General features: G+C 58.8%; 46 protein-coding genes and 1 pseudogene (1 of these 47 only partly in view). 19 read left to right on the forward strand and 28 right to left on the reverse strand.

Going from position 1 to position 57,671, the window contains the following annotated elements:
* The 7 genes from GJR98_RS16350 to GJR98_RS16380 all read right to left on the reverse strand — a co-directional run.
* Nucleotides 1-849, reverse strand: the 5' portion of a protein-coding gene (locus GJR98_RS16350) for a polysaccharide deacetylase family protein (protein ID WP_225316451.1). 162 nt of this gene lie to the left of the window's left edge; 849 of the gene's 1,011 nt are visible here — the first part of the coding sequence; its start codon is at nucleotides 847-849; its stop codon lies beyond the left edge, outside the window.
* Entirely contained in the window at nucleotides 842-1,927 is a 1,086-nt protein-coding gene (gene wecB, locus GJR98_RS16355; protein WP_151139811.1) for a non-hydrolyzing UDP-N-acetylglucosamine 2-epimerase, read from the reverse strand. The genes GJR98_RS16350 and wecB overlap by 8 nt, the downstream gene beginning before the upstream one ends.
* Entirely contained in the window at nucleotides 1,920-3,302 is a 1,383-nt protein-coding gene (locus GJR98_RS16360) for a nucleotide sugar dehydrogenase (RefSeq protein WP_151139812.1), read from the reverse strand. The genes wecB and GJR98_RS16360 overlap by 8 nt, the downstream gene beginning before the upstream one ends.
* Nucleotides 3,299-4,282 carry a Gfo/Idh/MocA family protein gene (locus tag GJR98_RS16365; protein WP_151139813.1) on the reverse strand — a complete coding sequence of 328 codons (984 nt, stop codon included), beginning with the start codon at nucleotides 4,280-4,282 and terminating at the stop codon, nucleotides 3,299-3,301. Before GJR98_RS16365 ends, GJR98_RS16360 begins: the two co-directional genes overlap by 4 nt.
* Nucleotides 4,279-5,382, reverse strand: coding sequence for a DegT/DnrJ/EryC1/StrS family aminotransferase (locus tag GJR98_RS16370; RefSeq protein ID WP_151139814.1), 1,104 nt, complete (start codon nucleotides 5,380-5,382; stop codon nucleotides 4,279-4,281). Before GJR98_RS16370 ends, GJR98_RS16365 begins: the two co-directional genes overlap by 4 nt.
* A complete protein-coding gene (locus GJR98_RS16375; protein ID WP_151139815.1) occupies nucleotides 5,379-5,954 on the reverse strand; it encodes an acyltransferase in 576 nt (191 codons plus the stop codon). The genes GJR98_RS16370 and GJR98_RS16375 overlap by 4 nt, the downstream gene beginning before the upstream one ends.
* Before the next feature lie 161 nt (nucleotides 5,955-6,115).
* A complete protein-coding gene (locus GJR98_RS16380; RefSeq protein WP_151139816.1) occupies nucleotides 6,116-6,703 on the reverse strand; it encodes a metal-dependent hydrolase in 588 nt (195 codons plus the stop codon).
* A 349-nt stretch (nucleotides 6,704-7,052) separates the two neighbouring features.
* Here GJR98_RS16380 and GJR98_RS16385 point away from each other — a divergent pair, with 349 nt between their 5' ends.
* Together GJR98_RS16385 and GJR98_RS16390 are read left to right on the forward strand one after the other, a co-directional pair.
* On the forward strand, nucleotides 7,053-8,132 hold the full coding sequence (locus GJR98_RS16385) for a DUF354 domain-containing protein (RefSeq protein WP_151139817.1): 1,080 nt from the start codon (nucleotides 7,053-7,055) through the stop codon (nucleotides 8,130-8,132).
* A 154-nt stretch (nucleotides 8,133-8,286) separates the two neighbouring features.
* Nucleotides 8,287-9,345 carry a glycosyltransferase family 4 protein gene (locus GJR98_RS16390; protein WP_151139818.1) on the forward strand — a complete coding sequence of 353 codons (1,059 nt, stop codon included), beginning with the start codon at nucleotides 8,287-8,289 and terminating at the stop codon, nucleotides 9,343-9,345.
* A 459-nt stretch (nucleotides 9,346-9,804) separates the two neighbouring features.
* On the opposite strand, the gene GJR98_RS16395 is transcribed toward GJR98_RS16390, so the two are convergent.
* The 4 genes from GJR98_RS16395 to GJR98_RS16410 all read right to left on the reverse strand — a co-directional run bounded on the left by GJR98_RS16395 (nucleotide 9,805) and on the right by GJR98_RS16410 (nucleotide 15,129).
* Complete coding sequence (locus tag GJR98_RS16395) at nucleotides 9,805-11,163, reverse strand: FAD-binding oxidoreductase (RefSeq protein WP_225316456.1); 1,359 nt, start codon at nucleotides 11,161-11,163, stop codon at nucleotides 9,805-9,807.
* 194 nt (nucleotides 11,164-11,357) lie between these two features.
* A complete protein-coding gene (locus tag GJR98_RS16400) occupies nucleotides 11,358-12,128 on the reverse strand; it encodes a cupin domain-containing protein (protein ID WP_151139820.1) in 771 nt (256 codons plus the stop codon).
* A gap of 197 nt (nucleotides 12,129-12,325) precedes the next feature.
* On the reverse strand, nucleotides 12,326-13,444 hold the full coding sequence (locus GJR98_RS16405) for a glycosyltransferase family 2 protein (protein WP_151139821.1): 1,119 nt from the start codon (nucleotides 13,442-13,444) through the stop codon (nucleotides 12,326-12,328).
* 428 nt (nucleotides 13,445-13,872) lie between these two features.
* Entirely contained in the window at nucleotides 13,873-15,129 is a 1,257-nt protein-coding gene (locus GJR98_RS16410; protein ID WP_225316452.1) for a carboxylate--amine ligase, read from the reverse strand.
* Nucleotides 15,130-15,552: 423 nt separating this feature from the next.
* Between GJR98_RS16410 and GJR98_RS16415 the strand changes: the two genes are divergently transcribed.
* Nucleotides 15,553-16,938, forward strand: coding sequence for a right-handed parallel beta-helix repeat-containing protein (locus tag GJR98_RS16415; RefSeq protein ID WP_151139822.1), 1,386 nt, complete (start codon nucleotides 15,553-15,555; stop codon nucleotides 16,936-16,938).
* Nucleotides 16,939-17,080: 142 nt separating this feature from the next.
* Here the strand turns inward: GJR98_RS16415 and GJR98_RS16420 are convergent, their stop codons facing one another.
* The 6 genes from GJR98_RS16420 to GJR98_RS16445 form a co-directional block, all read right to left on the reverse strand.
* Entirely contained in the window at nucleotides 17,081-17,911 is an 831-nt protein-coding gene (locus GJR98_RS16420) for a ParB N-terminal domain-containing protein (protein ID WP_151139823.1), read from the reverse strand.
* 234 nt (nucleotides 17,912-18,145) lie between these two features.
* A complete protein-coding gene (locus GJR98_RS16425) occupies nucleotides 18,146-19,171 on the reverse strand; it encodes a glycosyltransferase family 2 protein (RefSeq protein ID WP_151139824.1) in 1,026 nt (341 codons plus the stop codon).
* A gap of 18 nt (nucleotides 19,172-19,189) precedes the next feature.
* Nucleotides 19,190-20,218, reverse strand: a complete 1,029-nt coding sequence (locus GJR98_RS16430; RefSeq protein ID WP_151139825.1) for a DUF1616 domain-containing protein — start codon at nucleotides 20,216-20,218, stop codon at nucleotides 19,190-19,192.
* Nucleotides 20,219-20,374: 156 nt separating this feature from the next.
* Complete coding sequence (locus GJR98_RS16435) at nucleotides 20,375-22,369, reverse strand: hypothetical protein (protein ID WP_151139826.1); 1,995 nt, start codon at nucleotides 22,367-22,369, stop codon at nucleotides 20,375-20,377.
* Nucleotides 22,366-23,307: a glycosyltransferase family 4 protein gene (locus GJR98_RS16440; RefSeq protein WP_151139827.1), complete on the reverse strand. Its 942-nt coding sequence runs from the start codon at nucleotides 23,305-23,307 to the stop codon at nucleotides 22,366-22,368. The genes GJR98_RS16435 and GJR98_RS16440 overlap by 4 nt, the downstream gene beginning before the upstream one ends.
* A 241-nt stretch (nucleotides 23,308-23,548) precedes the next feature.
* On the reverse strand, nucleotides 23,549-24,664 hold the full coding sequence (locus GJR98_RS16445) for a hypothetical protein (protein ID WP_191965516.1): 1,116 nt from the start codon (nucleotides 24,662-24,664) through the stop codon (nucleotides 23,549-23,551).
* Nucleotides 24,665-24,908: 244 nt separating this feature from the next.
* On the opposite strand from GJR98_RS16445, the gene GJR98_RS16450 reads away from it, so the two are divergent.
* The gene (locus GJR98_RS16450; protein WP_151139828.1) at nucleotides 24,909-25,835 is read left to right on the forward strand and encodes a polysaccharide deacetylase family protein; all 927 of its coding nucleotides are present in this window, start codon (nucleotides 24,909-24,911) and stop codon (nucleotides 25,833-25,835) included.
* Between the two features lie 73 nt (nucleotides 25,836-25,908).
* On the opposite strand, the gene GJR98_RS16455 is transcribed toward GJR98_RS16450, so the two are convergent.
* Nucleotides 25,909-26,925, reverse strand: coding sequence for a glycosyltransferase (locus tag GJR98_RS16455; RefSeq protein WP_151139829.1), 1,017 nt, complete (start codon nucleotides 26,923-26,925; stop codon nucleotides 25,909-25,911).
* A 302-nt stretch (nucleotides 26,926-27,227) separates the two neighbouring features.
* Here GJR98_RS16455 and GJR98_RS16460 point away from each other — a divergent pair, with 302 nt between their 5' ends.
* From GJR98_RS16460 to GJR98_RS16475, 4 genes are all read left to right on the forward strand, one after another.
* Nucleotides 27,228-28,853: an alkaline phosphatase family protein gene (locus GJR98_RS16460; RefSeq protein ID WP_151139830.1), complete on the forward strand. Its 1,626-nt coding sequence runs from the start codon at nucleotides 27,228-27,230 to the stop codon at nucleotides 28,851-28,853.
* Nucleotides 28,854-28,861: 8 nt separating this feature from the next.
* Nucleotides 28,862-29,980, forward strand: coding sequence for a GNAT family N-acetyltransferase (locus GJR98_RS16465; protein ID WP_151139831.1), 1,119 nt, complete (start codon nucleotides 28,862-28,864; stop codon nucleotides 29,978-29,980).
* Between the two features lie 5 nt (nucleotides 29,981-29,985).
* The gene (locus GJR98_RS16470; protein WP_151139832.1) at nucleotides 29,986-30,996 is read left to right on the forward strand and encodes a lipid II:glycine glycyltransferase FemX; all 1,011 of its coding nucleotides are present in this window, start codon (nucleotides 29,986-29,988) and stop codon (nucleotides 30,994-30,996) included.
* 671 nt (nucleotides 30,997-31,667) lie between these two features.
* Complete coding sequence (locus GJR98_RS16475; RefSeq protein ID WP_151139833.1) at nucleotides 31,668-33,308, forward strand: right-handed parallel beta-helix repeat-containing protein; 1,641 nt, start codon at nucleotides 31,668-31,670, stop codon at nucleotides 33,306-33,308.
* Here the strand turns inward: GJR98_RS16475 and GJR98_RS16480 are convergent.
* From GJR98_RS16480 to GJR98_RS16495, 4 genes are all read right to left on the reverse strand, one after another.
* Nucleotides 33,273-34,574 (reverse strand): DegT/DnrJ/EryC1/StrS family aminotransferase, encoded by a 1,302-nt coding sequence (locus GJR98_RS16480; RefSeq protein ID WP_151139834.1) that lies wholly within the window; start codon nucleotides 34,572-34,574, stop codon nucleotides 33,273-33,275. The two genes, GJR98_RS16475 and GJR98_RS16480, sit on opposite strands and share 36 nt — an antisense overlap.
* Before the next feature lie 270 nt (nucleotides 34,575-34,844).
* Nucleotides 34,845-36,362 carry an oligosaccharide flippase family protein gene (locus GJR98_RS16485; protein WP_151139835.1) on the reverse strand — a complete coding sequence of 506 codons (1,518 nt, stop codon included), beginning with the start codon at nucleotides 36,360-36,362 and terminating at the stop codon, nucleotides 34,845-34,847.
* 207 nt (nucleotides 36,363-36,569) lie between these two features.
* Nucleotides 36,570-37,505: an NAD-dependent epimerase/dehydratase family protein gene (locus tag GJR98_RS16490; RefSeq protein WP_151139836.1), complete on the reverse strand. Its 936-nt coding sequence runs from the start codon at nucleotides 37,503-37,505 to the stop codon at nucleotides 36,570-36,572.
* Between the two features lie 282 nt (nucleotides 37,506-37,787).
* Entirely contained in the window at nucleotides 37,788-38,027 is a 240-nt protein-coding gene (locus GJR98_RS16495; RefSeq protein ID WP_151139837.1) for a DUF7120 family protein, read from the reverse strand.
* A 244-nt stretch (nucleotides 38,028-38,271) separates the two neighbouring features.
* On the opposite strand from GJR98_RS16495, the gene GJR98_RS16500 reads away from it, so the two are divergent.
* The 4 genes from GJR98_RS16500 (at nucleotide 38,272) to GJR98_RS16515 (ending at nucleotide 43,600) form a co-directional block, all read left to right on the forward strand.
* Nucleotides 38,272-38,892, forward strand: a complete 621-nt coding sequence (locus GJR98_RS16500; RefSeq protein WP_151139838.1) for a hypothetical protein — start codon at nucleotides 38,272-38,274, stop codon at nucleotides 38,890-38,892.
* A 128-nt stretch (nucleotides 38,893-39,020) separates the two neighbouring features.
* Nucleotides 39,021-39,692 carry a hypothetical protein gene (locus GJR98_RS16505; RefSeq protein WP_151139839.1) on the forward strand — a complete coding sequence of 224 codons (672 nt, stop codon included), beginning with the start codon at nucleotides 39,021-39,023 and terminating at the stop codon, nucleotides 39,690-39,692.
* Between the two features lie 249 nt (nucleotides 39,693-39,941).
* Nucleotides 39,942-41,951, forward strand: a complete 2,010-nt coding sequence (locus GJR98_RS16510) for a hydantoinase/oxoprolinase family protein (protein WP_151139840.1) — start codon at nucleotides 39,942-39,944, stop codon at nucleotides 41,949-41,951.
* The gene (locus tag GJR98_RS16515) at nucleotides 41,948-43,600 is read left to right on the forward strand and encodes a hydantoinase B/oxoprolinase family protein (protein WP_151139841.1); all 1,653 of its coding nucleotides are present in this window, start codon (nucleotides 41,948-41,950) and stop codon (nucleotides 43,598-43,600) included. The genes GJR98_RS16510 and GJR98_RS16515 overlap by 4 nt, the downstream gene beginning before the upstream one ends.
* 19 nt (nucleotides 43,601-43,619) lie before the next feature.
* Here the strand turns inward: GJR98_RS16515 and GJR98_RS16520 are convergent, their stop codons facing one another.
* Nucleotides 43,620-44,783, reverse strand: coding sequence for a pyridoxal phosphate-dependent aminotransferase (locus tag GJR98_RS16520; protein ID WP_151139842.1), 1,164 nt, complete (start codon nucleotides 44,781-44,783; stop codon nucleotides 43,620-43,622).
* An 858-nt stretch (nucleotides 44,784-45,641) separates the two neighbouring features.
* On the opposite strand from GJR98_RS16520, the pseudogene GJR98_RS16525 reads away from it, so the two are divergent.
* Nucleotides 45,642-47,596 (forward strand): annotated as a pseudogene (locus GJR98_RS16525) (heavy metal translocating P-type ATPase).
* Complete coding sequence (locus tag GJR98_RS16530; RefSeq protein WP_151139843.1) at nucleotides 47,596-48,696, forward strand: succinylglutamate desuccinylase/aspartoacylase family protein; 1,101 nt, start codon at nucleotides 47,596-47,598, stop codon at nucleotides 48,694-48,696. Before GJR98_RS16525 ends, GJR98_RS16530 begins: the two are co-directional and overlap by 1 nt.
* Before the next feature lie 142 nt (nucleotides 48,697-48,838).
* Here GJR98_RS16530 and GJR98_RS16535 read toward each other — a convergent pair whose 3' ends face one another.
* The 3 genes from GJR98_RS16535 to GJR98_RS16545 are packed head-to-tail and all read right to left on the reverse strand — an operon-like array spanning nucleotide 48,839 to nucleotide 49,758.
* Nucleotides 48,839-49,114, reverse strand: coding sequence for a DUF7521 family protein (locus tag GJR98_RS16535; protein WP_151139844.1), 276 nt, complete (start codon nucleotides 49,112-49,114; stop codon nucleotides 48,839-48,841).
* A gap of 10 nt (nucleotides 49,115-49,124) precedes the next feature.
* Nucleotides 49,125-49,406: a DUF7521 family protein gene (locus GJR98_RS16540; RefSeq protein WP_151139845.1), complete on the reverse strand. Its 282-nt coding sequence runs from the start codon at nucleotides 49,404-49,406 to the stop codon at nucleotides 49,125-49,127.
* Between the two features lies 1 nt (nucleotide 49,407).
* On the reverse strand, nucleotides 49,408-49,758 hold the full coding sequence (locus GJR98_RS16545) for a transcriptional regulator (RefSeq protein WP_151139846.1): 351 nt from the start codon (nucleotides 49,756-49,758) through the stop codon (nucleotides 49,408-49,410).
* A gap of 116 nt (nucleotides 49,759-49,874) precedes the next feature.
* Here GJR98_RS16545 and GJR98_RS16550 point away from each other — a divergent pair, with 116 nt between their 5' ends.
* Together GJR98_RS16550 and GJR98_RS18025 are read left to right on the forward strand one after the other, a co-directional pair.
* A complete protein-coding gene (locus tag GJR98_RS16550; protein ID WP_323849387.1) occupies nucleotides 49,875-50,429 on the forward strand; it encodes a cupredoxin domain-containing protein in 555 nt (184 codons plus the stop codon).
* Complete coding sequence (locus tag GJR98_RS18025; RefSeq protein ID WP_323849388.1) at nucleotides 50,339-50,572, forward strand: plastocyanin/azurin family copper-binding protein; 234 nt, start codon at nucleotides 50,339-50,341, stop codon at nucleotides 50,570-50,572. The genes GJR98_RS16550 and GJR98_RS18025 overlap by 91 nt, the downstream gene beginning before the upstream one ends.
* Before the next feature lie 404 nt (nucleotides 50,573-50,976).
* On the opposite strand, the gene GJR98_RS16555 is transcribed toward GJR98_RS18025, so the two are convergent.
* Nucleotides 50,977-52,221, reverse strand: coding sequence for a tyrosine-type recombinase/integrase (locus GJR98_RS16555; RefSeq protein WP_151139847.1), 1,245 nt, complete (start codon nucleotides 52,219-52,221; stop codon nucleotides 50,977-50,979).
* A gap of 177 nt (nucleotides 52,222-52,398) precedes the next feature.
* Here GJR98_RS16555 and GJR98_RS16560 point away from each other — a divergent pair, with 177 nt between their 5' ends.
* Nucleotides 52,399-53,865, forward strand: a complete 1,467-nt coding sequence (locus GJR98_RS16560; protein WP_151139848.1) for an APC family permease — start codon at nucleotides 52,399-52,401, stop codon at nucleotides 53,863-53,865.
* The gene (locus tag GJR98_RS16565; RefSeq protein WP_151139849.1) at nucleotides 53,858-54,610 is read left to right on the forward strand and encodes a universal stress protein; all 753 of its coding nucleotides are present in this window, start codon (nucleotides 53,858-53,860) and stop codon (nucleotides 54,608-54,610) included. The genes GJR98_RS16560 and GJR98_RS16565 overlap by 8 nt, the downstream gene beginning before the upstream one ends.
* A gap of 261 nt (nucleotides 54,611-54,871) precedes the next feature.
* Here the strand turns inward: GJR98_RS16565 and rdfA are convergent, their stop codons facing one another.
* Nucleotides 54,872-55,468, reverse strand: a complete 597-nt coding sequence (gene rdfA / locus GJR98_RS16570; RefSeq protein WP_151139850.1) for a rod-determining factor RdfA — start codon at nucleotides 55,466-55,468, stop codon at nucleotides 54,872-54,874.
* Nucleotides 55,469-55,570: 102 nt separating this feature from the next.
* On the opposite strand from rdfA, the gene GJR98_RS16575 reads away from it, so the two are divergent.
* Complete coding sequence (locus GJR98_RS16575) at nucleotides 55,571-57,490, forward strand: archaea-specific SMC-related protein (protein ID WP_151139851.1); 1,920 nt, start codon at nucleotides 55,571-55,573, stop codon at nucleotides 57,488-57,490.
* Nucleotides 57,491-57,671 lie beyond the last annotated feature (181 nt).

The raw sequence follows: 57,671 nt of genomic DNA on the forward strand, positions 1-57,671 counted from the left end.
CTCTTTGAGGAACTCCCGATAGTACTCTGAGACGGGGCCGACCCACGCATCTCGTTCGAGCGCCCACTCGATGAGTCGGCGATACAGCCGACGGTAGCCGGGGAACTCGGCCTCACTGAAGTAGCGAGGATGCCAGAGCACCGTCATCACGGCGTCGTTTGCTTCGGCTTCGACGAGGAGGCGCTCACACGCCGCCCACGCGTCGTCGAACGACACGCCGGGGTCGGGGAGGGCGACCTCCATCAGCGTCAGGGGGAACACCACGAACTCGTCGTCGAACGGCCGAAACGGCTGGTAGCCGTGTTGGAACCCGAATTCGGAACTCGACCCGGGACTCGCGTCGTAGGCGAGGCCAATCTCGCGGTGATACTCCCACGTCTGGTCGGTGAGTTTGAGGTGGTGTTGTCGTCCACCGAGTATCTCGTGTCCGAGTATCGACTCCAACGCCTGTTTTTCGGTCCAGAGACGGTCGATGTCGTCGCTCGACCGGAACGACCCGTGAATCCCGACTTCCCAACCGCCGGCGTCGAGGTCCAGAATCACGTCGACGAGTGGGTCTGCGGTGATATCGTACCGACCGGCGTGCTCGATTACGTTCTTCGGGTCGAGGAGGTCCCTGACCGACCCCGTGCGGAAGAGGCTCGGTTCGTTCAGGAAGTAGAACGACGAGCGAACGCCGAGGTCGCGTTCGAGCGCCATGATGTCCTCGAACTGCCAGTAGGGGTTCTTCCGAGAGAGGAGCGTCCGAAGGTGGTACGCTGGTCGCTCTTTCGTCGCGTAGAACAGACTCTGGTACGTCTTGTACGGGCGGTCGACGTCGTGTGTCAGACAGAGTGCGAAGTCACTCATGGTCGAACGACGAGAGGGCCTCTACGATTCGGTCTGCTGCTCTCCCGTCGCCGTAGAGCGATGGTTTCTCCGGGAGCGGTTCGGTCGACTGCAGCGCAGTTCGAATCGCGAGTGGGTCGGCACCGACGAGGGTGTTCCATCCGGAATCGACTGTCTCGACCCACTCTGTCTCGTCTCGAAGCGTGACACAGCGCGTGTCGAGGTAGAACGCTTCTTTCTGGACGCCGCCCGAATCGGTTGCCACGCGCTCTGCACCGTCGAGGAGGCGAACGAAGTCGAGGTAGCCGACCGGGTCGACGAGCAGGATGTTCTCGTCGTCGGCGACGAGTGACCAGAGGCCTGCCTCCCGAAGCGCGTTCTCGGTTCGGGGGTGGACGGGGAAGACGACTGGTCTCCCTGCCTCCGCGAGTTCGGTGACGATTGCTTCGAGTCTCGACCAGTCGTCCGTGTTGGCTGCCCGGTGGACCGTCGCGAGGATGTATTCGTCGTCGCGAAGACCAAGGTCTTCGAGGATAGTCGACCGTTCGCGTGCTGTGTTCCGAACCTGAAGGATGGCGTCGTACTGGACGTCGCCGGGCACGTAGACACCGTCGTGTATTCCCTCTCGTTCGAGCGCGAGGGCGGCCGACTCGGAGGGTGCAAACAGGAGGTCCGAACAGTGGTCGGTGAGGACGCGGTTCACTTCTTCCGGCATCTCCCAGTTGTGACTCCGCAGTCCCGCCTCGACGTGAGCCAGCAGTGGGTCACGTTTCGACGCGACGAGCGCCGCCGCGAGGGTCGAGTTCGTGTCACCGTAGACGAGGACGATATCGGGGTCTTCGTCGGCAATGACCTCGTCGAGTCGAACCATCATCTCGGCGGTCTGAGCCGCGTGCGACCCAGACCCGACACCCAGATTGTAGTCCGGTTTCGGGATGTCGAGTTCGTCGAAGAACACCCCAGAGAGCGACTCGTCGTAGTGCTGACCGGTGTGGACGAGCACCTCGTCGTGGTGACGTCGCAGGGCAGACGACACCGGGAACGCCTTGATGAACTGTGGACGTGCACCGACAACGGACAGAATCTTGCGTCTAGTCATGGTGTCGAACCTCCGTGTTTCGTGGGCCGGCACCAATCGTGTACACGCGGTGACCGATGTCTCCGAGCGTGCCCCTGCCGTCGATGACGACGAGGTCGTCGAAGGCGGCCCAGTCGATGTCGTCGAACTCTTCGTGCGGTGTGACCACGACGGCGGCGTCGAGGTCGTGGGCCGAGAGGTCGGCGAGCGAGACGGGCGTGGCGCCGAACGAGGCTACGACGTCGTCGTCGAGCATCGGGTCGACTGCGAGGACTGTCGCCCCGTGTTCGGTGAGCCGGTCGATGACGCCAGCCGCAGGGGTTGCACGAGTTTCGGCGACGCCAGGTCGGTACGTCACCCCGAGGACTGCGACTGTGGCCGTCTCGATGTCGCGCCCCGCGTGGGACAGTTCGGTACGAAGTGTATCGGCGGTGAACGCCGGCATACTGTCGTTGACCTCGCGTGCCGTCAGAATCAGCGGCGTGTCGGTCGTGACACGACTCGTGATGAAGTACGGATACCACGGGATACAGTGCCCACCGACACCCGGACCGGGTGCGTGGATGTCACAGTACGGTTGTGTGTTCGCGGCGTGGATGGCCTCTGTCACGTCGATACCGAGGTCGTCGCGTATCCGTGCGAGTTCGTTCGCGAGCGCGATGTTGACGTCTCGGTAGAGTCCTTCGAACAACTTCACCGACTCTGCAGTCGTGGCGTCGCTCACGGCGATGACCTCGTTCGAGGTTATCTCTCCGTAGACGAGCGATGCAACACGGGTCGATTCCGTGTCCACTCCGCCGACGATTTTGGGGTGTGACCCGGTGATATCTTGCAGTGCTCGACCCGACGACGTTCGTTCGGGACAGAACGCGACGCCGAACTCCGTGCGTGAGATGCCGCTCTTCGCTTCGAGGTGTGGGACGACGAGTTCACTGCTCGTCTTCGGTGGGACGGTACATTCGACGACGACCATATCTCCGGGTGCGAGACCGGCGGCGATACTGTCCAGAACGGCTACGAACGCCGCGAGGTCTGGTTCGTGGTCGTCGGTCAGCGGCGTCGGGACGATGATGACGTGTATCGCTCCTTCTTTGGCGGCAGCGACGCTGTCGGTCGTGGCGCGGAGCGCTCCCCGCCCGGCCTGTTCGGCGACGAGTTCCGGCAGCCCAGGTTCTTTCGCCACGTGGCACTCTCCGTCGTTTACCATCCGGACGACGTCGGCGTCGATGTCGACACCGACGACGTTGCCCGTCGTCTTGGCGTAGACGGCCGCGAGCGGGAGGCCCATCTTCCCCAGACCGTACACTGTGACCGGCACAGCACCGTCTCTGAGTGCTTGTCGCTGTCCTTCCGGCGGGAGTTCGGAGTTGTAGAGTCCAGTGTATTGGTTCGTCATTTCGCCTCCTCTGGTGTTGTCACAGCCTGTTGTTTCGCTGTTGCGTCGGCTTTGATGCGCTGTGCAACGTCGACTGCGCGGAGGCCATCGTCCGCAGAGACGACCACCGGACCGCCTTCCATGGCGGCCTCGATGAACGATTCGAGTTCGTGTTTGAGTGGTTCACCCGCTTCGATCATCGGTTGCTCCATGACGACCTCGTGACGGTAGCGGATGTTGCCGTTGTCACGCAGGTAATCCGGGCGCGATTGTCGGAAGATTTGGATGGACTGGTTCACGTAATCGACGCGGATGAGTCGGTCACGTGCCGTGATGTCGAGCGTCCGGGTCTTCTGTTGGGTGAGGCGACTCGCGGTCAACGTTCCGATGACGCCGTTCGCGAACGTCAACTGCGCCGTCGCGTACTGTTCGTCCGCTGCACTCGTTGCCGAGAGGGTTTCAATCTCTGAATCGACGAGCGAGAGGATGATGTCGATGTCGTGAATCATGAGGTCCATGATGACGCCGTCATCGACATCTCGGTTGAGCGGTGGTCCGAGTCGGTTCGCCGTGATGGCGATGGGTTCGACGCCATCGAGGATTTTGTCGAGTGCGCGAACGGCCGGATTGAACCGCTCGATGTGGCCAACCTGCAGGGTCACACCGTGCCACGTGGCGAGTGCTGCCAGTTCCTCTCCGGCGTCCAGTTCCTCGACGAACGGTTTCTCGACGAGGGTGTGGACACCTGCCTCGATACACTTCCGCGTCACCGACTCGTGGTACGGCGTCGGAACTGCGACGGTAACGACGTCGACTTTGTCGAGGAGTTCGTCGATCGTGAACGCCTCAGTACCGAAGTCGGCGGCGACTGCCATCGCGCGGGCCATGTCCGCGTCAGCGACGCCAATCAACTCGACGTTCCGAAGTTCGGAGTAGACGCGAGCGTGGTTCGTTCCCATCGACCCGACACCGATGACGCCGGCGGCGACTGATTCGCTCACGTCACTACCTCCAGATAGTTGGCAACCGTACGGCCGACGCGTTCGACGTCGTCTGCACTGAGGCCGGGGTGAACTGGGAGCGAGAGTACACGCTCTGCTGCCTGTTCAGCGACCGGTGCCGACACCGAGAGGTGTTGGTAGGGTCGTTGCTCGTGGACGGTTTTCGGATAGTATACGCCCGTTCCGATGTGGTTCGAGTCGAGGTACGACTTGAGTGCATCTCGCTCGATACCGTCGCATTGGACGGTGTACTGGTGGAAGACGTGCGTCCGCCCCGGTGGAGTGTACGGGGTCGTGACCGGTGCATCTTCGAGATACTCCGTGAGCGCGGCAGCGTTCGACTGTCGCGCACGCGTAAACTCGGGGAGCCGTTCGAGCTGGATTCGTCCGATGGCGGCGGCGATGCTCGTCATTCGGAAGTTGTGGCCGACTTCTGCGTGCTCGTAGCCAGAGACGCGGCCGTGGTCGACGAACCGTGCGACACGTTCCGCAACGTCTGCGTGGTTCGTGGTTATCATCCCTCCTTCACTCGTGGTCATGTTCTTCGTCGGGTAGAACGAGAAGCACGCTGCGTCTCCGAACGATCCGACGCGCTGTCCATCGACTTCTGCCCCGTGTGCCTGCGCAGCGTCTTCGACCAGGAGGAAGTCGTAGGTCTCTGCGAGTTCTGTGAGGCGTTTCATGTCGGCCGGCAGCCCGTACAGGTGGACTGCGATAACCGCGTCAACCTGTTCACCGTCTCGAAGTCGTGCTTCGAGTGCGTCCGGGTCGATGTTGTACGTCTCCGGGTCGATGTCGACGAACCCCACGTCTGCGCCAGTGAACGTGACGGCGTTGGCCGTCGCGATGAACGTAAACGGCGTCGTCAGGACACGGTCTCCCGGACCAATTCCGAGTCCGTGGAGCGCGGCGTGGAGCGCAGTCGTCCCGTTCGACGTGGCGATACCGTGGTCGGCGTCGCAGTAGTCGGCAAACTCTCGCTCGAAGCCACGGACTTCTGGGCCGTCGGCGATGATGCCGCTGTCGATGACCGCGGCGATTCGGTCTTTTTCTCTTGCACCAAGTTGTGGTGCTGCGATTGAAATTATCTCGTCAGTCATCGTCGAATCTTGTTATCTCCTGTCAGTGGTTCCGGCAACTCGCGATGGACGGCCGGCGCGCCGACCGCGAGCGTTCTCGGTGGGACGTCGTGGACCACGACGGCACCGGCAGCGACGAACGCGCCTTCGCCAATCGTGACGCCGGGCAAGAGCGTCGCGTTCGCGCCAATCGAGGCGTTGTCTTCGATGGTCGGGCCGACGAGTTCTGCTTCGGTGCGTACTGGATAGGGGTCGTTCGTCATGACGACTCCCGGCCCGACGAACACGTCGTCGCCGATGTGCGTGTTCGTGGGAATGTACACGTTGGTCTGGATGCTGACTCGCGACCCGATGGTCGTCGTCCCATCGACGACTGTCTCCGTTCCGAGGAGCACAGAATCTCCGATGACGGTGTCTTCTCTCACTAGGACATTGTGTCCGGTGACGAAGTCGTTGCCGATGGTTACGTCGGAGTAGATGATGCTTCCAGAGCGAATCCGGGCACGGTCCCCGATGACCGGCGCCTCACCGTCACCGTAGCCAATCGTGACGTCGTCGTCGATGTGGGACTCCGCTCCCAGCTCGACGCTCATCGTCCGACACCTCTGGTGTTCTGTCGGCTTCTAAACGGCCGAGTCGGCGGGAAAATTGTGGTATTCATAGTATTTCGGCGGGGAGTCTGCCTGCCTTGGTGAAAATCAGTCGTGGTGAAGGCTTTGTTATGGAGTGATTGCTCTCACGTTTGGGCGAGTTGTCACCGCGTAACGCTTCGACGAATTCCGTTCACAGAGCGTTTCACGAGTTCGACACCGGGCTTTCCATCGCTGAGCCACAGGCCGAACGCACTCCCGAGCAAGGCGACTTCGAAGAGTATGTACGCCCACGCCTCGGGTCTGCGGAGGTAGACGAGGAACCGGCTCAGATAGTACCACGTCTGACTGAACAGTCCCGCTGCCGACGACGGCGGCCCGTACGAAATTGGCCACAGGAAGGATTGGAGAGCGCCGTAATTACCGAAGAAGAACCCACTGTAGAACAGGTCTGCGGGGATGTGAGAGAGATATCCGAGGGCGAACGCGACGCCCACTGCTGTCATCTTGAATCGACGGGCGACGAGGACGACGAGTACGGAAAGCGGAACTGAGACGAAAATCGAGTGCGCAACCGAAATCCCGCTCGGGAGGACGTCTAGCGACCACGCGAGGGGCTTGTCGATCAGGTCGGGAAACTGTGTCCCGAGTACGACCGCGAGTACGATGCGACCATCGAGTCGTCTGTTCGTCACTCGCGCCCACAGCGAGACGAGTATGTACCCGACAGCGACGTGCTCCCACGGCCACATCTACGAGATACCTCCACGGTCGCTCGCCGGTCGCTGTGTCAGAGACTGCACCGTGTAGGCATGCACTCGTGAGTGCAGCGTGTGTATACAGGACATGTGGATATTGGTGTGGGCGACTGCGCCACCGCAGTGGTACGCCGGATTGAACCCCGTCTCGGACCACGATTCGACACCGTGCGCAGTGACCAACGTCGTGAGGTAAAGAAAGCCACTCCGTCGTTTTGTTATGGCGACTGTAACGGACTCTGATGTTAGGTTGAGTCGCTGGTGTCGGTCTAACAGACGTCTCTCTGATAGGTAGACGCCGAATAACTACTGCTTCCCGAGACGTTCTCCATCGGTAGAGAGTATGCGCTACCTGTTCTTTACAAACACGCCTGCCCACGTCCACCTCTACAAATACGCTGTCAGAGAACTCCAACGGCAAGGACACGACGTGCTCATCCTCGGCCGTGACTACGGGTGTACGAAAGACCTCCTCGAGTACTACGACCTCCCCCACGAAATCTACGGGTCCTGTGGGACGACCAAGTACTCGCTGTTCAAATCGCTCCCCTTCCACTACGTGAACATCTTCAGGGAAGTCCGTCGGTTCAAGCCGGACCTCATCTTCGGGATGGGTGGATACGCGGCGCACGCGGGTGCCGTGTCGCGGACGCCGGTCGTCCTCGTCATCGACTCTGAGCCGACGTCACTGGACCACCTGGTCTCGCGTCCCTTCGCGAAGGCGATACTGACCCCACACACGTTCGGCAAAGAGATTTCGGAGAACCACTACCAGTTCCGCGGGTTCAAAGAGACGGCGTATCTCCACCCCGACGTGTACGAACCGTCGGTGGATATCCGCGACGAACTGGGCCTCGATCCCGACGAGAAGTTCGTCGTCGTCCGCTTCAACGCGTTCGGCTCCCACCACGACGTCGGCCATCAGGGGTTCACTCCCGAGCGTCGACGAGAACTCATCGAGATGTTGAGTGCCCACGCGACAGTGTTCGTCCTCGACGAGAGCAAAGAACGGAACGACGGCGACGTCGACACGCGTCCGTTCGACTTCCATCCCGCCCTCGTCCACGACGTCTTAGCCGAAGCGGACCTGCTCGTCGCAGACACACAGACCATGGTCACCGAGGCCGCATTGCTCGGGACACCGGCGATTCGGTCGAACTCGTTCGTCGGTGAGAACGATATGGGGAACTTCATCGAACTCGAAGCACACGGACTCATCTCCAACCTCAAATCGTTCGACGAAGTCATGGAACGAGCAGAGTCGTTGCTCACCGACGATGGTGCCAAACAGCGCTGGCGAGCACGCAGAGACGAGTTCCTCGCAGACAAAGTCAACCTGACCGAGGTCATCGTGCAGGTCGCGTTGAGTTACGGGGCCGTCGAGCGGATTGGGTCGCTCTCGCGGCACAGTGTCCCCGCGTGACGGGTCTCCCGGTGCCCCCGTCGGTAAAATCGGTGTCCTGTCGGCAAAACACACACGCAGAACACACAGTCAACCAATCCATAACTATCCTCCCGAGGACCCATTTTTTCGCACGGACTGACGCGGCCGAGTCGCGTCTCACCTCACGCTTCCTATGAATCACAACACGAAACTCCTCATCGTCGGCCCACGAGGGACCGGGGGTATCGACCAGTACATCACCGAACAGCGCCGGTACCTCGAAGACCGGATGGACGTCCGCCTCTACACGCGGTACACTGCACCCAAAGGGGAGGGTCTCGAACGGGCCGCTCGGATGATTCTCTCGTCGGTTCTGGCGATCCTCCTGTTCCCCTTTCAACGTCGCCCGGACATCGTCCACGTCCACTCGTCACACACGTATTCGTTCTACCGCTCGGCGTTCTTCGTCCTCTTCTCGGCGTACGTCTGGCGCGTTCCCGTAATCCTTCACATCCACGGGTCTTCGTTCGACGAGTTCCTCGACACCGACTCGGTTCTCGTTCGGCGACTCCAGTCACTCGTCTTCGAGACGGTCGACGACGTCGTGGTCCTCTCGGAGTACTGGCGCGGCCTCGTCTCCCGGCGGGCGAGTTCCGACAAGGTACACGTGATGGCTAATGCTGTCGAACCTGCCGAGTATACGCCGACGTTCCAGGCAGACCCTGTCCACATCGTCTTCGTCTCGAACCTCATCGAGCGGAAGGGTATCGGTGAGTTGCTCGACGCCATCGAGGCACTGGAGTCGATGCCCGACCTCTCGTTCACCGTGAGCATCGGTGGCCGTGGCCCCTTCGCCGACCGAGCAGCGGCCGTCGCCGAGGCCTACGACAACGTCGAATATCTCGGGTTCCTCTCGGAAGAGGAAAAACAGGACCTCCTCAGTCGCGGCACTGTGTTCGTCCTGCCAACCTACGCAGAGGGCCTTCCCATCGCGATGTTAGAGGGCATGGCCGGGGGCAACGCCATCGTAACCACGCCTGTCGGGAGTATCCCCGAAGTCATCACCGAAGACCGAGGTATCCTCGTCACTCCTGGGAATTCTGACGAACTGACTCGGGCACTCGCACGTCTCATCGCCGACCCAGACGGAGCGGTTCGAATGGGACGGGCGAACCGCGCGTTGATCGAAGAGCGGTACTCGTGGGAATCCAACGCGAACAACCTCGTAGAGATGTACGCACAAGCGGACTGAGCTTCTCCCTTCCCTTCCCTTCCCTTATGAACGAAGGGGGACGAACGCAGAAGCACGACTGCTCAGAACAGGGAATGTGACTACTGCCCTCCCCGGAGACTATTTTCGCATATCAATCAATGCCACCCCTGCGAATCCAATAAACATCGTAATCAGTAGGCACAGGACCACGATTAGATACTCACCTAGTTCAGAGTTCACGAGATGAACACCAAACAGGTTACCGAGTAAGACTCCCAGAAATGCAAAAACTGGCGCGCCAAGAATGACATACTTGGGATTGTTCCAAGCCTCGTTGTCGAACCCGAATAGTCTAGCTTTTAGCGATTCCCCCATACCGAAATATGTGCGGTGAGACACATTTAATTGGCGGTCAGTAGGCAGGTCGACCGATCAACTGATTCAGGACAGAGTGTTCGGAACAGCCGATACTTCGAAAGAATGTCGGGTGAGAACGTTTCAGACGGCGGGCTCGATGTTCTGGTTGAGGTGGAACACGTTATCGGGGTCGTATTGGTTCTTGAGCTTGGCGAGACGCCGGTAGGTGTACTCACCGTAGGATTCGCGGACCCGTTGCGTGCCGTCATCCGCATCGAGGAAATTCACGTAGACCCCCTCTCGGTGGGGTTCGAGCGCGTCGAAGAATCGACGGGTCCACGCTGTTTCCGACTCGGCGTACTTCTTCTCCTCGTCGGGACGCCAGACACCGTTGATGTTGATGTTGTGAGTCGAGTTCCGGCCGGTGTAGGCGGTGGCGTCATCATCGACGCGGCTCACCGCTCCGCCGAGATGGAACAGCACCGAGTACGAGCGAGGTGACTCCGCCGAGAACGCGTGGTCGACGAACACGTCGATCAGGCCATCGGACAACTCCGGCAGGTCTGTCGACTTCCAATAGTAGTGCCATCCATGGGGGACGGTGCTGTCGAGCCCGCCTTGGTGTGCCAGATAGGGCTTGGAGGAGACCAGGTCGAAAAGTGGTGTGCCGTACTCACGCAACGGTCGGAGGACGCGTTCACCCTCGTCGACTGGCGCAGCGTAGCAGGTGTTGATGGCCACGGCGGGTCGCCAGTGAAGCTCCTCCGGGACGGCTGGGAGGGGAGGAATAGTCCCGAACCTGATAACGGTGCCAAGCTCGTCGGGAGCATCCCGCGCGAAGTCACGATAGAATCGTAGCACGTCGGCGGTGTCGTCCGCCGCCCAGAACACGGGGCCGGCGAGTACAGCGGGACCGACAGGGTGGAGGGAGAACTCGAAGGAAGTCACGATTCCGAAGTTTCCGCCGCCACCTCGGAGCGCCCAGAACAGGTCCGCATGCTCGTCGTCTGAGGCACGGATGAACTCGCCATCGGCGGTCACTACATCGGCGGAGAGTAAGTTGTCGGCGGTGAGGCCGTGCTTGCGCATCAACCAGCCGATCCCACCGCCGAGTGTGAGTCCAGCGACGCCGGTGTGGCTGACGATGCCGCCCGTGGTTGCCAAGCCGTGAGGCTGGGTCTCGTGGTCGACATCACTCCACAGAGCACCGGCCTGTACCCGGGCGGTCCGCGCACGGGGGTCGACCCATACGGCTCGCATCGCTGAGAGATCAATAACGATGCCGTCGTCACAGACGGCGGTACCGGCAACATTGTGGCCGCCGCCGCGTACCGCGACTTCGAGGTCGTGTTCCCGTGCGAAGTTCACAGCCGCAATCACATCGGCGGTACCTGCACACTTGGTGATAATCGCAGGATGGCGATCGATTGTCCCGTTCCAGACTGCACGGGACTCGTGGTAGCCCTTGTCGTGGGGCTGGATCAGGGTGCCCCGAAGCATTTCCCGGAAGTCGTTAATCGATACCATGTTTTACTGTTTCCTACGACACGAATCGCGTTATCCGTTACCGTAGCACAACGGCTGGTGCATACATCCACTATCTATTGCATTCGGCGTCTGGCAGCGATTGGTGAGGCTTCTACGGGCGTGCTGAATACAGGGCGCAAATTCAGCAGCCGCCATCGGATACGAAGTCACTCCCCGCTGTTGGCTGGCTCATCCACGTGGACAACTCGTGGTTCAGTTCCCGTAAGCCAGAGGAGGTAGTCCTGCTCATCGTCACTCGGATTGACATCACGGTGGACCAATCCGGGCGGAATATGGAAGAAATCTCCTGCGTGAGCGATTTTTCGCTCGCCATCACCGAGTCCCCATTCAACGTACCCCTCGCCGTTGAGCACGTACCCGAAAACGTCGTTGTCGCCGTGGTGATGCCAACTCGATTCGATTCGTCCCGTGGCGTGGCCACGGATCTGCTGAACGGCGGCGTCGGGAAACGGTGTCAGCCGGGTGAGGTTCTCAAGTATACCCGTTGGGATGAGGTCGTCCGTGCCAGCCACCCTGGGTTCTCGGGCGGGAAGTCGTAACGGGGGTTCCTTAACCGAGACCACCGGCATCCCGGAACCGACGAACCCCGCGATGATGACCTGCTCGTCGCCGGTTGGGTTGACGTTTCGATGAACCACCTCGGCAGGAATATGAAAAAAGTCGCCGGTATCCGCGTCGATACTGTCCTTATCACGGGAACCGTATTCGAACCGTGCCCGGCCCTCGATGACGACACCGTACACCTCGTGCTCACCGAATGTGTGCCAGCCGGACGTATCGCCACCGCCGAGGCGGGCACGTACCACCAGTACCCGGTCCGTGTAGAAGGCAATCTCCCAGGTCGTATTCGGTGGCGACACCTCGGATGTGTCGAACTCGGTACTCGCGATCACTTCGACGGCTTGCGAAGGAGCCATACCGAAGTACAGGTGCTGAATGACGACAAAGCTATCCAGTACTCGGCTCCGGATCGCTTGTGATGGATGGACCCTCTGTCTGTGTCACGCCACACCTATCAAACTCTGAGGATTTCAACAGACCTTCTCACGACGATCTATTCGAAAACGATGTACAAGTATACAGAACAGATGGCTCACTCGTAAACGACGCCCAGTCACTGAATCTGTTCGAGGGGGTCGTCATCTTGTGAGTCCGTTTCGTGATTCTCGCCCTCCAACACCTGCTCGTCCGCTGTTGTCTCTCTGGGGTTTGCCAACACGTCCATCGTGCTAACTGCCCGTTGAAGGTGTTCTCCCTCCCTGTTGTCAAGCAACACCGCCCCAACGAGTGAGAGGATGCCGGCCAGGACACGGGTGCCGGAGCCAGCAGCGTGAGGCTGGCCGAGGAGTCGCCGCCCGAGTCGGACGATACCTGCGAGGATCCCCAAGACACCGAGGACGTACATCCCGACGAGCGGGTGTGGTCCACTGGAGAGGTACTTCACGTGGAGGCGCCAGAGGAATCCTTTGAGGAGCAGGAACGAGAGTCCCGGAACGAAACTCGAGTATCGGATTCCGCTCTCTTCGTCGCCGTACCGTGCGTACATCGGAACTGTGGCGACTCGCGTTTCGGCAACGTTCAGATGCACGAGCAGGTCGTTCAGGAACCCGTACCTGTCGTACAGTCGGTCGAAATCGAGGTTCGAGAGAGTCTCTGCCGAGATGGCTGTATAGCCGTTCTGTGGGTCACGAATATGCCAGTAGCCACTGGCGACGCGCGTCAACCCTGACAGGAGCCCGTTTCCAAACAGCCTCCATGGGGGCATTCCGCGCCAGTAGGTCGGGCCAGCGAGCCTGTCACCGACGGCGTAGTCGGCAGTCCCCTGAGCGACTGGGTCGATGATGGACGGGAGAATATCCGGGTCCATCTGACCGTCAGCATCCATCACGACGACGATGTCCATACCGTCTTCGAGGGCCTGTCGGTAGCCGGTCTTCACGGCCGCACCACGACCGCGGTTCGTTGGATGTCGGATGGTGACGACTCGTTGGTGCAACGTCTCTCCACCGTCCGCTGTGAGCAAACTGAGCTCGTCTTCGGTAGTGGATTCGGTCGTTCGGGCGTTCACACGGGATGCGTGGGTTCGTATCACCCGCCAAGTGTCGTCACTTGAGTGGTCGTCGACGACGTACGTCCGGTCGACGAACTCCGGGATAGTGTCGATAACCGTACCAACGAATCGTTCTTCGTTGTAGGCGGGGACGACGACCCCAACGGCGTTACCGTGGTACATCGTAGCCCTCCTTCATCCCAGGCAACGTGCGCCGAGTGCCGGGTAGAGGAATAGCCAAGTCCGTTTGGACTAGAGGAGCTGGCTCGAGGGGCAGGGTGCGTAGTGACATCAATACTTCCGCCTGCTCTTTGGTGTGTCGGATGCTTTGTTAATCGCGGCAAACGGAAAATGAAAATCAACAATCAGATATATTTGCAGATAAACGTCGTACTGCCACCCTATAGAATTTCTGAATATAATTTTAATAAACAAGTTAACTAAGAATATCAGTATAACTGACGTGTCTGTTTGGTCGACTCTCTGATTTCCGTCTACAGGTGCCCGAGAGCTTCAGCGACTCAGATATGTCCACACACGCTTCATTCAACATCCAAATACTGACAGGAGAACGGACAGGCTACCACACCACACCACGGGGACTGATGGTCCTAATTTAGGTTAGTTGCTTCCTCAACGCCAAAGAAGGTGTTTCGGACGGTGGTAAACCACTGGGGTTTGGTGCGTTGAAACAGGAGTACGTGGAGAACGTAGTGAACGAAGGGCATTGGATCGTCGAGATGGAGGATATCGAAGTGGGGTTCTCGGAGCACGGACGTGGCAACTTCCGCCACCGTCGACGTGAGTGAGGGGCGTTGGACGAACGGTGAGTCGTCTTTGACGACGCTCCTGAGATAGCCGATTTCACCCCAGAGGTAGTGGGTCCCCACGCCGAGATCGTATCCTTGTTCGATTCGGTCTTTCTGTCCGGTTGCCTGTAACCAGTAGTAGTACGGGAAGTCCGCGCCGGCACGAACCGTCGACGGGAGTGACTGCCAGATTCGAGGGTTGATCTCTATCGGTTTGAACTCACCTGTCTCTGCGTCTTTGATGTACTCGATGCACGCGAGGCCGTGCCAGTTCATGTGGTCGAGAAGTCTTCGCCCGACTTCTTCGAGTTCCGGAATGTAGACGGACGAGCGATACACACCCCCACCGCCGGTGTAGGAGTTGCCTCGAATCTGGAGGTGCTGGAACGTTGCGAGGGCTTCGCCATGGTCGTAGAGAGCAGCGAACATGTACTTGCCCGCGGATGGAATGTAGTCTTGGACGATCGGGTCGTGTTTCATCTCCTGGACTATCTCCTCCCGGTCGACGGTGTCACCCGGCGTGACGTGCGTAATTCCCTTGATGATGTCGTACTCGCTCGGGTCGTATCCATCGAGGTAGTCGGCGACGAGCATGTTGAATCGTGATTTGATTATCGCTGGCGCATCGAACTCGTCGACGTCGCTAAGCAGTCGGGTCCGGGGTATCGGCACTCCGGCCGCTTCGGCCACCTCGAACAAGCGGATTCTATCGTGGGTCGTCTGAAGGAGCTCGAACGGCTGAACGACCATGTCGACGTACTTGTCGAACTCGTCGTAGTACTTCGAGAGGACGTACCCGTCTTCGACACGTGCAGGTATGACCGTCTTCACGTCTGGGCGTGCTGCAATCCCAACGAGTGCGTCCTTGTAGGCGACGAGGTCGTCTGCGGGTGCTGGAACGCGGACGACTTCGTCGCAGTACCGCGACGACTCAACAGGCGTGTGATCGTGTTCGGACGCGACTATCGTGTAGATTCCATTCTCACCCAGAGAGCGTGTCGTCGCGTAGTTCCCATACGTAATAAGTGCAGAACCACCATCCATCGTTCTTTTCGCCATGAATGTACTGACGTGGAGAATATGAATTAGTATTGGTCAACTAACCTTTTTGATACAGATCTCGATTCGCGCTGACGATTCGAACGGTGCCCCACGAGAGTACTCACCGTGTGGGGACCGATAAGGCGACGTGAGACGGCCAGAACACCGTCACTGAGCGGTACGGATGACGTGTGGTGCTGAAAATCTCCGTTTTCCCTATCGATTCGATACCATCAGAGAGTTTCTGTACTGGACTCTGTGCCCATCGGGTCAGGTCGCTCTCTAACTGGGACACTACTTGGCGGTTATTTGTGAGCTTATCGCCCGGTTATCATAGATATATCAATCATAACGAACCGCTCAGGCGTTCTACTATCGTACTGATTGATCTAGTGAGGCGCCACACGCAAAAACAGCGGCTCACGAGCTTTCTAGTGCACGATGCAACGACGTGAATATCTCAAGTATGGCGGTGCGATTGGTCTCGCTACTGGGTTGGCTGGGTGTCTGAATCGGTTGCCCTTCTTCGAAGGGCCTCCCGAGGAAGAGACCACGGTGACTGAGGACTTTTCGCCTCCAGATTGGGAACCATCGAGTTTGAACCTCTTCAAGAACGTCGTCGACATCGTCGAGGCCGGTGCAGATCCGTCAGGCCAAGAACCGATAAACGACGTCCTCCAGCGTGTCGTCGCGGACAACACGGCCATCGTGTTTCCCGATGGCCGGTACAAAATTGACCAGTACGAACTAGAAGACGCGACCAAGGTCGGATTCGTTGCAGAAGCCAAAGCGAACCCGACGTTCGTTCCAGCTAGGCCCGCCGCCGAAATCGAGGACAACATGTTCATTCGGCTAGAACGAGTCCGTGACTTCCTCCTCGAAGGCATCGACTTCGATTACCGTGAAGCCGGATACGGGGGGTCGATTCACATCATCGCCGACGGGAATTTCACTGTCCGAAATGTCCGTGTCCGTGGCATGATGCCCGACGAGACACTTCCGAACAACCCTGCTGCGTTTAGATTCGAAGTCCGCGACAAAGAGTCGACTGCACTCATCGAGAATCTCGTCGCCCGGGACGGGGGCCACGACGGTGGCAACGCCGTCGGGATGTACGTCGGACGGGACCACGCAGGCTCGATTACGTTCCGAAACTGTATCATCGAGAACTTCCCGAACAACGGGTTGTATGCGTCTTCCCCAGGGCGAGTTAGTGATGGGTCTGACGGTGTCGTACACGTCGAAGGTGGGCTGTACAAGAACAACAACATCGCCAACGTCCGCATCGGGTCGACGGGTTCGACTGTGCGAGACGTGACGATTATCGTCAACAAAGTTCCGCCGAGTCCACCGGGGTTACTCAACGCGAGAGGGCTCCGACTCCGTGGGCAGTCTGGCCAACTCGTCGAAAACTGCCTCATCTACATCGGAAAAGACGCAGGTGCAGGATTCGGAGCTCTCGTCCTCCATTCGGACACTGGGCGTGCGACGATACGGAACACCACGATTCGGGTCGACCGGGACGATACGTACGCGATCCACGCGCTCGACCCAGGCTCCAACGTCGACCTCCTAGGCTCGACGTTCGAAAATGTTCGAATCACCGGGTCTGCATCGTTCGGGCACACGGTCTTCATCAACGGCCGGAACGGCACTCAGTTCAAAGGCTGTGACGTGACCCAGACGGGACGGGGCCGAAACGGGTTCAAGTTCGAGAACTCGAGCGACTGTAAACTCACCGACTCGGTCATCAAAGTGACGGGTGAAGCAGTAGAGACGATCAACTCGTCGCTCTCGACGGCGAATCTCACTGTCGAATTACCGTAAATACACCGAGCCCAGACCGGTAATCTGAGGACTCTTTGCGCTTCTTTGGTCTTCCCTACTCTGTTCCTCTCTGTTCTGCTCTTCCTCTGATCCGGTCTTCTTTTCACTTCTCTCGTCTCCTCAGTTCAGCGCCGCAACTAGTTCACCGAACGAGTAGCTCTTGGTGAGCCGCCATCGACGTGGGGTCGCTGTTGATCTTGTCGACCCAGTGCTTGTGGCGGACGACGACGACCACGGGAACAGCGTCGACGCCGAGTATCTTTGCGATGGATAGTCGGTGACGACCATCGACGAGCAGAAACTCTCCGTCGCGGCCGACGTCGACGAGAATCTCACTGCGAAGCGTGTCTAAATAGTCTCTCGGGGGTTCCTCACCACGCTGCTGGAGCTCTCGCTGTGAGCGGAACCCTTCCGTCTTGATACGATTGTACAGCGAGTCGAGGTACGCACATCGCTGCGTGACGTCGTCGCACGTCGACGAACCGTGCCAGGCGAGTGCGTTTGAGCCGTGGATAATCTCGCACATACGCTGTACGAATTCGGTGTCTTCCCACGGTGTCCCATCGTCGAAGTGCTGCTCTAACGAGCGATAGAGTACCGTCTCTTCTAGTGTGTCTGCGAACGTGATTCCGAGCTCTGGGTCGTCGAGTGGACCCTCGTACGGTTCGATATCCCACTCTCCGTCTCGGACCTCCCCAATCTCGTACATCGCGTTTTCCCAGAGTGTACTCCCACGTCCACTAAACCGACGTATCTCTGCTGGGTCGACGTATCTGAGTTCGAATGGATCTCTCGGATAGTCGTAGTGGCCGATGTCGGTGTCCAAGATGCGATCGTGGAACGTCTCCGTTCGCCGCCAGTACGACGGCGACCGCGCGTCAGCGAGAGCACGAATGATGAAATGTTCGGCACCGATCGCGAGGAGGTATCTGAGACCCCACTCGCGATAAATCGTTCCCGCTGTCCGAAGCATACTGAATATAATGTATTCTTACATATTCATTGTTATTTCCGCCCCAACTTGTTGTGATACTACGTTCGGCTGAGAAGACGGTGGATAACTGACCTAGCTTCTATGCCACAATTCGACCGCTCGGCTGTCGAACTGCAGTCACGTGGTGTCTCGGTGTGGACTCGTCGCCTCTATCGAACAGTGCTTCGGCCGAACTGTGCCTCGGACGAACAGTGTGCGTGTCCCGCGAGAAAATCAGTCGTCGTCGCGAGAGACGTTTTCTCGGTGTTGATCTCCTTTGGAGATACCGAGGTTGCGGTTGAGGTGTGCTTCCCACATCATCGCGATGGCGAGCGAGAGCCCACCGCCGAGCAACGACGAGGTCGTTCGCGCTACTAGTTCTTTGTCCACGTCCGCCCCGGCCACCTTACGACCGACTCGCAAGACTCCAAAGAGTATCCCGACTACACCGGTGAGATACAAGAGGGGTACCGGGTGGAGCCGCCCCCGAAGATACGACTCTCGGAGGCGCCAGATGAACGTCCGAAGCAGCATCGCAGAGACGCGTGGAATGTAGGTTTGATACCGAATGTGGCTCTTCTCGTCACCGTACACCCCGACGATGGGGACGTCGACCACTCGGAGTCCTCTGCTGTTGAGTTTTGCCAGCAAATCGTTACAGTAGCCGTAGAATTCGTACATTTCCTCGATGGGTGCTTGTTCGAGCGCTTCGAGTGAAATTGCAGTATACCCGTTTTGTGGGTCGCTGATTCTCCAGTATCCACTTGCGATTTTCGTGAGGCCAGAGAGGATGACGTTGCCGACGAATCTGAACGTCGGCATGGAGCTTCGGTTCTCGCGTTTGGTGAGACGGTTGGCTTTCGCGTAGTCCGCACGTCCTTCGACGATTGGGTCGAGAAGGTCGGGCAAATGGTCTGGGTCCATCTGTCCATCTCCGCCCATTACTGCGGTGATGTCTATCTGGTCTTCGCGTGCGTGAAGATACCCCGTTTTGATGGCACCGCCGACGCCTCGGTTCACGGTGTGCCGTATCGGAACGATACGCTGGTCGAAGTGGACTTCTCCAGTTGCTTTTCCATTGGTCGAGGCGTGGGAAAGCGCCGCGTGTGATTGTATCTCTTCCCAGGTCCTATCCGTCGAGCCGTCGTCGACGACGTACACGCGGTCGACGTACGTTGGGATCCGCTCCAGTACTTCGCCGATGAAATCTGATTCGTTATACGCCGGGATTACGACGCTAATTGTATTTCCTTTGTACATGTATTAGGGTAGATTCATTCACCGAACGTTCTCCGAGACGAATACGTGGAGTCGGAGGTCGCGGTAGGAATTCTCCGGAGTCGGTGACGCCGGTGGGTCGTCGAGATACAGGAGATAGACGAGTTCGACGTCTTCTCCAGTGACGCTCGTTGGTGTAACTGTGTGTGGTACGATTTCGGTTTGGCCTTCACCGACGCTCGCTTGGAACCGAGTAACCTCCTCACGTTCGAGTATCTCACCGGACTCATCCGTACGCTGGAGAAGAACGACGACGGTGTAGTCATGGTCCACCTGTTCGTGATTTGTTATTCCGACAGCGAACTCGGTCGCTTCGCCGCTGGTGAGTTCGGACGGGTAACCATTGGCGACGTACTCCCCGGTTTCGTTCTCTGAGAGCAGAGAGAACTCGGTGAACGACTCTTGTCCCGCCTGGTCTGACGATGCGCTCAACGCGTACCCCGTCGCTGACAGTGCGAAAACGAGACCCAAGACGATGACGACGTTCAAGAGCGTCTGACCGCCGGTGGGGCCTCGAATTCTCACCGCTGGTACGTTCACACTGAACCGCTCTGCAGGCGACACCGACCGCCGTCGCCAAACCGCAACCACCGTCAGTACGATCGTCAACCCGCTCACCGCGACGAGTGTCGGGACCGGTCGAATACCGAACTGGGTGAAGTTCAGCAGATAAGCGACCATCGCCACGATGGCGAGACTCGATGCGATGGAGAGGCCGATTCGAGTGTATCCATCGATACTGCGCCCTGGACTCGCGTCGCCCGACGAACGTCCGCCGGCGAGAACACTCGTCTCGCTGTTCGACTTCGTGTATGCCACAGAGACCAACGCATAGCCGGGGAGGAAGATGAGCAGTGGAAGTCCGAACAGAATGCGTGGAATCGTTCCACTCGTACTTGGGAGTAGTATCATGGCCGTGGCTACGACAGTAAGTAGCATCACCACCAGCAGGTCGGCTGGTGTCTCTCTGGTTGTACCGGGCGAATTTCCAATCACGGCGTTATTCCTCAATACCCTAGCAGAGGACATTGTTATTCAGCGGGTACCCGTCGTGAAACTAGTAACACGCCACTAACGACCGGAGTTACGGTACCGATTTCACACGTTTACGTACGTGTCCTCATCGGTCTTCACGGGACAGTTCGACACTGACGGTGGGTCGACACGAAAACAGGTACGTCCACCCTAAGCGTCGGTCGTCTCTGGCTCTGGCACTCGACAGATGTGGGCGTCACCGTTGTCGTACATCTTGTCTCCTTCCTGTGGGCAGATGACTGACTCTGGCACGTCGTACGTCCCTAAGGCTTCGGACCCCGTTTCGAACGACGTCGCTCCGTCTGACTGCGCCGACCTGTAGACGAGCACGCCTGTCGTCTCGATCGCTCCGCTCTCACTGAACCGAATCGTCCCTGCTTCGTAACTCCCTGACCGTGGGAACACAGTCTGGTATGGGTGGTCGGTGAAGATTGCTCTGCCTGACGCAGGGTCGATCTCTGCGGTGGCGTACACTGCTGCGAGTTCGGACTCGGAGTACGCGTACCGGATGTTGTGGTCGGGGAAGACTGGGTTGTCTTCTGTCGCACTCTGGGCCATCAACATCGTCCCCGGGAAGACGAGTGCGAATATGAGGAGTGCAACCACGATTCGGGCCCCCGTCACGCGGTGTGCGAGATATGACAGTCCCAGGCTCCCGACGATGACCATCGGAGCGTACATGAACGCGTACCAGCGACTCGGAATAAACGTTCGAATCCCGAACAGTGGCAGCGCGAACGTGAAGACCATCATAATTGCCGTCACGGCCACGAGCACGAGCCCTGCGTCTCGTCGGTCTCTCAGGTCGAGCACGACGAGAGAGCCGATGATGGTCAGGAAAAACAGGATGAAGTAACCCATCCCGTCGAAGTACGAGACGAACACTGCCAGTTGTCCCGACCCGCTCGCTTCCGCCACTGCGGGCGGCGACGCCGACTCGATGAGGTTCAAGAACTCGGCCGACTGCCCGACCGTAAACTCGAGGAGTCGCGGCATGAACTCGAGGAAACTCGTTCCGGCGAACGGTGTCACGCTCCAGTTGAGCACGAGAACTCCCGCATAGACGACGGCCACGGCGGTGAGGCTCAACGGGTTCCCTTTCTCCTCGTCCTTGTGTGCTGATTCGCCGAACAGCGTCTGGTCGAGCCCAAACTTGAAGAGCAGTTGGACGACCATCCCTGCCCCCAGGAGGACGAGCGTAATGAACGCCGACACCTGGTGGGTGAAAATCACAGCGACGCTGAACAACAGAATCATCCCGTAGTCACGGAGGTGTGCGGGGACCGACAGCAGTCGAACCGTGTAGTACATGATGACGACGAAGAACACCAGTCCGAGGCTCGTCGGGATGAGGTTGATACCCCACCGGACGACGTGGTCGGCGACTGCGTACAGTGCAACCGCTGCCACTGCCCATCGTGCATCGACGAAGAACCGGGCCGTGCCGAAAATCGTGATGGCGAACAGCGCCATGACGACCCCCATCGACAAGAAGAGTGCCTCACGGAGTGGGACGCCGAACCACTGGGCGGTCGTGACGACGATGATGTGGTACAAGGGCGCGGCGTAGTACTTCACCGACGCGAGTGGGCTGAGCGACTGCGACTCGAATACTGGCTGGGCGTACAACGTGATGTGAGTCCACGTGTCGACGCCGACGAATCCGGGTGTCGTATAGAGTGATGCGAACCGGACGACGACCGAGAGTGCGATAATCTGGGCGAGAACTGTCCCCGGACTGAACGCGTCGTCTCTGACGAAGAACAGTTGGAGGAGAATCACCCCGGCGAGGGCTGCAGCGAGGAGTAAGAATGGAACCGTGCGAGCGTTTGACTGCTGTGCGATGAGGACGAGGCCACCGAGCCCGAAGACGAACGCGGCCGTCGACAGCTTCGAGATGGTAACGGATACAGTCGGGAGCTCGGTTGTCGACGCAGCAGAGCGCTCGGTTGCAGACTCGTACCGTCTCCTGATGACGAGGTACGAGAGACACGCCAATCCAAGTGCGACGGGAATCGCGGTGATGAACGGCTCCGAAGAGAGGGTTCTCAGCGGAAGGAGAATAATCGCGAGCACGAGCCCAACGATTGCTGCGTTGACGTCGATACTGTTCTTCCTGAAATTGGTTGCATTTAACACTCTCATGAAGCAGTCACCTCTTGTTTCGATTTGAGAACTTGTCGATACACTGAGACGATGTCTTTCGCCATCTGGTCGAGGCTATACTGCGCCATCGCGTCTCGACTGTTTGGTCGCTCACGTCGCTCCAGCACCTCACAAAGTGCCGTGACGAGTTCCTCGTCCGAGCGACCGACGAAAGACCCCGACCGTTCGTGTAGGTACTCTCGAACGTCGCCGACGTCGGTACTCACCACTGGCAGATTGCAGGCCAGCGCCTCTTTGACGGCGTTTGGTGACCCTTCCCACCGTGACGTGAGTATCATCGCGTCTGCCGCGCTCATGTACACCGGAATTCGTTCGTGAGGTTCACCCGACACTGTCTGGAGCGTCAGTGGACGCCCCAGACGTTCTTGTGCGGCCTCGACGATGCGTGTCGCACGCGGGAAGTCCTTTACCTCTCGCGTCGTCGAGTAGGGGAACAGGATGTGTTGCTGCTGGTCGTCCCACCCCAATTCTGCCTGTGCCTCGTCTTGCGGGAGTGGTTCGAACAGGTCCATGTCGACACCGTGTGGGATGACGACGGACTCCGTCTCCAGTTCGTCAGCCATCTGCTCGGACATCACGATGACTGCGTCGAACTCCCGGCTACACCAGTCGCTGACGTACCCGTACTTCCCCCAGACGTCAGACCCCCACAGCGAGAGGACGATCGGGCGGGTCGGCTGGGCGATCGCTGCCGGGGCGGTGAGGCCGTAGTTCGCGTGGACGATGTCGTACGGACCGTCGAGAGCTTCGCGGAGCACTCGACCGTAGAAGCGCATATAATCACGGAGAGACCGGACTCCCGAGGGTGGCTTCGGAACGGTAACAACGTCACAGTGAACATCGTGCTGCTCGAGTGCAGCAACCTGCTGCTCGAAGAATGGCCGTCGTGTGGTTACCAGTTGTAAGGTGTGGATCATAGTGTTGTGCCAACTGACGTGGGCAAACGTGTTCGCTCGTGACGACAGTCGTTAGCCCACAGCGCCCACGCGACGGCGGACCCTGTAGAGAGGGCACGTTCATTCTTCCGCGACTGTAACGGAGCTTTAGTAGGTGAACGGTGCTCTGGGGCTATTGTTAATCTCCGACTAGTGGCGATAATGTGCGTATAGGATGCCAACTCGCTGTTTCTCCGGCAACTGGCCGTCTTCGTGAGCACCATCAGAGCCTCGCGAGTATTTTGTCGTAGATTCGAGAGAGGATGGGCCGTTGTTGGGACCGGCGAATCGACGCCTGTTCGTCCACCAACGCCAGCATCGACGCCGTCACGTCCGTCTGCTCGGCCAGTAAGGTGTCCCGTTTTTCTTCCCAATCGGTCGGCTGTGACTCGGCGACGAGTTCTTCGACTTTCTCGAAGACGAGGTCCTCGTCTGCGAACGAGAACAACAGGCCGTACTGTTCGAGTGTGCGGAAGTTGCTGATGTCGCCCTTTCCGACCATCGAGTTCACCCGTATCGCCGGCGTCCCGAGCAACGCCGCTTCCGTGGGCATCGTCTCCGAGTCTCCCACGTAGAGCGAGGCGTAGTACAACAGGTCGTGAATCATGTGCGGTGGGACGGTTAGCTTGTACTGCTCGAACTCTGGGGGAAGCGGGGCTTCACTGGTGATGTACACGTCGCCGTGTTCAGAGAGATACGAGACGAGTTTCCGTTTCGTTTCTACCGACAGGCCATTGTTCCCGACGTCATGGAACGCTTGCCACCCCGCAAACCGGAGCACAAAGTACGGGCGCTCTGGTGTGACACCATACTCGCGGAGTGACTCTGGATTCGGTGTAAACCAGTTCGGGTGGAGGTACGACAACTCCTGAAACCCGACTGCCACCTGTCTCTCTTCGGGAACAGGAATGGAGAACTCCGGGGGAATACAGATTTTATCCACGAACGGGCACGTGACCGCGTGATACACCTTCTCCAGCAGCTCTGGTTTGAGCTTCGTATCTTGGTAGATGAGATTTCGACAGCCGAGAAGCGTCGATACGTGGACGACCGATGGATTCAGACGGCTCACGATGACGTCGGGGTCGAACCGACGAGCGAACGCGAGCATCCGCAGCTCGCGTATCCCCCACTCTCCGATGAGTGAGGCGACGCCGAACCGATTACTCTCCGACGACAGTGGGGTGTGGTCGATGCCGTACTCGTCGAGCAGTTCGGTCGTCATCTCCTTTTCTCTCGATGTCACTTCGACGGTGTGACCTCGTTTTTTCAGTTCTCGAATCGCGTTCTTGAACAGATGTACTTGTGCCGGGTGGTTGATGTCGAATAGAACTCTCATGTTCCTTCAGTAGAGTGCGACTGTGAGCGGTCGTCCCAGTCTGTGCTTCCGCGCTTCATCTACCACTAGAGAGTCTCTATCCGGGTTTTGTTATGGGTCGTGTACCGTCAGTACTCCTCGTGAACTCAGGGACGACGAACACTCGAACTGGGTCTTGTCCACCGTGCATTTGCCCCGCTGTGACGACCGACTCACGGCGGTATCCACTGAATAACAAACCCTTCACTCGGCGACACCTTCAGCAATGGGCTCTGTCGTCATCTCGCTGGACGCCGAACTTGGCTGGGGCTACCTCGATTTCGACGACCCTCCAGCACGTGTCGAAAGTGCACGGTCGGGCTGGCAGACGCTCGTCGACCTCTTCGAGGAGTTCGACATCCCTGCGACCTGGGCAGTGGTTGGTCACCTCTTCTTGGACGACTGCGACGGACACCATAGCACACACCCTGCACCCGACGGCTGGTTCGCGAAAGAGACGGGTCTCTGGCGGTCTCGCCCCGACCTCCGGTTTGGACGTGACCTCATCGACGCTGTGCATACATCTCGTGTTGGTCACGAGATTGGCTGTCACTCCTACTCGCACCCACAGTTCGGAAACATCGACCGCGCGTTTGCCGACGCAGAAATCGCCGCGTGTATCGAAGTCGCGCGAGACTACGGTATCGAACTGACGTCGTTCGTCTACCCGCGAAACGATGTCGGCCACCGAGACGTCCTCGCAACGCATGGGTTTACGAACTATCGAGGTCCGTCGCCCGTCTTTCGAGAGAGCATTCTGCCCAAGGGCGTCCAGACGCTCGTTGGCGGTGTCTACACCAGTGGTGGGTCGTTACTCGTCTCCCCAACTGTCGATAGATACGGACTGGTCGACATCCCTGCGTCGTTGTATCTCTTCAGTTTCGAGGGCATCGCACTCGAAATTGCGAATCACCTCGCCGGCGACCCAATCGTCCGGCAGGCGAAACGTGGCATCGACCAGGCTGTGAAGGGTGACGGCGTGTTCCACATGTGGTTACACCCGAACAATCTCGACACGGAGTACAGCGTCGAGCGCATTCGAACTATCCTCGCCTACCTCGCTGCGGTTCGGGAGCAGACCGGTCTCACTGTCGAGACGATGGGTGACGTTGCAGCGAAGACGCGCGCCCGTCAGTCTCCGAGACCCGCGTAAGTCTGGACGATACGGACACCCCGATAGAACTTGACGACCACCCTTTGACAGCCGTTGTTTTCGACGCTCGACCTTACTGGAGCACCGACACTCGTTTCACCACTTCGACTCTCGAAAGTGGGAACTCTTCGGGCGGTTGTGGTGGGATTCGGACCCCGTAGAGGAACCCGAGGCACAAGAGCGCGTACCCGAACGTTAGCCGGAACGCTTCTGCTGACCCTCGCTGTGTGGCCAAGAACGCAAAGAACAGCATGGTCGTGAGCGCCCACCCTGCGGTAACGAGCGGCGAAAACGCCACACTCAGCAGTCCAAACGTGAACCAGCTACCGATGAGTATCTTGTACCGAATCCGAAGGAGATGCATGGCCAAGAGTCGCGGCTGGGGTGCTGATTTCCGGAGGGTCTGTCCGACACCTTCGATGTATCCGCTCCGCCACCGACGTCTAATCTCACTCGCGCCTTTCGCGATCGGATGCATCGCAGCGACACTCGGTAAGCGGTAGAGGACACCACCGTCGAGTGTGAGCCTAAACCCGAGGTCGATATCTTCGAGTGACTTCTGGAACGGGTCGAAGCCACCGACTTTGGTCACTGCGGCCTTGTCGTAGAGGGCAACACCTCGTATGGCATCGACGCGCTGTGGCGTTCGGGCTCGACCACGTTCGTTGAGTTGCCCGTCGACGCCGACGACCTCCTGGTTGTCTTTGAGGAAGGTGTACGCTTCCGATACCCACCCCCGTTCGAGGTGCATGTCGCCGTCGACGTACAGGATGGTGTCACCTCTCGCGTACTTCGTTCCGACGTATCTGCCTGCAGACGGAGTCGTGTACTCGTCGTCGGTCAGTTTCAACAACGTGATGGGGAACTGCTCGGCGATAGCGACCGTTCTGTCGGTCGAATTCGAGTCGACGAGGATGACCTCGAACGGACCAACTTTCCGGCACGACTCGAACACGGACTCGAGACATCCTTCGATTCGTTCGGCTTCGTTGTACGTGACGACGACGACCGAGAGGTCCGGTTCTTCGGATGGGACGTCGTCACCCCGGCCGAGTTGGTCGTTTGAATCGAGTTCTTGTGTCGTGGTCATGAGTGGAGGAGGTATCGAACATATGACAGACAAAGAATACCGAGCAATGTCATTGGTTCTGTTATCCTATACCGTTGGTTCGGATATTGTTAATCTGCACCAACTGGCCGGACAGAGGACCAGTCAGTTCTGACTTCTCCTGCAGTAGGAGAGTGAAGAAGCTGGTTCGACGCACTACCATGACATCCGGTTTGTATGCCCTGTTCTTCCCTCGATTCGCGGATAGTACCCAGCAGGTACGGGATTGTTACGACTCATAGGTTCAGTATAACAAAGCACGTTTCAGTGCTGTCTCTATTCATATGGAGGACCGGAAGCAATCTTCGCTCACAACCCTTCTCATCGGTCTCGATGCGGCCTGTCTCGAGGTGCTCGAACCCCTGTTCGAAGCGGATGCACTCCCGAACCTGCAGACGCTCTTCGAAGACGGTGTGTATGCTCCGTTGGAGTCACAGGTTCCTCCATGGACGGCCAGTGCGTGGCCATCGTTGTATACGGGAATGAATCCTGGAAAACACGGAGTTTTCGGATTTCTCTCTTTTGATGGCTACGACGCCGACGTGGTGAACGCCACGGACGTTCGCCAATGGACGCTGTGGGAACTCCTCGATTATCATGGCCTGCGTAGCGTCGTGGTCAACGTTCCCGTGACTGCGCCACCGCGGTCGTTCGACGGTGCGCTCATCCCCGGATACGTCGGGCCAGAAGACCCACCGTGTCACCCTGCGGGTCTCCTCGACGACGTTCGAGAGGAAATTGGAACGTACCGAATCTACCCACACAAGCCAGAGCGCCGTGGCGACGAAGCATACACCGAGCTCGTTCGAATGCGGGGTGAAGCGTTCCGGTACCTCGCAGACCGATTTTCCCCGGATTTCGGATTCGTCGAGTTCCAACAGACGGACACCGTCTTCCACGAACGACCGGACGACCTCGACCTCGTCCGCACTGTCTACGAAGAAGTCGACACCCAAATCGGCTTGATACTCGACTCCACGTCGCCGCAAAACGTCTTCGTGGTCAGTGACCACGGAATGGGCCGGTACGACAAATACGAGTTCCGCGTCAACGAGTTCCTTCGAGACGAAGGCTACGTGTCGGTCCGCCACGGTGGGTCCGGCATGCCCTCGTGGGTCTCGATTCAAAAACGAGGCCTCGAGAAAGGTCAGTTCGAAGCAGAAGAAGACCGTTCGGCAGGGACGCTGAACGCTGCGATGGCAGTCGCCGCTCGATACGGACTGACCACGCAGCGAATCACGAGCGTACTGCGGACGCTTGGCCTCGCCAAGTACGTCGCTCGGTTCGTTCCGACGGACGTCAAGCGTGCTGGAACCACACAGGTGGACTTCCCTTCTTCGCGTGCGTACATGCGCGACCTAATCGAACTCGGAATCAGAATCAATCTCGAAGGACGAGAGCCGTCTGGGACGGTCTCGAAAGACGAGTACGAGGACGTGCGTCGAGAGCTAATCGACGCGCTGAAAGACGTTCGAACGCCGGATGGCGAGGTTCTGTTCGAGGACGTCGCTCCTCGGGAGAAGTACTTCCACGGCCCAGAAGCGCACAACGCGGTCGATATCGTCCTCGTCCCCTCGAACTACGACCACTACCTGAGTGCCCAACTGTACGGTGAGCAGTTCGGCGAACCGACCGAGTCGTGGAACCACAAGCGGTGGGGTGTCGTTGCTGCACACGGTGAGGCAATCGATTCGAGCGCTTCTCTCGAGGGTGCCCACCTGTACGACATCACACCGACGATTCTCGCGACGTACGGACTTCCGCACGACGAACAGATGGACGGAGAACCGCTCCCGGTCGTCTCCGGTGTCGCTCCGACGAGCTACCCCACGTTCGAACCTGTGGAACGAGTCAAAACGAACGACACCGAGGTGGAAGACCGCCTCGCGAACCTTGGATACCTAGAGTAACCCCGCCAATGAGTGAACTACGCGTACACGTATACGATAGCATCGAAGCAGTAAACGAAGGTCAGTGGAACAACGTGGTGACACAGTCTGCACAAGGAAGTGTGTTCCACCGCTACGAGTGGTTGGACGCCATCGAGAAGACGCTCCCGTACACACCACGGCACGTCGCCGTGACGAAAGGCGACAACCCAATCGCCGTCTTCCCGAACTTCGTGACCGACATCGACCTCCCAACCGGTGCAGCGATGGTCGAAAATCTCAGTTTCGTTCCGAACTTCCTGAGCGAGGCAGCGTCGTCTTCACGCTTCTTCGAAGAACAACCCCTCAAGCGGTTGATCTCTGCGACACCGGGATACGGTGGTCCAGTCGTCACCACAGACGAGACAGAGTCACTCGACTTGATGTTCCGCGCACTCTCGCAGGTGAACGGGCGGAACATCCTCTTTCACACCATCAAGGCGAAAGACCCCGAGTACATGCGATACGGGAAGTATCTCTCGAAACTGGGGTACGAGCCCAAACTGACCGACTGTCGGTTCGAACTGAACCTCACCGACGACTGGGACGAAATCCAACGGCGGATGGACAAAGAGCGGCGCAAATCCCTCCGCGACGCACACGAGGCCGACGTCTCGGTCCGTGAGGCCGACTTGACTGCCGACGAACTGGCGACCACACACGCGGCATATCTGAAAAACATGGAGCGCGTCCGCGGGCACACGTACCCGCTTTCGTTCTTCGAGGCCGTCGCGGCAGGACTCCCTGACCGGATGAAGATATTCGTCGCAGAGGTCGGTGACGAAGAGATCGGCCGATACGTCCACTTCCTCGACGACGAGCAAGAGACGATAATCTACTACTTCTCGGCGATTCCCGACGTTTCCAAACTCGACTACTACCCAGCAGAACTCCTCCACGAGTACGCCATCAAGTGGGGGATGGACAACGGCTACCGATACTACGACTTCGGGAGCACTGGGTCGACGTACACTGACGGTATCTTCAAGGCGAAAGAGAAGTACGGTGGACGACCAATCCCGACGCTTCAGTGGGACAAGGGAGAGTCGCCAGGGCTCTGGCAACTGTACAAGTTCGCGAGGTCCACGTACCGAAAATCGGCATACTGAGAACCATGAGCATCGAAATCACCGAAGCAGATTGGGATGATTTCGAAGCGTGGGATAGCTACGTCGAACAGTCGCCGATGGCGAATCTGTTCCACCAAGCCGAAGCGCTTCACATTCAAGAACGCCACTCGAACACGACGCTCCACCCTCTCGTCGGCAAAAAAGGGAACCAGGTGGTGGGGATATTCCCGCTCTTCAAGAAGGATAAGGGACCGTTCTCTGGCGTGTTCTCTCCCCCGCCACCGCTGTGGGTCCCACGACTCGGGCCAGCGATGCTCAACGTAGACGGCCTTCGCCAACGAAAACTGGAGAGCACGGCCAACGGCTTCATCGAGGGCTGTAACTCGTGGATTCGTGAGAACCTCCAACGGAACTACGTACAGATTCGGACGGAAGCGGCCCTGGCCGACGTTCGACCGTTCAAATGGGACGGTGGAGATGTCGTGCCCGAGTACACCTACGTCCTCGACATCACACCCGACGCAGACGACCTCCTGATGACGTTTACCAGCGATGCTCGAAAGAGTATCCGCAACTCGGACACGGAGGGTCTCACCATCGAAGAGGGGACGGTCGACGACGTCGGGCGAATCCTCCAGCAGGTCAAAGATCGATTCGAAGAACAGGGCGAGGCGTTCAACATGCCGATAGACTTCGCCGTCGACCTGTACGAGTCACTCCCAGACGGGCAGATTCGCCCTTACGTCGTTCGCTACGAAGGGACGTTCGTCTCTGGAATGCTCGTCTACGAGTACCGAGACAGGATGTTCCGGTGGCAAGGTGGTGTTCGCCCGGACGTCGACGTTGGGTTCTCCGTGACCGAACTCTTGGACTGGCACATCATCCAAGATGGAAAGTCGAGAGGCGTCACTCACTACGACCTCGTCGGTGCAGGCGACTCGCGACTCAACCGCTACAAGACGAAGTACAACCCCGACTTGGAGCTCTTCTTCAGCGTTCGCTCTGGCTCTCGTGGCATGAAGACTGCCGTGGACCTCTACAAGAACATCCTCTAGCTCCTCGTTTCTGACTCACGACCTCAGCTTTTTCGCGCTTGGTTGCTTACGGCTGCTCCGAAGAATTTGTTCTCCAGCAGTAGCACGACGTAGTTCGAACCGGACAGGGCGTGTTGTGTACTTCGTTGGTAGCCCGCCAGTGTTTGCTGTGGTCGGCTCGTACCTTCTTCGAGCGCTGTCTGTTCTCAGTTCTTGAACATTCCCTCTCAGTGTTCGGACAGGGGCGATGTCGTACCACCTCCTTCGTCTCGAAGCGCGCACACCGTTCGCAGAAAATAGTAGATTAAATGAATGTTTTTCCGGTTTCTCGGGATAATAACCGTCTTAACGTTCTCAGATAGCGACTGACGCTCCGCCGAATTTCGACCCGCATCTGGTCCGCTTCTCCGGTCTCCCCGTGTTCATACTATGCAGACTGTTAACACACATTAATTTGGGCATCTGCCGAATTCCTGTGAGCGCAGTATCATCAAATTACCACAACGAATTCTGGCGCTTCAGGGCTTCTAAAGCCAATAATACTCCGTTAATGGGGTTATTCGACACACATAAAATCGAGAAATCAATATTTGAATAATGTCCAGTTTATTCAGGTTTTTGTGACAATATTCGAATCTTATCGATGATTTAAGGACAAGGTTTATGTCCTAATGCTCATCTTAACCGGACATATGGTACCCGAAAGTAGTGGCAAACAGAATGCTGACGACGACTCCCTCCTGGGTCGACGGACCTACCTGAAACTTGGTGGGGCAACCCTCGCGGCCCTCGCGCTCGGTGCGGGCAGTGCGAGTGCGAAACAGTACCCATACGCTCTCGTCGTCGACGGCACGAACACGTCTGAACCGACGGAGTACGTATTCGAAGTCTCCGACGAGATTCAGAAAGTCTCTGCGGACAGCACTGACTCTTCGTCCGACAGCGTCTCTGGTGGTCGTGTCGAAGGAACTGTCACTGACGGAATCGACGCCTACGAGTTCTCCGGCGAGATTACTGGTTTCCGCTTCGACGGCCCTGCGCTCGTCAAGTACGGAGACAACCCCAAGGACATCGTCGAACACACGATCGAAGTCGTCTCGACCGAGAACCCCTCCGAACTCACCTACGAGTTTACCACGACCGGTGAGGCGACGAAAATCTTCAACGACACGAAGAACTCCGCCGAGGAGAAGAACGACAGCGTCTCGCAGAACTCCGATGGTACGTGGTCTGTACAGGGCTACACGGGCAACGGCTACGGTGACTCCTTCAAGTTCAAGGGCGAAATCACCGAGTTCAGCCCAGCTACCGGCCCGTTCAAGCTGCTCATCGACGGGCAAGAGGTCGACCCGTCCGAGTTCAGCTCTGCACCGGCTGAGCCGACGGACGACGCCACCCCGACCGGCCCCGCAATCGGTGGCGGCGATGGCTACCCCAACACCGTCTCGCCATCTGAGGCAGACTACCTCGTGTCCTCCACTAGCGAGTTAGTCTCTGCTCTCGACAACGCATCGAGCGGCGACGTCGTGTACGTCGAGGGCGGTGCCGAAATCGACGTTGGTGGCCGAGAACTGTCGGTCCCGAGCGGCATCACGCTCGCGTCTGACCGCGGTATCAATGGTGCAGAGGGTGGCCTCATCTACACCAACCGGAACCCGTGGGCGATGCTCGAAGTCCAAGACGACGTCCGCATCACCGGCCTTCAGATCGGTGGCCCGCGCTGGGATTGGGTCGAAGCGGACGACACCGAACTCGGTATCGACGCCCGCGGCCGCAACATCGAAATCGACAACATCAACGGCTATGGCTGGGGTTACGCTGTGGTTCGTACGAACGACGACACGCACATCCACCACTGTCACCTCCACCACAACCCACGGCAGGGCCACGGGTACGGTGTGGCGACTGAGGGCTCCGACAACCCCATCATCGAGTACAACCTCTTCGACCACAACCGCCACAGTGTCCAAGGGAACGGCGGTGGCTACACCATCCGGTACAACCTCGTGAAGGAAGGGGCCATCTCACACGTGTTCGACCAGCACCGGCCAGGTGGTACGACGATGAAGATCTACAACAACACGGTCGAAGTCACTGAGAACGCCTTCGATGGAAACCGAGTCCCCGCCGTGGCGATTCGGGGTGTGCCAGACGACGTCGCGGACATCCGCGACAACTGGTTCTACAACCCAGTCGAACCGCGCGACAGTCCGAGTGGCTGGACGCACGAGTCGATTATCCAGGTCCACACGGACGACTGGCGAAACGTCGAATACAACAACAACCACTACGGTTCGTCAGAACCGTCCTCGGATATCGGTCACCCGAGATAAGACGTACTCAGTACACCTGAAGGCTCTCTCGGGCCGGTAACCATCACCGAAAATGGGTGCGAGTATTCGTTCGTGCCCGACAGACGCTGAGAAGGAGCTCTTCCGACCCGTCGTTGGGTCACCGGAAGTCGCTTCGAGTGTCTGTGTTATTATTTCTGCAAACCTTGGGAGCGACTGCCACGGGACTTGCTGATGGGTTGGGATGATGATAATCGTCTCTCGAAGGCGCGTCGCTTCGGGGAAATCCTCGATGTAGGTCCAATCGTCATCGAGCCCCCAGATGTAGCGTTCTGCAGGGAGCCCCGCCCGTCGAATCGCGTGGTAAACGTCGTTTCGAGTCTCGGGCCCCTGTGGAATCCGAATTGCGACCCCGTACGGGTTCGCCCCTTCGTGGGCCCACGGTGTTAGCACGTGTATCCCGTCGATATCGAGGAGGTGGGTTCGGACCCTGTTGTAGCGTGCTCGTCGTTGGGACCGAATGCGTGGGGGAGAGGCTTCGGTCAGCCCGATTCGTGAGAGCATGCCCGGTGCGACGGGGGGCCAGGCGGAGTCCGGCATGGGGAGGACAGCTGCGAGGTCTTCGTAGAACGGTCGTGGGACTGCTCTTCCATTCAGCCGCCGGAGTGTATTTCGGAGGTTGAGTTGGTTGATGCCCTTCGTCGTCACGAGACGGAGGACTTCTTTCTTTTCCGAGACTGGTTCGGTCGGAGTCGGTAGGGCGAGGTTTCGTGTGACTGCGATGCCTCCAAACGGAGCGGGAAGCGTTTTGTGCGCACAGAATACAGCCGCGTCCCCGGTTGACCCGAGTAGCTTCCCCGTTGCGTCTCTGCTGAACAGGCCTCGCGCACAGTCTTCGATGACGGTGGCACCACTCGCGCTGGCAGCGGTTGCAACGCGCTCGAACGCAGGGTCAGCGAACCCGAGGTAGTGAACGAAGAGGACGACGTCCGGTGTGACTTCGTCGATGAGTGTCTCGATTTTGTTCTCTGGGTACGTGAGATCTTCAGATATCGGATAGTACACGATATCGTAGTCGTGTTCTCGGAACGGCCACACTGCACTTTCAGGGAGATACGCTGGCAGGAGCGCCGTTCCGCTGCTGGCACCGAGTGCGTCGAGAATCGCGTGAAGTCCCGTTCGCGCGTACGCGTACAACTGTGTGTGACCACTCGGAATCCAGTCGCTATCGTGTAACCACGGTGGATGTTGCGGGTCGGGCTTTCCGAGCCATCTGAGTCTGAATTCGGGCTCGAGTGGAATGAACATTGGTACCTACGATCTCCACCATCGCCCAACAGGCTCTCTGCGGGGTCGACCCGAAGAAGTGCTGGGCGTGTACCCGTTCACCACTGTGCAGTTTGCTGTGGGGCCACGGTCAGCGGACAATCGAACGAAGATAGCACTCTGTATGGTATTGTTATACATCGATTTCCTGTGTAAACTGGTCGTCTCGCACGCACTAGTGCCCAGCTTCGAACGCGCTCTCGACTGTTACCGACCGGCGGCGAGTGCAGACCAGACGGTCACTTCGGTCGGTCACCCGTCTATCCACGTCTCGATAGTCTTCGACCACTTTCGGATTGGTGATGGGAACGAATCGAGAATTGCGAGGAGTTCGTCGACGCTCAGGGCACCGGTCCCAATCGCAGCGACGAAGTAGACGGCACCTCCGAGGATGGGAACGACGACGAGCGCGAGCACGTCGCTCGAAATCAGCATATCCATGAGGTAGATAATCGGTGCCGAGACGAGCACAGTCGCACCGATTCGAAGCGCGCGGAAATCGTCGAGTGGGTCGTAGCCGATGTATCTGGCGCTCAGCACGTGGAGGACGAACATCGACCCGTACCCGATACTCGTCGCGACCGCGGCCCCGATGATGCCGTATCGGGGGATGAGGAGGAAGTTCAAGACGAGGTTCAGCAGTGCAGCACCGCCAGTGGCGATGATGAGTGGTTTCAGGTTGCCGTGGCCTTGACTAATCGCGTAGATGGGGCGTGCGATTGCGAATCCGAGTGCGCCCGGGAGGAGGAAGATGAGTGGTGCGACCACGGGTAAGAAGTCGGGACCGAAGTAGTACGGGACGAATCGGTCTGCGAGGATGGCTATTCCGATTGCCATTACGATGGTGAGCAACGCAGTGTACCGGGTGATTCTGGCAGAGATTCGCGAGACTCGTTCGTGTTCACCGCTAGACCACAGACTCGACGTCGAGTGGAGGAGCAGTGATTGGAGGACGATTGGGACGAACCACATGTACTCGGCGAGCGCCAGTGCCGCTTTGTAGTATCCCGTCTCGTCGTTCCCGAGGAACATCCGAATCATGATGACGTCGATGTGGTACAACGACATCACCAGCAAGACGAGCGCGATGTTGAGGACGTTGAACGTGAGCAGTTGGCGTTCGGAGAGTTTCGTCGTGACGGTTCCGACGACCGTCCGTAACGGCACGTACCGGTTGATAATCACCAATCCGAGGACTGCAGCGACCACGTCGCCGATGATATTCCCGAGGAGGAACCCGGCCACACCACCGCTGAAATACACGCCGAGTGCGAGTCCGATTCCGATCCAGAGAACCTTGTTCAGCACGGCAATCGGTTCAGAGAACTGTTCGAGGCTGAGTCCCAACAGCGTCCGATTGGTGAAGGCGCGGAACTGCGCCGCGATGACGAACACTGCGAGGAGGTAGAAGTAGATGACGTAGTCGGGCCCGAACAGTTGGTCGATGAATCCGGACCCTGTCACAGCGACGAGGGCAAGCGACCCGACTGCCGCAAGTACGGCCGCGAGTTTGAAATAGAACCAGATAACGCTGGCTTCCCAGTCGGCGTCGTCTCGATCTTCGGCGACGAACTTCTGGACGCCGCCGGTCACGCCAGAACTGATGAAGATCATCAGCAGCGAGAACACCGACAGCAAGAACGCGAAGTCACCGTAGCCACTTGGCCCAAGCACCCGAACGATGAGTGGAAGCGTCGCGATGGAGAGCACCGAGGTGGCGACTTTCGCACTGAATATGGACACGAACCCCTTCATCAGGGACCGGCTCATCGCACGCTCACCGCCCGGCTATTCGTGTTCACGTGTGACTGGGCCTGTTCGTGAGCGGCACACGAGCGCTTCGTACCAGTGATTCCGACGACGCTCTCTCGCTGCCGCCTCTGAGTCATTTCCGTTCACCAGTAAGAAGGTCAGTGCAGGTTTTGTTATGCTTCGAATAGCCTGTGTTTCGACCGACAATAGCCGATTTCGCGCTCGTCAGGCGTAGCGTTCCGTCCGTTCATCCACGAGTCGTTCGAGACCAGTTCGAAGCGACATCGTCGGTTCGAACCCCAAGGAGTGCTGTGCACGCGAGATGTCTGCCTCGCTCTCGTCGATATCTCCCGGCTGTGCTGGTTCGAACTGAATCGGCGAGGTGCTTTCGGTGAGTTCGACGATCGTCTCTGCGAGTTCGCGGATGGTGATACACTCCCCAGTCGCGACGTTGTACGACCCGCCGACGTTGCTGGTCGTCGCTGCCAGCAGGTTCGCCTGAACGACGTCGTCGACGTGGACGAAGTCACGGGTCTGAGTTCCGTCGCCAAATATCACGAGTGGGTCGCCGTCGAGTGCACGCCGGACGAACGTGTCGATGACACCACTGTACTGGCTCTGTTCTCCTCGTCGGCCGTACACGTTGAAATACCTGAGTGCGACCGTCTCGACACCGTAGAGGTCGTGATAGAGCGTCGTGTATCGGTCGAGTGCGAGTTTTTGCAGTCCGTACGGCGAAGTCGGTCTGAGCGGGTCGTCTTCGGTGATGGGAACACGAGTTGGCTGGCCGTACACTGCCGCACTGGAGGCGACGACCACGCGCGCGTCTTCGTCTCGTGCCCGGTCGAGGATGGAGAGCCCACCGTCACAGTTCACTTCGTGTGTCTGGAATGGCTGTTCGACCGACGCACCGACGTCGACGATTGCTGCTTCGTGGAAGATGACGTCGACGTCCTCAGTCGCTTTCTCGACTATGTCTTCGTCGAGGATACTCCCCTCGATGAGGGTGACGCCACTCGGCAGGTTGCTCCGAGTGCCACTGGTGAGGTCGTCGAGAACGCGAACGTCGTTGGTTCGATGGAGGACGTCGGCGAGGTGGCTGCCGATAAACCCCGCACCTCCCGTGATAAGCACTGTCTGCCCCGAAAGCGGTGAACTCATTGTCGAATGATAGTGGGCATGCAAGAAAGTTGTACACCGACAAACACGGCTAGTTCACAGTTACTCGCGTGCGTGTGTCGGGTCTCTCCAGTGTCCGACCGAGTGTGCAGCAAACGTTCAGGTAAATGAGAACTTAACGGTACGAAATCACCCAACGAGCAGTCTCACATTACGCCTTCAGACTGCTCTACGAGACGCCGTGGGTCTGTACGTTTGTCGTCGTATTCGTGAGCGTCGGCAGGCTTCGAAAAAGCGGGGACGCGTGGACGTTGGTCCCGTCTCTTAGAGCACGTCGTCGTCGAGACCACCGGGGTCGCCAGCGGTGTCGAACAGGTTGTTCTGGGCGCTCTGGACGAAGTCCGACTGGACACCGCCCTCGTCCTGAACAGGGGCGCCGTAGGCGTCCATCCCCATCGAGAGGAGTTCTTCGACTGCCTGTTCTTCGCTGATGAACTCTTCGTCGACCAGTTGTTCGAATTCTACGAGCAGTTCGTCCGGGAGGTTGACTTCAACGACGGGCATACACCGGGGTTCGTGCTCAATGTACTTGAGCAACCGGGTGTGCGTGCTCCATGTGTCGGTGAGACACTGCGGAGAGACAGCGCGCAACGGTGGTTCGGTCCCGTTGGCGTTCGTCTCCGTAACCGCGTGTATTATGCACTCCCATTGGGACTGTCAGCGTACGCGACTGTGTTCGATGTAACACTCGACCACGAAACTTCCACCGAGGAACTGGACCACGGAACTACCACCAGAGGACTACGACGTGACACGGGACACAGACGAGAGAGCAGACGACGCCTCCGGTCTCACCTCGGGGGGTGAGTTAGGATGGCTCCCCGAGCGAATCGAACTGCCGAGCGGCGAGTGGGTCATCTACCCGCCGGGGGAACCTCGCCCTGCGAACTTTGCGCTTCGATTCGAGAAGGCAGTCCCGGGGGTCCTCGTCGGCACCGAGTCGGGTGACGCACCCGGCGTCCACGTCCTCCCGCATCCCGGTGGACTCTCTCTTTCTGCCCGGTTCGGTGGTATCGTCGACGACTCGGTTCGTGAGTTCGAGACGCCACAGTCCGAGGAGGAAAGAGCGAGGGTCGAAGCCTGGGTCCAACGGTGGATACACCGCATCGACGACCGAGCGGAACGAGCACGTATCGACTCGGCGTGTGCTCCGGTCCCGAATGCGGGGAGTCGGGTCGCGGGAGCACTGTTCGAACACTTCGGGAGCGCCGACGCTGTTGCAGCGGTCGTCGTCGAAGGTGACACTGCCGCACTCCGTGAGGTTCCCGGTGTCGCCGAGCAGACGGCGACCGACCTCGTCGTTCACTACGGGAGTGACACGGAGTGGGAGTACTACCGCCAACGACACAACCGCGACGCGACTCCCTGAGTGCGTATCCATCCGTCAGAGACGTTCTGTCCACTCGCTGCGTCCACTCTCGGAGCGTGTGAGCGCGTGACTCAAACGAGTATTTGTCTCTCACGTAGGGTTATTTTCTCACCCGACCAGATACTGGTATGTCCCCAACACGCCGGTCGGTCGTTCGCACATCTGCCCTCTTGTCTCTCGGCCTCGTCGCTGGATGTCTCGGGACTGGTGGTGGCAGTGGTTCGGACGACGACACGACCGATATGGACGACACACCGTCCGACTTCCCGACAGACTCTTCTGACCCCTCGGGTGGAACGCGGCCTTCGGGTGGGCCGGGAATCACGCTGACTAGCGTCGACTCGTCTCCCGATATTCCGCTCGAACCGATGGTCGAGGTGAGCGAGGCCGTCGCGACAGACGAACGCCCACCGCAACTTCGAATCACGCTCACCAACACGAGCGACGAGACTGTCGAAGTCGGCGAGGGCCGTGCAATCTTCTTCGAGTACGTCACCGACACCTCGAACGACCTCATCTTCCTCCCGGCAGGACAGGAGTACCCTGCCGAAGCAGGGTGCTGGCGACTCTCCGACCCCATCGCCGTCACAGAGGAGTACCGAATCGAGTCGTTCGACCCCGGCGAGTCGCGGTCGAAACTGGTCGACCTCTACGGGGCGACGAAGCAAGACGGCGACGAGGAGACGTGTCTCCCGGTCGGTGAGTTCCGTTTCGAATCGACGTTCACCGTCGGCGGACTCTCCGGCGGTGAAGAGGACCGAAAGACGGCGAAATGGGGCTTCTCACTGTCTCTCGAGTAAGATACGAGGTGGTCGCCAGCGTCCAACGCCAACACAAACAGCGGTTCCCAACAGACCGAGAACGCGCCACCTCTTGCTGTGCGACCCTGTGACAAATGCATAAGTCTCCCTCCGAGCGTAGGGTGTGTATGGTCGCCAATCGATGCCGGACCGGTTCGCCCATCTCACTCACTTTGCTCACCCCGCTCATTTCGCCGACCTCTGTGCTTGCACACCTTCGACGACCACGCTCGCTGGGAAACGTCTCGAATGAGTGACGAGGTTCGCCTCGGCGTCGATGTCGGCGGAACGTTCACCGACGTTGCGCTGTTGACAGACGGTTCCGAACTCGTCACGGCGAAAGTTCCCACAACAGACGACCAGAGCGCCGGCGTCATCGACGGAATCGAGAAGGCGTGCGACCAGGCAGGAATCGCTCCGAGCGACGTCGACGTGTTCACACACGCGATGACCGTCTCGGTCAATGCCTTACTCGAAGACGCCGGCGCCAAGACTGCGCTCGTCACCACCGAGGGATTCCGTGACGTCCTCGAAATCGGACGCCAAGCACGACCCTCGCTGTACGATACCCGCGTCGACAAACCCGCCCCGCTCGTCCCACGCCGCCGACGATTCGAGGTCGCTGAACGAGCAACCGTCGACGGTATTCAGCGCTCAGTCGACGAACAGCAGGTTCGCGAACTCGCTGCGGACATCCGGGAGTGCGGTGCTGAAAGCGTCGCGGTGTGTTTCCTCCACGCGTATCTGTACCCCGACAACGAACGAACTGCCGCCGGTATTCTCCGTGACCTGCTCGACGTTCCAGTCTCGACGTCGCACGAGGTTCTCGCCGAGTTCCGTGAGTACGAACGGACCTCGACGACCGTCGTCGACGCCTACGTGACGCCCACCATCGACGCCTATCTCGGCCGACTCGAATCGCGTGCCGACTCGCTCGGCATCCCGTCGCCTCGAATCATGCAAGCGAACGGCGGCCTCGCTCCGGCGGCAACCGTCCGAAAACACGCCGTCACGACAACCATGTCTGGCCCCGCCGCAGGTGTCGTCGGTGCCGCTGAAACGGCCACCGACGACGAACTCGATGGTTTCGTCACGTTCGACATGGGTGGGACGTCCACTGACGTGAGTCTCGTCCGCGACGGCGAGGTTGCACAGACGACCGACGCGGAAATCAACGGACGGCCTATCAAGACGCCCATGGTCGACGTCGAGACAGTCGGCTCCGGTGGGGGGTCTATCGCGTGGGTCGATTCCGGCGGTGCGCTCCGCGTCGGCCCTCGGTCCTCCGGTGCCCAACCGGGTCCAGCATGCTACGGACGCGGTGGGACAGACCCGACGGTTACAGATGCGAACGTCGTCCTCGGATACATCGGTGGAAGCTCAGCACTCGGCGGAGAACTCTCGTTGGACGAATCCGCGGCGGCAGACGCACTCGACTCGCTCGCCGCCGACGCAGAACTCGACGATGCGCTTGACGCGGCGCGTGGTGTGTTCCGTGTCGCAAACGCCAATATGGCACGTGCAATTCGGTCGGTGACGGTCGAACGTGGCCTGGACCCGCGTGGGTTTGGACTGGTTGCGTTCGGTGGTGCTGGCCCGATGCACGCCGCGACGCTCGCCGAGAGTCTCGGTATCGACACCGTCGTCGTTCCGTATGCGTGCGGCGTCCTCTCGGCGTACGGATTGCTCACGGCCGACGAAAAACACGACTCAGTGCAGACGGTTCGGAGCGTCCTCGACTCGCTCGACACTGCGACAATCGAGGCTTCCTACGACCGACTTGCGGCCGACGTTCTCGCGGACGTCGAATCTCCAGCGTCTGCGACCATCCAGCGCGCTGCTGACCTCAGGTACGTCGGACAGAGTTTCGAGTTGACCGTTCCGGTCGACGCTGAGTTCGACGGTGATGATGTCGAGCGACGGTTCCACGAGGCCCACGAGCGGGCGTACGGCTACCAGCTGTCCGACCCAGTCGAACTCGTCAACGTTCGAGCGACTGCTGTCGTCGAACGCGACTCCCCGGAGGTTACCTATCGTGGCGGCACAGGTACTGTCCGTGAGACTCGACCGGCGTTTTTCGGGACGGAGTTCCACGAGACGCCGGTGTACGACCGTGAGTCACTTTTGCCGGGATTCGACGTCACGGGGCCGTCGGTTCTCGAACAGGACGAAAGTACGGTCGTTGTCCCACCAGCGTGGCGTGGGACTGTCCGTTCAGACGGGTCGCTCGTCGTGACCCGAGGAGGTGGCGACGAATGAGCAGCATCGACGCCATCTCGCTCGAAATCATGCGAAATCAGTTCGAGAGCATCGCGGACGAGATGGGACAGGTCCTCATCACGTCGTCGTACTCACCGAACATCAAGGAGCGTCGCGACTGCTCGACGGCGCTGTTCGACGCCGACGGCCGACTCGTCGCACAGGCTGAACACATCCCGGTTCACCTCGGGGCCATGCCCGAGGCAGTGAAGACGGTCCTCGAATACGACCCCGAACCCGGCGACGTGTTCGTTCTCAACGACCCGTTCGACGGTGGAACGCACCTACCGGACGTCACGATGGTCTCACCGCTCACGGTCGACGGCGAGATTCTCGGCTACGCCGTCTCGCGAGCACACCACGCCGACGTGGGTGGAATGACGCCCGGGAGTATGCCCGCGGGTGCGCGTGAAATCTATCAAGAAGGCCTCCGAATCCCGCCGGTTCGACTCGTCAGAGGCGGTGAGATAGCCGACGACGTGATGGCGCTCTTCTTGGCGAACGTTCGCAATCCTGACGAACGCCGTGCCGACGTTCGGGCGCAACTCGCGGCAAACGACCGCGCCGCAGAACGACTCGGTGACCTCGTCGACGAACACGGCGTCCCACAGGTTCTCGATGCCTTCGACGCAGTCATCGACTACTCACGAACCCGTGTCACTGCGGAACTGCGGGAACTCCCGGATGGGTCGTACCACGCCCGCGACGTGCTCGAAGGCGATGGCGTCACCGACGAGGATATCCCAATCGAAGCCACCGTCTCCGTCTCTGGAGAGTCGATACACGTCGACTTCGACGGGACGGCACCACAGGTCGCTGGCAACGTCAACGCACCGTTGGCGGTGGCGAAGAGCGCGGTGTACTTCGTCGTCCGCTGCGTGACCGACCCCGAAATCCCGCCCAATCAGGGCTGTTACGACCCTATCGAGGTGACCGTTCCCGAAGGGTCGCTCTTGAACCCACGGCCCCCGGCAGCGGTCGTCGGCGGAAACGTCGAGACGAGCCAACGGGTGACCGATGTCGTCTTTTCTGCCCTCGCGAAGGCAGCGCCAGAACGTGTTCCCGCGCAAGGACAGGGGACGATGAACAACCTCACGATTGGCAGTCGCTCCGGTGGTGCAGGCGGGTTCACGTACTACGAAACTATCGGGGGTGGGTTCGGAGGCCGAGCGAGTGGCGACGGCATGGACGGCGTACAGGTCGGCATGACCAACACGCTCAACACACCCATCGAAGCACTCGAAGCCGAGTATCCGATGCTGGTCGAAGCGTACAGTCTTCGGGAGAACAGCGGCGGGCGCGGAACGTACCGTGGTGGACTGGGTATCGTCCGCTCACTCACCGTTCAGACGGATGCGACAGTCTCGCTCTTGACTGAACGCCGCCGTGTCGCACCGAAAGGACTCGCCGGAGGAGAAGACGGGACGGTCGGGAAGAACGTCATCGACGTTCCCGCCTCGACAGACGACGAACAGGGTGATTCCGGTGCGACAGAGACTGCTGGGGTCGTTCCAGCGAAAATCACCCGTGACGTGCCTGCAGGCACGAGGGTGACTGTCTACACTCCCGGCGGTGGTGGCTATGGTGACCCAGCAGACCGTTCACGGGAAGCCATCGAGCGAGACGTCGCCGACGAGAAGATGGACTGAGGTTACAGATGAACTGAGGTTACCAGAACCGGTTCTCGTCGAGACGAGTGAGCGCCGCTTCGATTGTGGGTTCGTTACGAGAGAACGTGAATCGAACCCAGTCCGCAGTCCCTTCGGTGTAGAAACTGCTTCCGGGGACGGTTGCGACGCCAGCTTCACGGATGAGTCGGAGGCTGAATTCGGTGTCGTCTACGTCGCCCGGATAGCGGGTGAGCATGTAGTAGGCACCGTCCGGTTTGACGGGGTCTAAGCCGACGTCTCGAAGTCCGTCGTAGAGGATGTCACGGCGACGTTCGTACGATGCAGCGAGGTCCGTGTAGTAGTCGTCGGGGAGAGAAAGCGCCTCGACGCCCGCCTTCTGGAAGGGTGTCGGCGCACAGATGCTCGTATAGTCGTGGACTTTGCGGAGTTCGGCAGAGAGTGGCTCGGGTGCGAGGGCGAACCCGACGCGCCACCCAGTCACGGAGTACGTTTTCGACATCCCCGTACAGACGACAGTGCGGCCAGCGAGGCCGTCGATTTCCACGGGACTCACGTAGTCGTCTGTGTAGACGATGTGTTCGTAAATCTCGTCGGTGACGACGATGAGGTCTTCTTCGGCCGCAACGTCCGCGACGAATTCGAGTTCGCTGGGCGTGAAGACGTTCCCCGTCGGGTTGTGTGGGTGATTGAGGATGAGAATGGACGCGTCTGCAGCAGCCTCTTTGAGCGAATCTGCGTCGATTTCGAGGCCGTCCGTAATGTCGAGTGGAATCGGGCGACCGCCCGCGAATTGGACGGCAGGAATGTAGCTCTCGTAGGTTGGCTCGAAGTAGATGACGCCGTCACCGGGGTCACAGAGTGCGAGGAGCGTCGAGACCACCGCTTCACTCGTTCCGGTGGTGACGGTGACTTCTGTCTCTGGGTCGTAGGAGACGCCCTTCCAGTCGGCGTAGCGTTCTGCTATCGTCTCGCGGAGTTCCGGAAGTCCCCACGTAATCGTGTACTGACTCGACGTGTCGATCGCGTCCTTCGCGGCCTGTTTCACGCGCGGCGGGGTTTCGTCTTCGTCGGGAATCCCCTGCGACAGGTTGATTGCGTCGTGTCTGTGGGCTTCGCGCGTCATCTCCCGGATGACAGACTCACGCATCCCATCGACACGTTCGCTCCCGACCGGTCTGGAGAACGGAGACGGAGTTGGCATACGTGGTCTGCGTCTGTCTGCCACATGAATCTTGGCGGGAATTCGTCTGTTATCGCCCCCAGTTGACGGGGAACGGTGTGTCCTCTGTTCGGGAGGAACCAGAAGCACGAGTCGTTCACAAATTCAGTGTGCAGTCAGAGAGTAGTTGACTACTACCAGTTATCCCACAACGGGTCTGTCTCTTTCCTCGTCTTTCTCACACAGGTGCGATACAATACCTCCAAGTGAGAACACAAAGACGCACTCGACTTTGTTTTTGAAAGTATCTGTGTCTCACAGTCACTGAATCGAAGCAAAAAACGGCATAAGAATAGCCATCGTATGTTCAGATGTATGTCAACGACCATCCGGGTTGAGGAAATGGGCTGGGAACATCGAGCACAATGGCGACGCCGATCCACAGCTCTCGTCGAGGCCGTCGAAGGCGTAGAATAGTCAGCACAGTCCTCAAACGGACTCGTCGGGCGGACAGTGACGGACTGAGATACCATTCTTCGCTTGGATGTGTGCTCGCCAACTACCGGTCACACTCTCTGCTCGAACAAGCCCGTGTGGGTTGATAACAAGAGACAATATATGAACGACACTAACCACGACCACTCGAACGGACCACCACATCCGGAACGAGAACACCACCACGAGAGTACCGAGCAAATCCACGAAGAGGGTGCTGAACACGTGCACCGGTCAACGGAGAAACACGCACACAGCGACCACATACAAGACGAACACCGAGAACACGAAGAACCGACACACGACTCCCACAGAGTGCATCCAGAACACGAAACGCACGTCCCTGAAATGCACGAACACGGAGACGACCACAGGGCACACACCGACCACACCGGACACGAGCAGATGTTCAGACGGAGGTTCTGGGTCTCGCTCGCTCTCTCGATTCCAGTCATCTATTTCAGCGAGTTCATTCAGGATGTCTTCGGGTACACCGCGCCCACGTTTCCGGGGAGTGTTTGGATTACGCCAGTTCTGTCGGTAGTTATCTTCGTATACGGTGGCCTCCCGTTCCTCTCGATGGCCCGGACGGAACTCAGAAACCGTGAACCGGGGATGATGATGCTCATCTCATTGGCGATCACTGTCGCGTTCGTCTACTCTCTGGCCAGTCTGTTCATCGAAGGGACGACGCCATTCTTCTGGGAACTGGTCACGCTTATCGACATCATGCTGTTGGGCCACTGGATGGAGATGCGCTCTGTTCGACAGGCCTCGGGTGCACTCGACGAGTTGGCGAAACTCATGCCAGATACTGCTGAGCGGATTACTGAACGTGGTGACACCGAAGAAACTCCCGTTTCAGAACTCGTCGAGGATGACCTCGTACTCGTTCGACCGGGTGCGTCTGTCCCCGCTGACGGTGAAGTCGTCGAAGGGGACTCATCAGTAGACGAGTCGATGATTACCGGAGAATCACGACCGGTCGATAAGGAGCCCGGTGCGGCGGTCATCGCAGGGACAGTCAATCAAGACGGGAGTCTCCGGGTCCGCGTGACGAAGACCGGTGACGAGACGGCCTTGGCGGGAATCATGCGTCTCGTCGAGGAGGCCCAACAGTCGAAGTCACGAACGCAGTTACTCGCTGACAAAGCAGCTGGATGGCTCTTCTACATCGCACTCGCAGTCGCGGGAATTACGGCTATCGCGTGGACCGTCGCGATCGGATTCAACATCAACGTCCTCGAACGCGCAGTCACAGTTCTCGTCATCGCCTGCCCGCACGCACTCGGTCTCGCAGTCCCGTTGGTCGTCGCCATCAACACGTCGACGGCTGCCCAGAATGGAATGCTCATCCGCGACCGAATCGCCATGGAGGAAGCCCGAAACCTGGACATCGTGATGTTCGACAAGACTGGGACCCTCACCAAAGGTGAACAGGGACTCGTCGGCGTCGAGATTGCGGGCGACTGGGACGAACAACGAGTGTTCGCAGTCGCCTCTGGTGTCGAAGGCGACTCGGAACACATGATTGCTCGCGCCATCAGAAACGCCGCAGAAGAACGTGGCATCCCACGAGCGAGTGTCTCGAACTTCGAGAACCTCCGTGGCCTCGGGGTTAAGGCTACTGTGGACGGCTCGACAGTTCATATCGGCGGGCCGAACCTCATCGAGACGCTCGGCATCGAACGCTCAGCGGACGTTGCAGCCTTCGCATCTGAAGCGGGAGCGAATGCCCAATCTGTCGTCTATCTCGTTCGGGATGAGTCCGACATCGTTGCCGCGTTCGCGCTCGCAGACGTCATCCGCGACGAGAGTCGTCGAGCCATCGATGCGCTGCACGAGATGGGTATCGAGGTAGCGATGCTGACGGGAGACTCTGAAGACGTCGCTCGTTCCGTCGCCGAAGAACTCGGAATAGACCAGTACTTCGCGGAGGTGCTGCCCGAAGACAAAGACACGAAAGTCGCACAGCTCCAGTCCGAAGGAAAACTGGTCGCCATGGTCGGTGACGGCGTCAACGACGCTCCGGCACTCACCAGGGCTGACGTCGGCATCGCAATCGGGTCGGGGACGGACGTCGCAATCGAGTCCGGCGATATCATCCTCGTCGACAACAACCCATTGGACGTCGTCCGCCTCATCAAGCTCTCGAAGGCGAGCTACCGGAAGATGCAGGAGAACCTCGTCTGGGCGACCGGATACAACGTCTTCGCGCTCCCACTCGCAGCAGGCGTGCTCGCCCCATCGGCATCCTCCTGTCGCCGGCCATCGGCGCGGTGTTCATGTCGCTTTCGACTATCATCGTCGCAGTGAACGCCCGCCGACTCAAGGGGGTCGACCTCTCGGTGACCCGATAATGTTCCGAGAGGACGCTCACTTCGGTGGGCATGTCATCACCCCCGGTGAGAGGCGAACCTTCCGCTTCGAATGCGGCGAGACGTATCACGGCGACTCGCTTGAGATTCCAGTCACTGTCATCAACGGTGAGTTCGAGGGGCCAACAGTCTTCTTGACTGCTGCTGTTCACGGTGACGAACTCAATGGCGTCAAAATCGTGCAGGAGGTGGCACGACAGTACGACCCCGAAGATATCCACGGAACGCTCGTCTGCCTCCACGTGTTGAACGTGCCGGGGTTTCTCGCCCAGCAACGATACGTTCCAATCTACGACGAGGATCTTAACCGGTCGTTCCCGGGAGGTCCTCACGGGACGCTAGCCAGCAGGCTTGCGAACATGGTTTACACAGAATTCATCTCGAACTGTGACCTCGGCATCGACTTCCACACCTCGACGCGCAACCGAGCGACGATGTACCACGTCCGTGCCGACATGCGCGACCCGGACGTCGAGCGGGTGGCTCGAGCATTCGGCACAAGTGTTATTCTCGATGGCAAGGGTTCGGTCGGAACGCTCCGGAGAGCGGCATGCAGGGACGGCATTCCGACAGTCACAGTGGAGATGGGGCGTGCACACCGGTTCCAGACGGCTCACCTCGATCGGGCTCTACACTGCGTAGCAAGCGTGCTCGCAGAACACGAGGTCCTCCCCGACCGACCAGTTTCGTGGCCCGGATGGACTCGTGTGGTCGCCCGTGGTGGCGAAAAGAGGTGGCTCCGCGCAGAAACCGCTGGGCTCGTCGAAATGAAGTGGGGGCCGCATCCGCTCGTCGAAGAGGGCGAGCCCCTGTTCGTCGTCTCCGACCACTTCAAAGACGACGTGGAGGTGGTTCGTGCACCATCTACTGGCCTGGTCGTCGGTGTTCTCGAAAACGCAGTCGCGTATCCGGGCCACCCGCTGTGTCATTTCGTGACTGTCGACGAACGAACCGCCGATATCATCCGCGAAGACATTCAGCGCGGTGTGTTCGACATCTACCGTGAAGGGGGCTTTCAGTGGCCAGAGCCTCGATGGTACGCTGAACATCGTAGTAGCCCAGCCCGTAACACGAGTACATAGAATGGTCTCATCGTGATTTCTGTACCGAAGTGGAGTGACGAACCCCTACGCGGTACTCTCCCTTCACGAAACGGTCGGGGTAGTTAACCGATACAAGCGTTATTGACCGACCGTTACGAGCGACCAGTGAATTTCATTCTACTCACCGACGAAGAGAGATGAGAAGAACCGCGAATCCGAGACCGATGCCAATCGACTCGATGAGGTGAACGATGATGATATCGAATCCAGCGAATTCGAAGAGCACCCCTTCGATAAACACGCCGACGGTGATGATACCGAAGCCAATCGAGGCATTACGGAGGTAGGGTGCCCGTGTCTTTTGGTATGCCTGATAGCTGTAGAACGTGATGAGGACGCCCAGTAAAAGAACGACCAACCGAACACCGACCAACACCGCAGTTATCATGTCTACCATTGGATTACCCTCACGTTACCCTGTACTCACGCCCATACAATGCGTAGAGGACACTCAACATACCGATTGCGACGATTATCGTCGCGACGGTTCCCGCATCGGAGAGTGAGAGTCCGACCACGTCGAACAGAATTCCCTCGATGACCGCGCCGAAGCTGATGAAGACGAAGCCAACTGCGACGTAGAACATCGGTTGACTGTCGTTCCTGCGGTATCCTCGATAGGCCTGATAGGCGATCAAAAATCCGAGAAGCATCGTGACGAGCTTCGCGACGACGAGTCCGACGTGCATACTATCGTTTCCTCATTTCGTCCCAGATGCGCGTGAATCGGTCAGCCGCGTCTTCGCGGAGTTCGACCCGCACGTCGAACCCGGTTTCGAGGAGCTTGACATCGACTCCTTCGAGTTGCGCTTCGTACTCACTGTAGTGATGTCCGCTCGGGTCGATGTGTGTTCGTTCGACGAGTAAATCGTGTTCCAGAAGCGTATTGACACGTCGGGAGATTGTCGAAACAGACATCCCACATTCCTCGCTGAGGGCTTTTGCAGAGAGCTGTTCGCGGCGTGTCGCTTCGAGAATTGCGCGTGCATAGTCATCGTCGAGGATGGCGAAGATCTCCCGACCGTCTCGCTCCTCGTTCACAAACCATATTTCGAGAGAGGGGTATAAAAAAGAACGGCGATTTGCTGACCCAGCAAATCGGCTTTCCGTACTATACGTTTCGGTGTCGAATCCTCATCTGTAAGGAGACCAAGACCATGTCCGAAGACAATCTCACCCGCCGGCGGATGCTTCAGCTGACTGGTAGTGCGGCAGCCATCGGACTTGCTGGCTGTGCGGGAGCACCAGCGAGTGACGGACAGAACCAGGCGCAGGCAGCCGATGAATCGCATACCGAGACCGAAGCAGCAGAGGAGAGCCACGACGATAGCGAGAGTGGACACGGTGAGGAAGAGGAGGGCCACAGTGACGAAGAAGAGGGCCACGGTGAAGATGGGCACGGACACGACGAAGCGGTCGGTTCGCCGACTGACACGGCCGAGGTGAAGATGGTAACCACCGATAACGGGTACCACTTCGAACCGCACGTCGTGCGTGTGAACGTCGGTGGGACTGTAACGTTCCACAACGAGAGCGGCACGCACTCGACGACGGCGTACCACCCAGATAACGACCAGCCACAGCTCGTTCCCGACGGGCAGCATCGTGGGATAGTGGTATCCTGTCGGAAGCAGGAGCAACCTTCGAACACACCTTCGAAACCGAGGGCGTCTACCACTACTACTGCACTCCCCACGAAGCGCTCGGCATGATTGCGACGGTAATCGTCGGCGAACCGGAGGCACACGGTCAACCCGCGTTAGAGAACATGCCGTCGGACAAGCCCGAGGAGGTCCAGAACAAGCTCAAGGAACTGAACGAGATGGTCAACAAAGCGCTCGGCCACGAACACTGACCACCTCCTGAATCCCAGGGGCCTCTGAACCCGAACCCGAAGACCAGAACGTGTTGACAGTGGGGTCGGTGGTGAGAGGGAATTGTCTGCCACCACCTTCCGGATTTCTCGTGACTCCACAAAAACTCGTTCGGTATATCGACATAAGGTATATCGACTCCAGGAGTCCAAGAGAGTGAATTGTGTTCTCTGGAGCGGGCTACTCCTACAGGACTCAAGCTCTCGGCCACGAACACTGATCAACGAATAGACGGGGATCCGTTGGGGTGTCTACTCCCTGTTTGTCTATTGCGCCTGTGCTGACTAGAGAGAGCAAATTTACCAATCAGTGCGCCGTCTCGCCCGTACATTGTACCGACTGACTCGGAAAGAGTACTCGACCTTCCCCGTCGACAGTCGACAACTCAATTCTGTGCTGGGTCTTCGACACGTCGCGTGCTGGCGTTGGGTTCGAACACAGTAGCCAACTTCTCGCGCATCGCCTGCCGGCGGAACGAGCGGCGTCGTTCCTCTGAGAGATAGTTCGACATGACGACTTCGGTGCTTTTGGACCCCTGGTCGGCCGCGACGCCTTCCAACTGCGAGAGCATGTCGTCGACTGCTTCCTGGTAAGCCGTGTACCAGAACCGCCGACAGAGTTTCGCGGTCGGCGTCTGGCCGTCGACTGTCACGCCCGCATCGGTGGCGAGTCGCTTGAACCGTCGATTGACTGTCTCGCGGGCGATGTGGCCAGTCGAGGACCGAGAGGATGGAAAGAGCGCGCCGTTCCAGTCTTCGTCGGAGAGGTCGTCGATTCGGTCGGCCACGGCATCGACGCCGTAGAGGAGTGCCACTGTCCCCGGTCCGTTCTTTCGTTCTTCGAACGTGATGTGTGGGTCGTCGCCGGAGAGACTGAGTTGTGACGCGTCGAGCGATGCGAGTTCGTTCGGGCGCAGACCCCACCCGGCGAGACCGAGAACGAGGAGACGTTCTTCGAGGTCTGCCGCTGCGGCGTACACTTGCCGGACCTGCTCGGCGGTCATCGTTCGGTTGTCTGGTTGGCCCTGTTCCCAGCGGAACTGTTTCGCAGCGTTCTCGACGGGGTTGTATCGGGCCCGCCGGAAGTCCACGAGATAGTCGTAGAACGCGCGGACCGTCTGGAGGTACTTGAGTTTCGTCCCGTCGGTCGCCAACTCGTCGTCGAAGACGTCGAGGACTTCCAGACACCGGGCAATCTCGTCGGGTTCGGCGTCCCTGTCGTCCAGCCGTTCGAGGAGGGTGGCGCGACCGTGGAGGTCACGGTACACACGAGCGAATCGAGCGAGGTGTGTGCGCCGGGTTGGTATCGTCGATTCGGCCAGTCCACGGCGGGATTCGAGCATGCCGAGGTACGATTCGAACGCCTCGACTGTCGCGTCGTCTTCGATGTGCCACTCGTATCCCGTCGTGTCGTCCACGCCGAGCCCGACTACGTCGACGAAGAACTGACGAGGGGTGAGGTCGTGTTTCTCTCGTAACGCGTACGCGATTCCCGACCATCCGTGGTCGGTCAACCACTCGTACGTCGGAACGTCCTGCGTCGGGTCCATTCCGTCTCGGTCCATCGCGGGTGCGATGGTATCCCAGTAGAACGATTCGAGTTCGTCGAGTGACTTCCGAGACCAGTTCACGCTCGCCCACCTCTGTCGGCGTCGTCGTCGCGTCGCGTTCCGGAGACCATCGTTCTGGTTTCACGGCACGTCGGAGAGGGATTAACACTTTCTCTCGCGGAGAGTGCCCGTACTCACCCCATATGTGACGGGACGTAGATATTTCTGGGTGACGTGCCAACAGAGAACCGATACCAGATGAGCGGAAACAATGGGGGTGTTCCGTCGGGACAGACGGAAGGGGGTGGCGAGTCGCTCGTTTCGTCTGACCCATCGGTCGATGTGGGCACAACCGCTGACGAAGTGACGGTTCTCGAGAGTGGGACGGAACTCGAACGAACAATCGACCTCCGAGGTGGACTTGCAATCGGCGTCGGGACGATGGTTGGGGCAGGGATTTTCGTCTTTCCCGGCCTCGCCGCCGGCAACGCAGGCCCTGCTGCCGCGCTGTCGTTCGTAATTGGTGCGGTCATTGCGCTGCTTGTCGCACTCCCAACCTCGGAGTTGGCGACGGCGATGCCGAAGAGTGGTGGTGCGTACTACTTCATCTCGCGTGGGATGGGAGCGCCGTTTGGGGCCGTCGTCGGGATTGGTCTGTGGCTTGGTCTCGTCTTTGCATCGGCGTTCTATCTCGTCGGATTTGCCCAGTACGCCGTCGCCGTTCTCGAAGAGATTGGTGCGTCGGCGATAATCGTAGAGTCCGTTCCGTTCGTTGCCGTCCTCGGTATTGGATTCGGACTGCTCTTAACCGTGGTCAGTGTCTTCGGGACGGAGAACACGACGAAACTGCAGAACGGAATCGTGAGTCTGCTTCTCGGTATTCTCTTCATCTTCCTCCTCTACGGCTCTCTCGACACCCTCGGCCTCTTCGGCCGCGAGACGGTTCCTGAACAGTTCCTGCCGTATGGGTCGTTCAGTATCTTCACAACGGCAGCGCTCGTCTTCACCTCGTACCTCGGGTTTGCACAGGTCGCGACCGTCGCGGGCGAGATTACGAAACCAGGGCGGAATCTCCCGTTAGCCATGATTGGCTCTGTAGTCATCGTTGGGACGCTCTACGTGGTGACAATACTCATTTCGACAGGTGCCTTCGGAAGCGTACGACTCTCCACGTTCGGCGAGACGGCCATCGTCGAAGTCGCTCGTTCGTACCTCGGTCTCCCTGGGGCTATTGCAATTCTCGTCGCTGGACTTCTCGCGACAGTTTCGAGTGCGAACGCATCGATTCTGAGTTCTTCGCGTGCACTCTACGCTTTGAGTCGCGATGCCTTGGTGCCGACGCAACTTGGCCGAATCAATCTGCGATACGGCACACCACATCTCGCGCTCGCTCTCGTGGGAGGCCCGACGGTCGTACTCGTCGCAGTGGGTCGGACCGAGGTGTTGGCAGAAGTGGCCTCATTTTTGCACCTCATCTCCTACGGCCTCATGTGTGTTGCCCTCGTCGTCCTTCGGCGCTCGAACCCCGAGTGGTACAACCCCTCGTTCCGGGTCCCTGGCTATCCCGCAGTGCCTATTGTGGGGGCCATCGCGAGTTTCGGCCTCGTTGCGTTTATGCAACCGCTCTCACAGGTAATCGGTATCGTCGTCAGCGTCGCTGCATTGGTGTGGTATCTGATTTACGCACGTGAGGTCACTCTCAAGGGGGTGCAAGCAGATGCGTAAATCGCCAGAGATTCGGGTTCTTGTCCCGGTTGCCATCCTGAAGGGGCAGGTGATTCCAGACCAGATGGTTCGCCTGCTCTCTCGTGCCACTGTTGTTCTCCTTGGATACTACGAGATTCCTGAACAAACGGCCCCTGATCAAGCACGTGAACAGTTCGAAGCGAAAGCGCAGCACGAACTCCAGGACTTGGTCGACGCGTTCGAATCGTGTGGTTCCACGGTCGAGACGCGCCTCGTCTTCACTCACAACATTTCACAGACGACCGACCGAATCGCGACTGAAGCCAACTGTGATGCGGTGTTACTCTCGAACCCTGCACCGACGATCGACCGTATCATCGTCCCGATTAAAGAGAGGATCAACGCCGAGGCTATCGCCAAAGTTGTCGCGGGTGTGAGCAGCCACCAAGCGGTCGAAGTTACACTGTTCCACGCTGCATCCGACGAAGCAGACGTTCAATACGGTGAACAACTGTTAGGTGAGGTTTCGGACGAACTCGTCGTCCTCGGCGTCAGCCGTGACCAGCTCAACAGAGTCGTGACAGTTGCACAGAATCCGCTCCAAGCACTCATCGTGGCTGCAGAAAACCACGACGTCGTCATTATGGGTGAGGAGGAACCAACGATTCGTGGCCGGTTGTTTGGTGAGACGTCTGACCGTGTCGCAGAGCAAACTGTCGGTCCTGTTCTCGTCGTTCGGCGACCACTCGAACCGAACAAAAGTGGTGATTCGAGAGAAAACTGAGCGAGCGACGCTCGATGAACGTCCATGTAGAATTGACCATAAATAACAATACCAAATTGTCGGTTGTCGAGCACCAGATAGCCATGTATTAGCTGGTCTGGCTTAAAATTTTTACAATTTTTAAAAATTGTAGAAGGGTTTATGGAGGCATAGTACTACGAAATAACCGATATTTCTGTGGATGGGTATTCATACTGATTCCCCTGCCACAGAGGAGAGCGACGAACATCTCTGCACCCTCTATCTTGTGCACTTTGTACCTTACTGCTGGCAGTCGCACCCGCCACGTTCGACTAGTTCGTCGAAGCTGTACTGGCTTCCACAGTCGGCACAGAACACCTGTACGTCGACGAGCACGTCGGGAGACCCGACGACGATTTCGTCTTGGTTTGCGGCCGACTCGATGGCACTCTCTGTCACCGCGGCGAGTCGCCCACGGAGTCGCTGGACTCGTTCGGTCGGGTCACTCCGTTTGCGTTCTTTGGAGGCACCGCGATACGAGGTGAGATAGGTGTGGACGGCCTGATGAGAGACGAAGTCGTCTTGCAGGCCGTCGACGTCGATACCGGCCCGTTCGAGGCGACCACGTGCACGAGTTCGTTCGGCACCAGTCGCGTCGTCTTCGACTAACGCGTCGTAGAACGTCTTGACTTCACCGTCGAGCAAGTCGAGACCAGCGTCTGTCGCCGCAGTCTTGAGGAGTTCGTGGTTGAACACGTCGGCGAGGGTCCGCAGACTATCTGCATCCTCGTCGTCGGTCCACCGGTCTTCTAACTCCTCACCGAGTCCGTTCAACCCATACGACTCGATGAGGCGTCCGACCTTCGAGTTCGTCGGATTCGGTCGGTCGTCTGGCATGTGTCGAGAACATGCATACCACAGGGATAACGGTTTCCATTACATCGATACGCGTGTAACCGAATACGAACAATTATTTGTGGTCAATCACTGTAGAGAGGCATGACAATCACCAGTCGCGCTGCCAGCGTCACCGTTGAGGCGCGTAATATCGGAGGAATCGAACAGACTCACGTCGAGTTCGAGCCTGGAATTACGATTCTCGTCGGCCGGAACGCTACTAACCGAACGTCGTTCTTACAGGCGTTGATGGCCGCGCTCGGGAGCAACCGGGCGTCGCTGAAGGCAGATGCCGACGAAGGTGAGGTGTCACTGACGGTCGGTGACGAGACGTTCACGCGCGTCCTTCGTCGGAAGGGGTCGAACACTGTCACGAAGGGTGACCCATATCTCTCTGACCCCGAACTCGCCGACCTCTTCGCATTTTTGTTAGAGTCGAACGAGGCACGCCGGGCCGTCGAACGGGGCGACGACCTGCGCGAACTCATCATGCGGCCCGTCGACACCACGGGTATCGAAGCCCAAATCACGCAGTTGGAAGCCGAACGGCGAAAACTCGACGAGCGGTTGCGTGAAGCAGACTCCCTCGACCGGACGATCGCTAACTTAGAGCAACGCGAAGCAGAACTCGACGCGAAAATCGACGATGCTCGCGAGCGTCTCGAAGCACTCGAAGCCGAAATCGAGTCCACAGAACAGACCGACACCGGTGACAACGAGGTCCTCGACCGACTCAACGACCTGCGTTCGACGCTCGAGAACGTCCGGTTCCGTCTCGAAACGGAGCGCCAGAGCCTCGAAGCGCTCCGCGACGACGAGGAAGACATCCGTGAGGCACTGGACGAACTCCCGGACGAGACCACCGACTCCCCGTCTGAACTCGAATCGAAGCTCTCGAAGCGCCGGGAGCGTGTTCGCGAACTCGAATCACAGATGAACGAGATTCAGAACATCGTCCGCGTGAACGAGTCGATGCTCACCGGTGGGAACCGTGGTGTCACGAACGCGCTTCGGAGTGAAGACGCCGGTGGCAGCGTCACGGACCAACTGCTCGGTGGTGACGACGTCGTCTGTTGGACGTGTGGGTCCGAAGTCTCCGCAGAGACCATCGAGGCGACGGTCGAGCACCTCGAAGATTACCGTGCGTCCCTCGCTGCCGACCGACGAGAAACACGCGAAGAGATAGACGACCTCTCGGCACGACTGGACACCATCGAGGAGCGCCGAAGTCGCCGTCGAGAGCTCTCTTCTCGACTCGAACAGACTGTCGCAGAGCGCGAAGAGACGCTCGACCGAATCGCCGACCTCGAATCACGCCAGGACGAACTCCGTGAGGAGATTACGACGGTCGAAGCGAAAGCCGAGGACGTCGACGACGAGACTGACGAGTTGGTCGAACTTCACTCGAAAGCGAACCGTGCAGAACTCGAACGCGAGCGACTCGAGACTGAGCGAGAGCGCGTCCGTGAGCAGTTAGACGAAGCGCAGAACCGACAGGACGAACTCGCCGACCACGAACGCCGCCGGTCGGAAATCGGTGACGAGATTCAGGAACTTCGCGGCCGTATCGACCGAATCGAGGCCGACGCCGTCGAGGCGTTCAACGACCACATGGAACGGGTGCTCGACATCCTCCAGTACGAAAATATCGAACGCGTCTGGATAGAGCGCGTCCGCCGACAGACGTCCGGGCGTGGACAGTCACAGGACCAGAGCCAGTTCAATCTCCACATCGTCAGGCAGACCGAGTCGGGTTCTGTCTACGAAGACACCGTCGACCACCTCTCAGAGAGTGAACGGGAGGTCATCGGCCTCGTGTTCGGTCTCGCCGGCTACCTCGTCCACGACGTGGCTGAACAACTTCCGTTCATGCTCTTGGACTCGCTGGAGGCAATCGACTCCGAGCGAATCGCTGCGCTCGTCGAGTACATCCACGAGCACGCCGAGTACGTCGTCGTCGCACTGCTCCCCGAAGACGCATCTGCCCTCGACGACGGACACACGAGAATCACAGAGATTTAATTTCGGAGTCACAGTTCCCTGTTGCTGATTGTATTTTGTTCTGATATCGACAACCTTTGTGGGATTTTGCATCCTGTGTGTTCGAAACGCGGAATAAATACAAAGAACACGATTTATTCGGATGGCCGAGCGAGTGGATGTCGAGTCGTACAGTTTCGTCCTGCTTCACGCGGTGTCACTC

Source organism: Haloferax marinisediminis (assembly GCF_009674585.1).
GTDB classification, from domain to species: domain Archaea; phylum Halobacteriota; class Halobacteria; order Halobacteriales; family Haloferacaceae; genus Haloferax; species Haloferax marinisediminis.

Excerpts from the sequence above, each read along its gene's own strand:
- wecB (WP_151139811.1), bottom strand. The coding sequence starts at position 1,927 with ATGACTAGACGCAAGATTCTGTCCGTTGTCGGTGCACGTCCACAGTTC.
- GJR98_RS16360 (WP_151139812.1), bottom strand. The coding sequence starts at position 3,302 with ATGACGAACCAATACACTGGACTCTACAACTCCGAACTCCCGCCGGAA.
- GJR98_RS16370 (WP_151139814.1), bottom strand. The coding sequence starts at position 5,382 with ATGACTGACGAGATAATTTCAATCGCAGCACCACAACTTGGTGCAAGA.
- GJR98_RS16375 (WP_151139815.1), bottom strand. The coding sequence starts at position 5,954 with ATGAGCGTCGAGCTGGGAGCGGAGTCCCACATCGACGACGACGTCACG.
- GJR98_RS16380 (WP_151139816.1), bottom strand. The coding sequence starts at position 6,703 with ATGTGGCCGTGGGAGCACGTCGCTGTCGGGTACATACTCGTCTCGCTG.
- GJR98_RS16385 (WP_151139817.1), top strand. The coding sequence starts at position 7,053 with ATGCGCTACCTGTTCTTTACAAACACGCCTGCCCACGTCCACCTCTAC.
- GJR98_RS16390 (WP_151139818.1), top strand. The coding sequence starts at position 8,287 with ATGAATCACAACACGAAACTCCTCATCGTCGGCCCACGAGGGACCGGG.
- GJR98_RS16395 (WP_225316456.1), bottom strand. The coding sequence starts at position 11,163 with ATGCTTCGGGGCACCCTGATCCAGCCCCACGACAAGGGCTACCACGAG.
- GJR98_RS16400 (WP_151139820.1), bottom strand. The coding sequence starts at position 12,128 with ATGGCTCCTTCGCAAGCCGTCGAAGTGATCGCGAGTACCGAGTTCGAC.
- GJR98_RS16405 (WP_151139821.1), bottom strand. The coding sequence starts at position 13,444 with ATGTACCACGGTAACGCCGTTGGGGTCGTCGTCCCCGCCTACAACGAA.
- GJR98_RS16410 (WP_225316452.1), bottom strand. The coding sequence starts at position 15,129 with ATGGCGAAAAGAACGATGGATGGTGGTTCTGCACTTATTACGTATGGG.
- GJR98_RS16415 (WP_151139822.1), top strand. The coding sequence starts at position 15,553 with ATGCAACGACGTGAATATCTCAAGTATGGCGGTGCGATTGGTCTCGCT.
- GJR98_RS16420 (WP_151139823.1), bottom strand. The coding sequence starts at position 17,911 with ATGCTTCGGACAGCGGGAACGATTTATCGCGAGTGGGGTCTCAGATAC.
- GJR98_RS16425 (WP_151139824.1), bottom strand. The coding sequence starts at position 19,171 with ATGTACAAAGGAAATACAATTAGCGTCGTAATCCCGGCGTATAACGAA.
- GJR98_RS16430 (WP_151139825.1), bottom strand. The coding sequence starts at position 20,218 with ATGTCCTCTGCTAGGGTATTGAGGAATAACGCCGTGATTGGAAATTCG.
- GJR98_RS16435 (WP_151139826.1), bottom strand. The coding sequence starts at position 22,369 with ATGAGAGTGTTAAATGCAACCAATTTCAGGAAGAACAGTATCGACGTC.
- GJR98_RS16440 (WP_151139827.1), bottom strand. The coding sequence starts at position 23,307 with ATGATCCACACCTTACAACTGGTAACCACACGACGGCCATTCTTCGAG.
- GJR98_RS16445 (WP_191965516.1), bottom strand. The coding sequence starts at position 24,664 with ATGAGAGTTCTATTCGACATCAACCACCCGGCACAAGTACATCTGTTC.
- GJR98_RS16450 (WP_151139828.1), top strand. The coding sequence starts at position 24,909 with ATGGGCTCTGTCGTCATCTCGCTGGACGCCGAACTTGGCTGGGGCTAC.
- GJR98_RS16455 (WP_151139829.1), bottom strand. The coding sequence starts at position 26,925 with ATGACCACGACACAAGAACTCGATTCAAACGACCAACTCGGCCGGGGT.
- GJR98_RS16460 (WP_151139830.1), top strand. The coding sequence starts at position 27,228 with ATGGAGGACCGGAAGCAATCTTCGCTCACAACCCTTCTCATCGGTCTC.
- GJR98_RS16465 (WP_151139831.1), top strand. The coding sequence starts at position 28,862 with ATGAGTGAACTACGCGTACACGTATACGATAGCATCGAAGCAGTAAAC.
- GJR98_RS16470 (WP_151139832.1), top strand. The coding sequence starts at position 29,986 with ATGAGCATCGAAATCACCGAAGCAGATTGGGATGATTTCGAAGCGTGG.
- GJR98_RS16475 (WP_151139833.1), top strand. The coding sequence starts at position 31,668 with ATGGTACCCGAAAGTAGTGGCAAACAGAATGCTGACGACGACTCCCTC.
- GJR98_RS16480 (WP_151139834.1), bottom strand. The coding sequence starts at position 34,574 with ATGTTCATTCCACTCGAGCCCGAATTCAGACTCAGATGGCTCGGAAAG.
- GJR98_RS16485 (WP_151139835.1), bottom strand. The coding sequence starts at position 36,362 with ATGAGCCGGTCCCTGATGAAGGGGTTCGTGTCCATATTCAGTGCGAAA.
- GJR98_RS16490 (WP_151139836.1), bottom strand. The coding sequence starts at position 37,505 with ATGAGTTCACCGCTTTCGGGGCAGACAGTGCTTATCACGGGAGGTGCG.
- GJR98_RS16495 (WP_151139837.1), bottom strand. The coding sequence starts at position 38,027 with ATGCCCGTCGTTGAAGTCAACCTCCCGGACGAACTGCTCGTAGAATTC.
- GJR98_RS16505 (WP_151139839.1), top strand. The coding sequence starts at position 39,021 with ATGTCCCCAACACGCCGGTCGGTCGTTCGCACATCTGCCCTCTTGTCT.
- GJR98_RS16510 (WP_151139840.1), top strand. The coding sequence starts at position 39,942 with ATGAGTGACGAGGTTCGCCTCGGCGTCGATGTCGGCGGAACGTTCACC.
- GJR98_RS16515 (WP_151139841.1), top strand. The coding sequence starts at position 41,948 with ATGAGCAGCATCGACGCCATCTCGCTCGAAATCATGCGAAATCAGTTC.
- GJR98_RS16520 (WP_151139842.1), bottom strand. The coding sequence starts at position 44,783 with ATGCCAACTCCGTCTCCGTTCTCCAGACCGGTCGGGAGCGAACGTGTC.
- GJR98_RS16530 (WP_151139843.1), top strand. The coding sequence starts at position 47,596 with ATGTTCCGAGAGGACGCTCACTTCGGTGGGCATGTCATCACCCCCGGT.
- GJR98_RS16535 (WP_151139844.1), bottom strand. The coding sequence starts at position 49,114 with ATGGTAGACATGATAACTGCGGTGTTGGTCGGTGTTCGGTTGGTCGTT.
- GJR98_RS16540 (WP_151139845.1), bottom strand. The coding sequence starts at position 49,406 with ATGCACGTCGGACTCGTCGTCGCGAAGCTCGTCACGATGCTTCTCGGA.
- GJR98_RS16550 (WP_323849387.1), top strand. The coding sequence starts at position 49,875 with ATGTCCGAAGACAATCTCACCCGCCGGCGGATGCTTCAGCTGACTGGT.
- GJR98_RS16560 (WP_151139848.1), top strand. The coding sequence starts at position 52,399 with ATGAGCGGAAACAATGGGGGTGTTCCGTCGGGACAGACGGAAGGGGGT.
- GJR98_RS16565 (WP_151139849.1), top strand. The coding sequence starts at position 53,858 with ATGCGTAAATCGCCAGAGATTCGGGTTCTTGTCCCGGTTGCCATCCTG.
- rdfA (WP_151139850.1), bottom strand. The coding sequence starts at position 55,468 with ATGCCAGACGACCGACCGAATCCGACGAACTCGAAGGTCGGACGCCTC.
- GJR98_RS16575 (WP_151139851.1), top strand. The coding sequence starts at position 55,571 with ATGACAATCACCAGTCGCGCTGCCAGCGTCACCGTTGAGGCGCGTAAT.